The organism is Methylobacterium nigriterrae, assembly GCF_037106235.1.
Lineage (GTDB): Bacteria > Pseudomonadota > Alphaproteobacteria > Rhizobiales > Beijerinckiaceae > Methylobacterium > Methylobacterium nigriterrae.
In genome coordinates this window covers 1-42,804 of sequence record NZ_JBAWTG010000044.1, presented here as the reverse complement: position 1 = coordinate 42,804, position 42,804 = coordinate 1, and the positions used below count along the sequence as shown (strand labels likewise).

At 65.3% G+C, this 42,804-nt stretch carries 40 protein-coding genes and 3 pseudogenes; 16 read left to right on the top strand and 27 right to left on the bottom strand.

Annotation, left to right across the window (positions count from 1 at the left end; all coding sequences use genetic code 11):
• Positions 1-224 precede the first annotated feature (224 nt).
• The 3 genes from WDW90_RS20860 to WDW90_RS20850 all read left to right on the top strand — a co-directional run bounded on the left by WDW90_RS20860 (position 225) and on the right by WDW90_RS20850 (position 4,667).
• Positions 225-1,298 carry a glutathione-independent formaldehyde dehydrogenase gene (locus tag WDW90_RS20860; RefSeq protein WP_336489384.1) on the top strand — a complete coding sequence of 358 codons (1,074 nt, stop codon included), beginning with the start codon at positions 225-227 and terminating at the stop codon, positions 1,296-1,298.
• Positions 1,204-1,704 carry an FmdB family zinc ribbon protein gene (locus WDW90_RS20855; protein ID WP_336489383.1) on the top strand — a complete coding sequence of 167 codons (501 nt, stop codon included), beginning with the start codon at positions 1,204-1,206 and terminating at the stop codon, positions 1,702-1,704. Before WDW90_RS20860 ends, WDW90_RS20855 begins: the two co-directional genes overlap by 95 nt.
• Before the next feature lie 263 nt (positions 1,705-1,967).
• Complete coding sequence (locus tag WDW90_RS20850) at positions 1,968-4,667, top strand: excinuclease ABC subunit UvrA (protein ID WP_336489382.1); 2,700 nt, start codon at positions 1,968-1,970, stop codon at positions 4,665-4,667.
• A 240-nt stretch (positions 4,668-4,907) separates the two neighbouring features.
• Here the strand turns inward: WDW90_RS20850 and WDW90_RS20845 are convergent, their stop codons facing one another.
• Positions 4,908-6,149: a tyrosine-type recombinase/integrase gene (locus tag WDW90_RS20845; RefSeq protein WP_336489381.1), complete on the bottom strand. Its 1,242-nt coding sequence runs from the start codon at positions 6,147-6,149 to the stop codon at positions 4,908-4,910.
• A 598-nt stretch (positions 6,150-6,747) separates the two neighbouring features.
• Here WDW90_RS20845 and WDW90_RS20840 point away from each other — a divergent pair.
• Entirely contained in the window at positions 6,748-6,951 is a 204-nt protein-coding gene (locus WDW90_RS20840) for a helix-turn-helix domain-containing protein (RefSeq protein ID WP_336489380.1), read from the top strand.
• A gap of 95 nt (positions 6,952-7,046) precedes the next feature.
• On the opposite strand, the gene WDW90_RS20835 is transcribed toward WDW90_RS20840, so the two are convergent.
• Positions 7,047-7,346 (bottom strand): hypothetical protein, encoded by a 300-nt coding sequence (locus WDW90_RS20835; protein WP_336489379.1) that lies wholly within the window; start codon positions 7,344-7,346, stop codon positions 7,047-7,049.
• Between the two features lie 196 nt (positions 7,347-7,542).
• Between WDW90_RS20835 and WDW90_RS20830 the strand changes: the two genes are divergently transcribed.
• The 8 genes and pseudogenes from WDW90_RS20830 (at position 7,543) to WDW90_RS20795 (ending at position 14,916) form a co-directional block, all read left to right on the top strand.
• Positions 7,543-8,385, top strand: coding sequence for a bifunctional DNA primase/polymerase (locus tag WDW90_RS20830; protein WP_336489378.1), 843 nt, complete (start codon positions 7,543-7,545; stop codon positions 8,383-8,385).
• Between the two features lie 10 nt (positions 8,386-8,395).
• Positions 8,396-8,747 (top strand): annotated as a pseudogene (locus tag WDW90_RS20825) (recombinase family protein); the annotation flags it as partial.
• 415 nt (positions 8,748-9,162) lie between these two features.
• Entirely contained in the window at positions 9,163-10,734 is a 1,572-nt protein-coding gene (locus WDW90_RS20820; protein WP_336489377.1) for an amidase family protein, read from the top strand.
• 42 nt (positions 10,735-10,776) lie between these two features.
• Positions 10,777-11,106: a hypothetical protein gene (locus WDW90_RS20815; protein WP_336489376.1), complete on the top strand. Its 330-nt coding sequence runs from the start codon at positions 10,777-10,779 to the stop codon at positions 11,104-11,106.
• Between the two features lie 160 nt (positions 11,107-11,266).
• On the top strand, positions 11,267-11,893 hold the full coding sequence (locus WDW90_RS20810) for a hypothetical protein (RefSeq protein ID WP_336489375.1): 627 nt from the start codon (positions 11,267-11,269) through the stop codon (positions 11,891-11,893).
• Positions 11,894-12,279: 386 nt separating this feature from the next.
• Complete coding sequence (locus tag WDW90_RS20805; RefSeq protein WP_336489374.1) at positions 12,280-12,852, top strand: Ros/MucR family transcriptional regulator; 573 nt, start codon at positions 12,280-12,282, stop codon at positions 12,850-12,852.
• A 65-nt stretch (positions 12,853-12,917) separates the two neighbouring features.
• A complete protein-coding gene (locus tag WDW90_RS20800) occupies positions 12,918-13,517 on the top strand; it encodes a Ros/MucR family transcriptional regulator (protein WP_431311089.1) in 600 nt (199 codons plus the stop codon).
• 754 nt (positions 13,518-14,271) lie between these two features.
• On the top strand, positions 14,272-14,916 hold the full coding sequence (locus tag WDW90_RS20795) for an SOS response-associated peptidase (RefSeq protein WP_336489373.1): 645 nt from the start codon (positions 14,272-14,274) through the stop codon (positions 14,914-14,916).
• A 121-nt stretch (positions 14,917-15,037) separates the two neighbouring features.
• On the opposite strand, the gene WDW90_RS20790 is transcribed toward WDW90_RS20795, so the two are convergent.
• A complete protein-coding gene (locus WDW90_RS20790; RefSeq protein ID WP_336489372.1) occupies positions 15,038-15,493 on the bottom strand; it encodes a hypothetical protein in 456 nt (151 codons plus the stop codon).
• 811 nt (positions 15,494-16,304) lie between these two features.
• Here WDW90_RS20790 and WDW90_RS20785 point away from each other — a divergent pair.
• Positions 16,305-17,321: a DUF4214 domain-containing protein gene (locus WDW90_RS20785; RefSeq protein ID WP_336489371.1), complete on the top strand. Its 1,017-nt coding sequence runs from the start codon at positions 16,305-16,307 to the stop codon at positions 17,319-17,321.
• A gap of 308 nt (positions 17,322-17,629) precedes the next feature.
• Here the strand turns inward: WDW90_RS20785 and WDW90_RS40775 are convergent, their stop codons facing one another.
• Together WDW90_RS40775 and WDW90_RS20780 are read right to left on the bottom strand one after the other, a co-directional pair.
• Positions 17,630-17,848 (bottom strand): helix-turn-helix domain-containing protein, encoded by a 219-nt coding sequence (locus WDW90_RS40775; RefSeq protein WP_431311091.1) that lies wholly within the window; start codon positions 17,846-17,848, stop codon positions 17,630-17,632.
• Positions 17,849-18,937: 1,089 nt separating this feature from the next.
• The gene (locus tag WDW90_RS20780) at positions 18,938-19,156 is read right to left on the bottom strand and encodes a DUF6894 family protein (protein WP_336489370.1); all 219 of its coding nucleotides are present in this window, start codon (positions 19,154-19,156) and stop codon (positions 18,938-18,940) included.
• Positions 19,157-19,770: 614 nt separating this feature from the next.
• Between WDW90_RS20780 and WDW90_RS20775 the strand changes: the two genes are divergently transcribed.
• Entirely contained in the window at positions 19,771-20,016 is a 246-nt protein-coding gene (locus tag WDW90_RS20775) for a hypothetical protein (RefSeq protein WP_336489369.1), read from the top strand.
• 62 nt (positions 20,017-20,078) lie between these two features.
• On the opposite strand, the gene WDW90_RS20770 is transcribed toward WDW90_RS20775, so the two are convergent.
• The 9 genes and pseudogenes from WDW90_RS20770 to WDW90_RS20730 all read right to left on the bottom strand — a co-directional run.
• Positions 20,079-20,450, bottom strand: coding sequence for a hypothetical protein (locus WDW90_RS20770; RefSeq protein WP_431311088.1), 372 nt, complete (start codon positions 20,448-20,450; stop codon positions 20,079-20,081).
• Positions 20,451-20,690: 240 nt separating this feature from the next.
• The gene (locus tag WDW90_RS20765; protein WP_336489368.1) at positions 20,691-21,107 is read right to left on the bottom strand and encodes a hypothetical protein; all 417 of its coding nucleotides are present in this window, start codon (positions 21,105-21,107) and stop codon (positions 20,691-20,693) included.
• 37 nt (positions 21,108-21,144) lie between these two features.
• Entirely contained in the window at positions 21,145-21,327 is a 183-nt protein-coding gene (locus tag WDW90_RS20760) for a hypothetical protein (RefSeq protein WP_336489367.1), read from the bottom strand.
• A gap of 5 nt (positions 21,328-21,332) precedes the next feature.
• Entirely contained in the window at positions 21,333-21,560 is a 228-nt protein-coding gene (locus tag WDW90_RS20755; RefSeq protein WP_336489366.1) for a hypothetical protein, read from the bottom strand.
• Between the two features lie 112 nt (positions 21,561-21,672).
• Positions 21,673-21,861 (bottom strand): hypothetical protein, encoded by a 189-nt coding sequence (locus WDW90_RS20750; RefSeq protein WP_336489365.1) that lies wholly within the window; start codon positions 21,859-21,861, stop codon positions 21,673-21,675.
• A 12-nt stretch (positions 21,862-21,873) separates the two neighbouring features.
• The gene (locus tag WDW90_RS20745) at positions 21,874-22,032 is read right to left on the bottom strand and encodes a hypothetical protein (protein ID WP_336489364.1); all 159 of its coding nucleotides are present in this window, start codon (positions 22,030-22,032) and stop codon (positions 21,874-21,876) included.
• Positions 22,032-23,033: a tyrosine-type recombinase/integrase gene (locus WDW90_RS20740; RefSeq protein WP_336489363.1), complete on the bottom strand. Its 1,002-nt coding sequence runs from the start codon at positions 23,031-23,033 to the stop codon at positions 22,032-22,034. Before WDW90_RS20740 ends, WDW90_RS20745 begins: the two co-directional genes overlap by 1 nt.
• 264 nt (positions 23,034-23,297) lie before the next feature.
• A complete protein-coding gene (locus WDW90_RS20735) occupies positions 23,298-23,726 on the bottom strand; it encodes a DUF1810 domain-containing protein (protein ID WP_336489362.1) in 429 nt (142 codons plus the stop codon).
• Positions 23,727-23,850: 124 nt separating this feature from the next.
• A pseudogene (locus WDW90_RS20730) lies at positions 23,851-24,030 on the bottom strand (helix-turn-helix domain-containing protein); the annotation flags it as partial.
• Positions 24,031-24,422: 392 nt separating this feature from the next.
• Here WDW90_RS20730 and WDW90_RS20725 point away from each other — a divergent pair.
• Positions 24,423-25,949 (top strand): MFS transporter, encoded by a 1,527-nt coding sequence (locus WDW90_RS20725; protein WP_336489361.1) that lies wholly within the window; start codon positions 24,423-24,425, stop codon positions 25,947-25,949.
• Positions 25,950-26,572: 623 nt separating this feature from the next.
• On the opposite strand, the gene WDW90_RS20720 is transcribed toward WDW90_RS20725, so the two are convergent.
• A complete protein-coding gene (locus tag WDW90_RS20720) occupies positions 26,573-26,797 on the bottom strand; it encodes a hypothetical protein (protein ID WP_336489386.1) in 225 nt (74 codons plus the stop codon).
• A gap of 28 nt (positions 26,798-26,825) precedes the next feature.
• Here WDW90_RS20720 and WDW90_RS20715 point away from each other — a divergent pair.
• Positions 26,826-27,343 (top strand): annotated as a pseudogene (locus WDW90_RS20715) (DDE-type integrase/transposase/recombinase); the annotation flags it as partial.
• A gap of 154 nt (positions 27,344-27,497) precedes the next feature.
• On the opposite strand, the gene WDW90_RS20710 reads toward WDW90_RS20715, so the two are convergent.
• From WDW90_RS20710 to WDW90_RS40770, 12 genes are all read right to left on the bottom strand, one after another.
• Complete coding sequence (locus WDW90_RS20710; protein WP_336489360.1) at positions 27,498-28,328, bottom strand: FkbM family methyltransferase; 831 nt, start codon at positions 28,326-28,328, stop codon at positions 27,498-27,500.
• Positions 28,329-28,666: 338 nt separating this feature from the next.
• Entirely contained in the window at positions 28,667-29,473 is an 807-nt protein-coding gene (locus tag WDW90_RS20705; protein WP_336489359.1) for a methyltransferase domain-containing protein, read from the bottom strand.
• A 3-nt stretch (positions 29,474-29,476) separates the two neighbouring features.
• Entirely contained in the window at positions 29,477-30,661 is a 1,185-nt protein-coding gene (locus tag WDW90_RS20700) for a lipid II:glycine glycyltransferase FemX (protein WP_336489358.1), read from the bottom strand.
• A gap of 444 nt (positions 30,662-31,105) precedes the next feature.
• Positions 31,106-32,422, bottom strand: a complete 1,317-nt coding sequence (locus tag WDW90_RS20695; RefSeq protein WP_336489357.1) for a nucleotide sugar dehydrogenase — start codon at positions 32,420-32,422, stop codon at positions 31,106-31,108.
• Positions 32,423-32,471: 49 nt separating this feature from the next.
• Positions 32,472-33,638: a glycosyltransferase family 4 protein gene (locus WDW90_RS20690; protein WP_336489356.1), complete on the bottom strand. Its 1,167-nt coding sequence runs from the start codon at positions 33,636-33,638 to the stop codon at positions 32,472-32,474.
• Between the two features lie 195 nt (positions 33,639-33,833).
• Positions 33,834-35,171, bottom strand: coding sequence for a hypothetical protein (locus WDW90_RS20685; protein ID WP_336489355.1), 1,338 nt, complete (start codon positions 35,169-35,171; stop codon positions 33,834-33,836).
• Between the two features lie 10 nt (positions 35,172-35,181).
• Positions 35,182-36,900 carry a murein biosynthesis integral membrane protein MurJ gene (murJ, locus tag WDW90_RS20680; RefSeq protein ID WP_336489354.1) on the bottom strand — a complete coding sequence of 573 codons (1,719 nt, stop codon included), beginning with the start codon at positions 36,898-36,900 and terminating at the stop codon, positions 35,182-35,184.
• Positions 36,901-36,913: 13 nt separating this feature from the next.
• Entirely contained in the window at positions 36,914-37,939 is a 1,026-nt protein-coding gene (locus WDW90_RS20675) for a lipid II:glycine glycyltransferase FemX (RefSeq protein WP_336489353.1), read from the bottom strand.
• 49 nt (positions 37,940-37,988) lie between these two features.
• Positions 37,989-38,705, bottom strand: coding sequence for a sugar transferase (locus WDW90_RS20670; RefSeq protein ID WP_336489352.1), 717 nt, complete (start codon positions 38,703-38,705; stop codon positions 37,989-37,991).
• A 23-nt stretch (positions 38,706-38,728) separates the two neighbouring features.
• Positions 38,729-39,919: a DegT/DnrJ/EryC1/StrS family aminotransferase gene (locus tag WDW90_RS20665; protein ID WP_336489351.1), complete on the bottom strand. Its 1,191-nt coding sequence runs from the start codon at positions 39,917-39,919 to the stop codon at positions 38,729-38,731.
• Positions 39,916-41,070, bottom strand: a complete 1,155-nt coding sequence (locus WDW90_RS20660; RefSeq protein ID WP_336489350.1) for a Gfo/Idh/MocA family protein — start codon at positions 41,068-41,070, stop codon at positions 39,916-39,918. The genes WDW90_RS20665 and WDW90_RS20660 overlap by 4 nt, the downstream gene beginning before the upstream one ends.
• Positions 41,071-41,178: 108 nt before the next feature.
• Positions 41,179-41,982 (bottom strand): tyrosine-protein kinase family protein, encoded by an 804-nt coding sequence (locus tag WDW90_RS40770; protein ID WP_431311090.1) that lies wholly within the window; start codon positions 41,980-41,982, stop codon positions 41,179-41,181.
• Positions 41,983-42,804 lie beyond the last annotated feature (822 nt).

The following is a 42,804-nucleotide window of genomic DNA, read 5'->3' as shown; positions in this document are numbered from 1 at the left end:
CCTCCGGCGGGAGACGCGGCGACGGACGCCGTCAAAGCGCCAGGCATGCTCCTCGATTGCCCAACGCACCTGATCCCAACAACGTTCCACCACCAGACAACTAGTTCTCTACCTAGCAACCAGCGTCAGGTCAGGAGAGCGCGATGAGAGCAGTCGTCTACAACGGACCTCGCGATGTTGCGGTGCAGGACGTGCCCGACGCCCGGATCGAGAGGCCGACCGACGTGCTGGTGCGGATCACGAGCACCAACATCTGCGGCTCCGACCTGCACATGTACGAGGGCCGGACCGACTTCCCGCGCGGGGGCGTGTTCGGGCACGAGAACCTCGGCCAGGTGGCCGAAGTGGGCAACGCCGTCGATCGGGTGAAGGTCGGAGATTGGGTCGCCGTCCCCTTCAACATCGGCTGTGGGTTCTGCAAGAACTGCGAACGCGGCTTGAGCGCGTTCTGTCTGACCACGGCGGATCGAAGCGTCGTGCCGAACATGGCCGGCGCCGCGTACGGCTTTGCCGATATGGGACCGTATCGGGGCGGCCAGGCCGACCTGCTGCGCGTCCCTTACGGCGACTACAATTGCCTGAAGCTGCCGCCGGATGCGGAGGAGCGGCAGAACGAGTATGTGATGCTGGCCGACATCTTCCCGACCGGCTGGCACGCCACTGAGCTTGCAGGACTGCGTCCCGGCGAGTCGGTCGTCATCTACGGGGCCGGTCCGGTCGGCCTGATGGCTGCGCACGCGGCGATGATCAAGGGCGCCTGCATGGTCATGGTCGTCGATCGCCATCCCGACCGCCTGCGCCTCGCGGGTTCGATCGGAGCCTTGCCCATCGACGACTCCAAGGGCTCCCCGGTGGACCAAGTGCTTGAGTTGACGAACGGCATCGGCGCCGACCGCGGCTGCGAGTGCGTCGGCTACCAGGCGCACGATCCGGAGGGCCACGAGCACCCCAACATGACCATGAACAACCTGGTTAAGTCGGTGAAATTCACCGGCGGCATCGGCGTGGTCGGTGTCTACGCGCCCCAGGATCCGGCCCCTCAGGACCCGCTCTACAAGCAAGGCGAGATCGTTTTCGATCACGGCCTCTTCTGGTTCAAAGGTCAGACGATCGGCACCGGCCAGTGCAACGTGAAGGCCTACAACCGGCAGCTGCGCGACCTCATCTCGACCGGCCGCGCGAAGCCGTCCTTCATCGTCTCGCATGAGCTGCCGTTGGGAGAGGCACCGAAGGCCTACCAGCACTTCGACGCGCGCGACGAGGGCTGGACCAAGGTGGTCCTCAAGCCCGCCGCGTGAACCGTCGAGCCGGGCGGGCAGCCGCTCGCTCGGCCCATCCGCCATCTCGCCGGACGAGCTCAAGCGCGGGGACCCCATGCCGATCTACGACTACGAGTGCGAAGGTTGCGGGCCGTTCACGGCGATGCGGCCCATGGCGCAGTTCCGTGATCCATGCGCATGCCCGGAATGCGGGGCTGAAGCGCCACGAACATTCCTGAGCGCACCAGCTATCGCCGCTGGCAATCCGGGTAGCCGCGTCGCCTACGCTGCAACGGAGCCGAGCGCGACTTACCCGCGCCGGGCTTCGGCGGCGCATCCAGCTGGCTGTGGGTGTTGCGTGCGCCGCTTGCCGCTGCCGAGCGCCCTCTCCACCGGCGGACGGATCTTCATGGCGCACGGACCAGTCCGGCGCAGCTGGCAATAACAAGAGACGCCCGTCGACGGCGTCAGGCGGCTGTGCTCGCTGGGGCGTCGCGGCAGCGCTGCACCCCTCCATCGGGGGCGCAGATTGGACCTGGCGGGCGCGAAGTCCTGGCCCCTTCCGGACCATCCACCTTGTAGCGTGAGAGGTCGGCTCCAGCCTGACGACAGTTTCCCGCGGGGGTAGCTCCCGCGCTCCTGAACCTCTAGTCGGCGCAGCAACGCTCGGTGTCCTGCGGGAAAGGACGCGTCGAGAGAGAGAGTTCCATGGACCAGCCAAAGCCCAGAGAACTGGTCAGGATTGCTCGATCAGGGGCGGGACGGCCGGGCTACGTCACAGTCAAGGGCGCCAGGGAGCACAACCTGCGGGACGTCGACGTGGAGCTGCCGCGCGACGCCCTCGTGGTGTTCACCGGTGTCTCCGGCTCCGGCAAGTCGTCGCTCGCCTTCGGCACGCTCTACGCAGAGGCCCAGCGTCGCTACTTCGAGTCGGTCGCACCCTACGCGCGGCGGATGATCGACCAAGTCGGCGTGCCCGACGTCGATGCCATCGAGGGGCTTCCCCCGGCCGTCGCCCTCCAGCAGCAGCGTGGCACACCCAGCGCCCGCTCCTCGGTCGGCAGCCTCACCACCCTGTCGAGCCTCGTGCGGATGATGTACTCGCGCGCCGGTATCTATCCGCCGGGCCAGCCGATGCTCTACGCGGAGGACTTCTCGCCCAACACGCCTCAGGGCGCCTGCCCGTCCTGCGGCGGGCTCGGACGGGTCTACCAGGCAACGGAAGCGTCCATGGTGCCCGATCCTTCGCTAACGATCCGCGAGCGCGCCGTCGCGGCCTGGCCACAAGCCTGGGGCGGGCAGAACCTGCGGGACATCTTGGTTAGCCGGGGGGTCGATGTCGACACACCCTGGAAGGACCTGCCGCGGGCGCTCCGGGACTGGATCCTGTTCACAGACGACCAGCCGCAGGAGCCTGTCTATGCCGGGCTCTCCCCGGCGCAGACGCGGCTCGCCCGTCAGCGCCGCCTGGAGCCGAGCTACATGGGCACGTTCACGAGCGCCCGCCGCTACGTGCTCGGTACCTTCACCAATTCGCAGAGCGCCCTCATGCGCCGACGGGCGGCGAGCTACCTCGTCAGCGAGGACTGCCCCGCCTGCCAAGGCAAGCGCGTGAAGCCCGAGGCGCTCTCCGTCACCTTCGCCGGCCTCGATATCGGTGAATTGTCGCGCATGCCGCTCTCCGACCTCGCAGAGACGCTGCGGCCGGCCGCCGAGGACTGGCTGCCCGATGACGATACCGCCGACAACGCCGACCCTGGGACGCTGGATCGCGAAGCGGGCCGGCGGGATCGGGCTCAGCGTGCCGCCTCCGGGGCGTCGGCCCATGCCGGTGCGCCGGACGTGCGCGCGACGCCGAACCTCTCTATCGAGAAGCGGCTCGCCGCCCAGCGCCTCGCCGCCGATCTCATCGACCGGATCGGGACGCTCACGGAGCTGGGCCTCGGCTACCTGTCGCTGGACCGGATTACCACGACCCTGTCGTCGGGCGAGTTGCAGCGCCTGCGCCTTGCCACCCAGCTCCGCTCGCAGCTCTTCGGCGTGGCCTACGTGCTCGATGAGCCCACGGCGGGGCTGCACCCCGCCGACGGCGATGCCATGCATGACGCGCTTGCCGGACTGCTCGCCTCGGGCAATTCGCTGTTCGTCGTCGAGCACGACATCGGCACGATGCGTCGCGCCGACTGGCTGGTCGATGTCGGCCCGGCCGCGGGCGAGCACGGGGGCACCGTGCTCTACAGTGGCCCGCCGGAGGGCCTGCGCGAGGTGGAGGCGTCGCGCACCCGCCTTCACCTGTTCGGACTTGCCGAGCCGCCATGGCGTCCACGGCGCGAGCCCTCGGGATGGCTGCGCCTGGAGGGGATCGTCCGCAACAACCTGCGCGGCGTCTCGGCGTCGTTCCCGCTGGGATGTCTCACCGCTGTCACGGGCATCTCGGGCTCCGGCAAATCGAGCCTCGTCAGCCAGGCCTTGCTGGAACTCGTCGGCGACCGCCTCGGCAGACCCGTCGACATCAACGACGAGCCGGAAGATCCCCTCGACGATGCGCCGGGCCCAACCGAGGGGCGCATCGTCGGCGGGTTGGAAGGGGTCCGGCGCCTGGTCAAGGTCGATCAGAAGCCGATCGGGCGCACGCCCCGCTCGAACCTCGCGACCTATACCGGCCTGTTCGACGCTGTCCGCAAACTGTTCGCCGCCACGCCCGAGGCACGCCGGCGCCGCTACGACGCCGGCCGCTTCTCCTTCAACGTCGCGAAGGGCCGTTGCCCGGCCTGTGAGGGCGAGGGTTTTGTCAGCGTCGAACTCCTGTTCATGCCGAGCGTCTACGCCCCCTGCCCGACCTGCCACGGTTCCCGCTACGCGCCGGCGACGCTGGAGGTCACCTGGAACGGGCTGACCATCGCGGACGTGCTCGGGCTCACCGTCGAGCGCGCCTGCGAAGCCTTCGCGGACGAGCCCTCCGTGCTGCGGCCGCTGATCGTGCTGCGGGATCTCGGCCTCGGCTACCTGCGCCTGGGCCAGCCGGCGACCGAACTCTCCGGCGGGGAGGCCCAGCGCATCAAGCTCGCGACCGAATTGCAGAGGGGGCAGCGCGGGGGCACGCTCTACGTCCTCGACGAGCCAACGACAGGGTTGCACCCGACCGACGTGGATCGCCTCATGCTCCAGCTCAACGGCTTGGTCGATGCGGGCAACACGGTCGTCATGGTCGAACACGACATGCGCGTCGTCGCGGGGGCCGATCACGTCATCGATGTGGGGCCCGGCGCCGGAAACCTGGGTGGAACTGTAGTGACGGCCGGCCGTCCCGAGGTGGTGGCCGGGGCGCGGGCGAGCCGCACTGCACCGTATCTGAGGGAAGAGCTTGAGGCCTACGAAGGCAAGAGCTCGCTACCCCAGCATCCCTGATGGACCCCATGCGGACCTTGGAGCCGTCGCTGGCGAAGGTCCGAATGGGGTCGTGAGCGGCGGTTCAGCGCCTGCCGGCCCAATGTCGGCTCGTGGCGCGCTCCAGAGCCCACGCCTACGCTGTTTTGACGTCCGCTTCCGGGATGCCGCCGCAGACTGCTGTACGGCGGCAATGGGCGCATAGCCGAACGTCCGCTGTCCGATCGGGAGCCAAGGCCCGCTCCCGGCGCATAGTAGGCCTTAGCCGTGCAACGGGACGATGGTTGGCTCCTCAAGGAGGCCATAGGCGGGCAGGGCCGCGCGCACCGTGTCTGAGACGTAGGAGGGCGCGAGGTGAGCATAGTGCCGCTCGGTCATCCGGGTATCCGTATGTCCAAGCTGCGCAGCGATGACGCCCATCGGCACACCCCGCATGGCCAAGAGGCTAGCATAGGTGTGCCGCAGAATGTGAAACGTCGCCGCCGGATCGAGCTTGGCTCGACGCGACGCCTCCACAAGCGGGCGCTGCTGGTGCGAGACGCCCCAAGCCCTGGCGTCGGCTCGGATAAAGATCAGATCGCGTGCGGCCTTGCCCGCCACGAGGCCGGCGAACAACTGCTGGCCTTCAGCGTTGAGGGCGACGTGACGCGGCTTGCCAGCCTTGGACTGGCGGATTGTGACCGTACCCGCATCGGGGTTGAAGTCTGCGGCTTGCAGGCGGATCAGCTCGCCGTAGCGGCAGCCGGTGACCAGAGCCCCTCTCACCAGATGTCGGAAGGACGGCTCGCAGGCGCTTACTAAGCGCAGGCACTCGGCCGGCGAGAGATAGCGCACGACGGCGGCATCCGCCTCTCGGTAGGGCTTCACCTTGCGCCAGGGCTCGTCCGTGGCTGCTCTGCCCTCGTGAAAGGCGTGGTTCAGGGCCGCCTTGAGGACGGTCAGCAGGCGATTGGCCGTTGAGCGCCTGGCGCGCACGGCTTCAGAATCCCGCTCGTCCACCGGGACTGTGGCCTGCTTGGCGGCCCCCTTACCGGTGCGCAGCAGCTTTGGCGCCTCGGCTACGGTATGGTGCCAATCCCGGATGCGCTTGGCCGTGAGCTTCGTGACCTCGACAGCGCCGAGCTCCGGCAGGATGCGCGCGTTGGCAGCATACCGGTCGGCACGCACGCCCTTCGATCCACGCCGTTCGCGTGCTGCAAGGTAGTCGCTGATCGCTGCGGCGACGGTGTACGGGCCCTCGCTCGGCTCGGCATGGCCGGCAAGCTCGCGCGCCTTGCGGGTGAAGAAGTCACGCGCGCGCTCCTGCGCCTGAGCGAACGAGAAGACGGTGAGGCCGTCCGGATCGCGGTGGTCGTCCGCCGCTCCCAGAGCATCGTAGTGCTGGCGCCCGCCGTCACGCAGGCGCGCCACCCAGGTGCCACCTTTGGCGCCCTTGCGGTAGCCGACGGCGCAGCCGGCCGAGATCACCGTCCAGTAAGGCTCGCGTCTTTCGGCAAGCTTCACCCGCGCGGAGCGCGTATCAATCTTGGCATTGCGAGCGGTGCGAGCCATAGGGCAGGGGAGGGGGCTTGATTTATACGGAAAATGTACGGAATGGTTGTAAGCGAACACCCACGATCACGCAAGGGAACAAGCCCGAGACGATTCAATGGGTTACATGTACGCTGACGTCTGCCGGTGGCCGGAAAATGGCTTGTTACCGCTCTTTCACGGCGAAAACACGGGTTCGATTCCCGTAGGGCGCGCCAGCAAAATCAAGCACTTAGCTGTGAATGAGCTTGGCGCGACGGTTTTCGTTGTCACTTTCGTTGCAAGCTTCAGACGCAGTTTGGCCCCTTCTGGAGCCTTGTGCGTGGTTTGAGCGCGATGAGCGACTCGGCTGCCTGCTTCGTCGCACCTCAAAAAAATTCTTCAGAAAAATTCCCGCCGGCTGCGCTGCTGCCAAGCCACTGCGATGAGTCAGCTTTTTGAGACAGTTGGCCTGAAGTGTATGTCATGTGTATGTCGCAGCATGCGCGCCGGATGTTCTTCGCTACATTGCGCATCCGCAAGAATTCTCTAAATTATTGCCTAGTCCATCATAGTTCTGAGCCGTTCACACATGCCCAAGAAAATTCAGGCGACCAATCTTGAGGCCGCAATCCTCACTGTGGAGGAAGCTGCCGGCTACCTACGCGTCTCTCGGACGACGATGCATCATCTGTTCAAGACGAAGATGGTGCCACGTGCCCGCATCGGGGGACGCACACTGATCCAGCGCACCGATCTCGATGCGCTTCTCGCTCGCGCGATCTCTGGCGTTTGATCGTGACGCTCAACTGCGCTGGTTCGTGGAGCGACCGCCCGGGCAAAGCGGGCCGAGACAGCGCGAGCGGCGCTCCGTCGGTGAGCTACCCCATCTCAGGAATTGTACGTGACGAGAGCGGCCACGAGAGATCCGTGCTCACGGATCAGGGTCTGGGCCTCGCGTTCGCTCACCGTGGCGCTGGCAGAGCTGGACGGCGGGATCTCGTAGACGTCGTAGCTGGCGCAGCCGCTGTCAGGCTTGACGTAGCCGAAGCCTCGAGGTGCGCGACCGACCTGTCGGTCGAAAAGAGAGACCGCATCTGCAGGCGAGACGACCTTCCCATCCCCGCTAAATCGAGCCGTGTCGCCGTAGACCCGGCCCGTACCCCTGTCGACTACAATGAAGCGCGCCATGCCGATCCTTGTCTGAGACTCCGTACCCGGCGGAGGTGGGACCGGCGGAAGCTCGAGGCAAGGCAAAGCGCGGAGCAAGACGGGCGCGGTCTAGAGCCAGAGCCGAGGCGCTCACACCCTCAAAACCGAAATGGCCAGGCACCCGCTGCAAGGGTGATTCCTGGCCGTTTGGCTTAGTGTTCTCAGGGACTTGAAGATGCTCGACAGCGGCAAGATAGCGGTCAACCCGCCGCCGGACAATGCTCCCGATGAGCGGACCGACATTGGAGGCTCTCAGGTCAACCGGCCGAACCCATTCAGACAGCTTTGGGATCTCGGCTACCGTTCAATCCTTCCGATGGTGCCGCCGAACGTGGAGCTATCTCCCGCGTTCCAGCTGGCGCTCCGGCTCGCCAAGGGCCGCGACGACCGGGGCAAGGCACCGGGCGAGCTGCGCGACGGATTGTGGAGCGGCCTCTTTAGCTGGCAGAGGCGCGAGACCACGGAAGCGGATCTTGAGCGCTGGTATCGGATGAAGGCTGGTGTCGGCCTCGCCGATGACGGTGGCCTCGTTTTGCTCGACATCGACGCGCAGGACGAGGCGACCGCCAACGGCATCGAGGCGGACGCGATTGAGATGCTTGGCCCCGCCCCATGCCGTGTCGGGTCCTGGCCGAAGCGGCTGCTGCTCTACCGCATAGACGAGACGTTGCCCTTCACAGCAGTGACGTTCCGCGGTCCGGGCGAAAAACCGGATCGGGTCGAGTTGCTGGCGAAGCCGAAGCAGGCGGTCGTGTACGGCGTCCACAACCGCACGGGGCGGCTCCACGAATGGACCCGCCCCCTCGTGGCCCGGTCCGCGCTCACATTGGTTACGCGGGCGCAGGTCGAGGCCTTCTTCAAGCTTCAGCAGGAGAAGCTGCCGGCCGCTGTGGCCGAGAAGGGCGCGACGCTCAGCGACCGCCAAGCCCTCGACCAGACGACGCTGAAGGGCGACATCGAGCACGTCCGCAAGGCAGTGCGCTCGACCCCAAACACCGAGGCCTTGTTCCCTTCGTAAGGGTCAATGGAAGGTCCTCGAGGCGCTGGAGGCCAAGGGCGTGGCCCTGCGCATCCTGAGCCTCGGCGTGGATACGGCCACGCCCACTGGCAAGCTGATGCTCAAACGTCCTGGGCGGGGTGGCGCAGTTCGAGCGTGAGATGATGCTGGAGCGTCAGCACGAGGGCATCGCCCGAGCCAAGGCTGAGGGTACTTACCTGGGCCGCAAGGCCACCGCCCGCGCCAAGACGGACGAGATCAAGGCGCTCGCCGCCGAGGGCCTCAGCATGGCCAAGATCGCCAAGCAGCTCGGGATCGGCGTTGGCAGCGTGCATCGCGCCCTGTCGTCGGCCACCGAGCCCGTGAACATTGCAGCCGCCTAGCGGTTCTCCGCGGGCATGTTCTTTTTCTTCTCCAACCGGCTGGGCTGCCTTGGCTCGATCCTGATCTCGATCGTTCTGACGCTCGTCCTGCTCGCCATCTTCCGCGGCTTCTGAGTGCACGAAGCCAAGTTCGCTGCGGGCGCTCCGCGCAGCCGAGCAGTTTGCGCCAGCGCTTCGCCTCAGCGGCAGGTGGAGCTACCCCGCCCTCCGGGTACTGTCCGCCGGCGATCCTGGATCCGGCGCGAACGGCCCCGAGAGATTTTCGGCTCTCAGAAACTTCGGACCGCGGTAGCGATCTGTTTGTTCACTCGTCGGCCTCGGTGCCTTCCTGTCCTGATGGGCTGACCGTAAGCTCGTCCGTCAGTGGTACAGCTTGTGCCTTACGGTGCAGGCCCCCTCTCTCCGACAGGAATCCATGTTCAAGCATTCCACTGCCCTCAGCACCGCTGCCCTGATTGTCGCTCTCGGACTTCCTGCTCGGGCGCAGGAGCGATTCACCGTCGAGGAAGCGACGATCGCGAGCGTTCATGAAGCCCTCGCGGCCGAGCAGATCACCTGCCGCGGGCTCGTGCAGACCTATCTCGACCGGATCGCCGCCTACGATCAGGCCGGCCCCAAGCTCGACGCAATCCGTGAGGTGAACCAGAAGGCGCTCATCCAGGCCGAGGAGTTCGACAAGAACCGCGGCCGGCTGGCCTCCGAGCCGCTCGCCTGCGTGCCCCTGGTGCTCAAGGACAACTACAACACGGCCGAACTTCCAACCACCGGCGGCTCTGTCTCTCTGGCCGACGCACAGCCAGCGAAGGACGCCTTCGCCGTGGCCAAGCTGCGCAAGGCCGGCGCCATCATCCTGGCCAAAGCCAACATGCAGGAGTTCGCGCTCGGCGGCGTCTCGGTCAGCTCTCTCGGCGGGCAGGTGCGCAATCCCTATGATCTGACGCGCACGCCCGGCGGCTCGAGCGGCGGCACCGGTGCTGCCGTGGCGGCAAACTTCGCGCTCGCGGGCACGGGCAGCGACACCGTGAACTCGATCCGCTCGCCTGCCTCGGCCAACAACCTGGTGGGCTTACGCGCGACGCAAGGGCTGATCAGCCTGAACGGCATCATGCCAGTCTCGAAAACGCAGGATGCGATCGGCCCGATCACCCGCACGGTTGCGGATGCAGCGGCGCTGCTGCAGGCCATGGCTGGCCCCGACCTGAACGACCCGCTCACTTCGCCATCGGCCGGCAAGGTGCCGGACAGCTACGCGGCTTTCCTGAAGCCCGACGCGCTCAAAGGGGCGCGCCTCGGTGTCGTCAAGGCGCTGTTTGGCACGAAGCCGGAGCACGCGGAGGTGAGCCGCGTCATGCAGCAGGCTCTCGATGCCCTTGAGAAAGCCGGCGCGGTCCTGGTCACGATCGAGGATCCGGCCTTCGAGGCCGACAAGCTCAACGCCGAGAATGACGTTCAGACCTACGAGTTCAAGACGCTGTTCAACGGCTACCTCGCTGGGATCCCGAACGCGCCGCAGAAGGACCTTGCCGGCATCATCGCCTCGGGGCGGTTTCACAAGCCCGCGCTCGAGAAATTCCTGACCGGCGCCGAGGCGCGCCAGGACGGCATGCAAGAGCCTGAGTACAAGGCGCGTCTGGAGCGGATCGCCGCCTTCAAGGCGCATGTCGCCTCGGTGTTCGACCGGGAGCACCTCGATGCCCTGATCTACCCCCTGCAGAAGCGATTGGTGGTGCCGATCGGCGAGCTGAACCAGGCTGACCGTAACGGGATCGTGGCCGGCCTGACCGGCTACCCAGCGATCGACGTGCCGGCCGGCTTCTCGGCGCCGAGCGAGACAGCCCCGCTCGGTGTGCCGATTGGCATGGATCTGCTCGGTCAGCCCTGGAGTGAGGGCAAGCTTCTCGGACTTGCCTACGCCTTCGAGCAGGCGACGAAGCTGCGTCGGCCGCCGGAGAGCACGCCGCCCCTGACCTCCTCTCCCTCGCGTTGAGGCTCGCTTGACGCGCAGCCCCGAGAGCTGCGCTACCTGTTCGTGCCGGATGCGTGTTACGCAACCGGCACGCGCAAGCCACAGGGCAGCCTGACCGACTTCAACACGCAATATCGGGCCGAGATCGGCGGCGAGACGCTGCCGCAGCAGGGCCTGACGGCGCTGCGCACCGGCGGCCGGTCGCTCTTGGCGAACGCGGGCGATACTGCGCGGCGGGCCTATCTCGGGCGCAACAACGCGGCGCTGGCCGACCTGTTCGCTGCGCCGGACAGCGTGGCTCGGATCCGCGAGATCATCGCGCGCGGGGCCGAGACACCGCTTGCCGATGCGGCTTTGCGGGCAGTGATCCAAGCACCGGCGGCGACGCGATGACACGCAGTGCGCGTTGTCGGCGCTTCCGTGACGGAGGCGATCAAGCTGTCCGACATGGCTCACGACGAGGACCAGTGGCCGGGCGCTGCGGCGGTCAGACGAGTGACGAGACGCTGGACGGCGCGCCCCGTACGCTCGTTCGGAGCCCGACCGCTTGTGCTTGACCACGCTTCCCGCAGGCTGGCACAGCGGGACGATGGATCCGGTCATCCCGCCTACCGTCATGTACGGCCTCGCTCGCGACATCCTCCGCAACGAGATGAACCAGCGCAGCGAGCGCCGTCGCTCGGTGGGGCGGGACACGCCGGAGGGCGCACGCCTAACGCAGGAGATCGCCACCCTCGTGCAGCTTGGGCAGGATCTCAACGAGGAGACTGCCAGGAAGATCATCGCAGCCGGACGATTGGCAGTCGGCATCAGGGGCACGCCCTCGCAGATGCAGCGGGTCGATGCCGAGGATCTCCGCTCCCGCTATCCGAGCCTCCTTGCTGATGACGCCCAGGTCTCGGCCGGCGGCGGCTGGAGCAAGCTCCTCGATGAGGCGTTCGACAGGCTGAAAGGTCGGCCCGTGGTTGTGAGGGTCGCGCGCGAGAACCGGGCCGGCCTGCAGCTGCTGATCGGTCCGGTCGGCGATTGGCGCCCGGCAGATTTTGACTTGGCAGCGGACGTCACAGATCGGACCTTGGCGAGCTCGCTGCAGGTTTGCGAGGTCTGCGGCGCCGAAGCCGCCGAGGGCTCATGGTCGCGCTATCGCACGCGTTGCGCCGAGCACAAGGAAGCGCGGTAGTAGAGGCTTCGTCATCTCCGCTGCCGGTCGTCGAGCCCATTTTGGCCTGGACTGCACTGTGCCCGCGGATCGTCTCGTCGGGCCGGCCGATGTGCTGCACAGATGAGGCGATCGTTATGCGCCGGGCCGAGACGCAGTTCGCTGATGCGGCTCTGCGATCGGTGGTGGAGGCGGGCATTGGACGGCCCGTGATTGTCTCAGACCCGAGAGCCTATCCGACAGAACAGGCGCTCCACCAACCTGCCACTGGTCGCTCAAACCGATCTGAAATTTCTGGATAACCCCGAATTGCACCCATGATTTCGGGCAACTTTGGTGTGCACCCCCTTGTTTTCGTGGGGTGGGTCGGTACGCGTTAAGCTGCACGTGAAGCAGCGGAAACAACAATGCCCGAATCGGCAAAAAATACGCAGAGCGACTACATCGAACTCACTGCCGATATCGTGACGGCCTACGTCTCGAACAATTCTCTTCCACCCTCAGAACTCCCGGATCTATTAGCGAGAGTATATGTCGCGCTGACCGTCGCTGCGGACGGATCAGTTCAGGCCGGCAGCGATGTCGAAAAGCCAACACCGGCGCGGATCAAGAAATCGGTTGCTGCTGACTACCTGATCAGCTTTGAGGACGGGAAGCCGTACAAGACGCTGCGGCGGCACCTGACGTTGCGGGGGCTGACCGCCGAGGCGTACCGGGCCAAGTACGGCCTGCCGGTCGGCTACCCGATGACGGCTCCCAGCTACTCGGCTCAGCGATCTCGGCTCGCCCACGAGCTCGGCTTAGGGCAGCTCCGTCGCGGCAAATCTCCGAGCGCAATGGCGAATGTGACCGGCACCGCTGAGATCGTCTCCTTGGAGCCGAAGGCGCGTAACAACCGACGGAAGGCTGCGGAGACGTCGCAGGCAACACAAGCATCTGGCAAATCACACGGCCGGCGCAAGGCTCCGACGGCGGATTGAGCGGCAAACCGTCCTCGCGGTGGGGCCATCAGCTATGAGGACGGCTTGGCGCACCCACACACGAGGTGGCGCTCCATGGAAGTGACAGCATTCGTTTCCTAAAAAAGTTAGGCGATTGTCTACTTTTTGACCGTTTCCCGCTTGCCGGCGCAATCGAATGTGCCGATTTGCATGTGGTCGGCCAGGAGATCACCATGGAAACGGACGAAACAATTTCGCTTGTGCACAATCAAACAATCGAGCAGGCGGCCGAGATCGTCTCGGCCTATGTCTCACGCAACCACGTTGCTCCGACAGAACTTCCGGCTCTGATCCACGCGGTCTACACCTCACTCTCTGGCCTCGCGAATGGCGTCCCTTCGGCCCCGGTTGACGAGGTTGAGAAGCCGACGCCCGCGCAGATCCGCAAGTCGATCACGCCGAATGCCTTGATCAGCTTCCTCGACGGCAAGCCCTACAAGACGCTGAAGCGCCACCTCTCGTCTCACGAACTCGACCCCTACAGCTACCGGGCCCGCTTCGGCCTGCCGGCCGACTACCCAATGGTCGCCGCCAGCTACGCCGCCCAGCGCTCGGAACTTGCCAAGTCGATCGGCCTCGGCCGACCGGGCGCTCAGGCTCCGGTGGAGCAGCCGAAAGGCCGCACTCGGCGCAAGGCTGCCTGATGAACTGCGGCTCGCCCGCATCTCAAAGGCGAGCCGCGACTTGGAGCCTGCCTACTGGCGGAGCCTCAGCGGAAGCGAGGCCGTGTCCGAGCTTTCCAACCCGCAACGGCCTTGTTCGATTGGCCTGCGGGCGGCCGAGTCCGCTGGCTGGTCGATTCACCATGGCGCTGTACGCCATCTGGCGGAGAACCGTGTCGTGGTTCCCGCGCAGGCGCGATGCTTGGAACATGATCTCCACCACAGGGCCCTCAGTCACTCCAAGTCTAGAAAATAGTCCCATGGTTCAGCCGCATCGGAGGCAGAGATGGAGCTCTTTTCACATAAACCCTTGGGAAAGTCCGCTTCCAATGAGATGAAAAGGAACACATCGTATTTCCTCAATGGAATTAGCATAGTATGCGTCGGCATAGCCTTCTCTGGGTTACTGCTGAGATTGCTGCGCGATGATGCGCGATCGGCCTCATTTGGCGCGGCGTACTCTCAGCTTTCTGCCTTTCTCGAAACAGACGCGGGAACTTATTGCGTTGTTTTGACTGTGGTCGCGATCCTGTTCCGAGCGAGCGCATGGCGTACAATCGCCGGAATAGAGGATTGAGGCTGGCACTGAGTGCCGGAGGAAGAGCGCCGAGACACAAACAGGCGCTCGGCGAGAAATGCGCCGCTTAGGCCGGCTGCGAGGTATGCGGAAGCGGGACAGGCCGGGTTCGGTGGTTCGCGCACTCGAACTTAACCACCGTCCAGCGACGATGGCCGCATGTGCAATCTCTACAGCCTGACCAAGGGCCAGGACGCCATCCGCAAGGTGTTCGGCGTCGTGGACGACCGGACCGGCAACCTGCCGCCGCTGCCCGGCATCTTTCCCGATCAGATGGCGCCTGTGGTGTGCCAGCGAGACGGGGGGCGCGAGCTCAGCATGATGCGCTGGGGCTTCCCGCCTCCGCCGAAAGTCGGCACGCAGCCGGTCACGAACGTGCGCAACGTCGCCTCGCCGTACTGGCGGCCCTGGCTGAAGCCGGAGTTTCGCTGCCTCGTGCCGGTTTCCTCCTTCAGCGAGTACGCCGATACCAAGCCGAAGAAGACGCCCGTGTGGTTCGCTCTGAACGACGAGCGGCCGCTGTTTGCCTTTGCCGGCATCTGGCGGCCCTGGACGGGCGTGCGTGGACCGAAGCGCGACGAGCCGATCGAAGAGGAGCACCGACTCTACAGCTTTCTCACGACCGAGGCGAACGGCGTGGTCGGCGCGATTCACCCGAAGGCGATGCCGGTTCTGCTCACGACCGAGGAGGAGTGCCGCACCTGGCTCGAGGCGCCGGCCGATGAGGCGCTGCAGCTGCAGCGGCCGCTTCCCGACGCGATGATGAAGGTCGTCGCACGGGGAGAGCGGAAGGACGAAGGCTGAGCCCAAGTTCGTGTCGAATTTGGCGGCGAGGCGCTGCCTCAGCAAGCGCTGACGGGCGCTGCGCACTGGCAGTGGCTGCTGCCCGACGCCCGACGGACCGGACGATTTGGCTGAAGATCGCCTACCGTAGGCCGAGCCGCGAGAAGATCGCGTGCTGCGCCGCGCGCGCCTCGTGCTCGCCCGGATTGTGCGCGCGCATGACCTGCGCCCCGAGCCGGACCGTCATGATGGAGTGCGGCCAGAGCGTCACGGCCCTGTCGAAGGCGGCCGCAGCGACGTCGAAGTTCCAGACCTGTCCGAGCTTCATCTCGATCGTCGTCTCGCTCGTCCAGATGTCCAAATCGAACCGGTTGCTCTTCTCAGCCGTCCGGTCGAGATCCAGCCGCATCGGCACGACGAGATGCGCCTGGCACGGCAACTGTCCGCAGCGCTCGCGCATCTGGGCGAGGAACGCGCGCAGTTCGGCAAACTCGCCATAGCGCGCGGTCAGGCGATCGAGCCGGTACGAGCCACGCCGCCGGCAGGCTGCGCACTCGACCATCAGACGCTCAGACGGAATATCGCGCAGGCAGCGCATCGCATCCCTTCCGGCCGCTTCTCTCTGGAGAACACAGCAGGAACAAATAGGACGAACGGGTCGGGTTCAATCCGGCGCGTGCGCCGTCTCGATCATGCCTGTGCACGCCTGTGGATAGCGATGGCCGGCACGAGGCGGAGCGCGGTGGGCGTTCGCCTGGGGCGATGTGGGCTGGTGAGCGGCGGAAGGCGGGCCGAGCACTGATTGCCCTCGGAGCTCGACCCGCCTATCGGGCTGCGACTTGGGCAGTCTGCGGCCCGACATAGCTTCATAGCGCGGCATGGTTGCCGAGTTGGAAAGCGGCGGGTCGAGCGGTTGATGCCCTCGCGGCCCGACCCGCCGGCCGCGCCGCTGGATGCGATCGGGCAACGCGGCACTTGATGGTCGCGCGGTGCTGTTGCTGGAATGTTGCGCGTGAACCGCGAGTGGTCCTGGGGCGGCCCGGATACGGACTTAGCCTAGCATCCGAACCGCCGCGCCGCCCTTCTCCAGCGGGTCCTGAGCATCGTGAGCGAGATGGTCGACCTGAACTGCGACGGGTAGCTGTCCGCGCAGATCGCGGCGGAGTTGCGCTGAAACGCAGCCAGAAAATCTGATTGATAGCGCGAGAATGGCGGTAGTATGGAATTCCCTGTACGAACGCGCGGATCGCATAGGGAGCGGCGGTCTTGTATCTCAATTTTACACCCTTCAACACCTCGTACTCGGCGCTTGAACGGGGGCCGTCGAACTCTCGAATGGCGTCTTCACCATTAAGGAGTTCTACTCCCTCGGCTCGATCAGAACGGGCAGTCTTTACGGTTCAATCCAGATGCCAGGTGATTTGGCCTCACTCGCCGTTACATATACTGGCCCCAGCTACACGGTTGCGGCGACTAAATACGACGACCCAGACTACATCCTCTTCAAGAATGTGAGCTCGCCACCTTCCGATCCAAACGAGTATGTGTTCGTATCAAACAAGCCGCTGCAGCTCGGCCAAGTTCTCATGTTTACGAACGACAGACTGGGTGACTACCAGATCCCAGGTGGGAATGCGACTGTCGTGACGCCTGGCAATCCTCTATTTGGATCAGTCGAGCACAGCTACAACAGCGCTGGAGGCACCGTTTACGGGCTTACCAACGCCCTCCTCGGCTCATCACCGAGCCGGCTTCAATTCGAAAATTATGCGGCGCAACTGAATGCGGGAGTGAGCCCTACCAACGTCGCGGCTCAAATCATTGCTTCGCCTGACTACGCTGCCGTTCATCCAGTCAGTCAAAGCGATGCTGATTACATCGCGAGCCTCTACGATAACGGCTTGCATCGTCCCTCCGATGCGGTCGGGCGAGACTATTTTCTGAACGAGTTGAGTTCAGGGGTGTCCAGAGCGACCGTCGCAGTACAGATCGCTACATCTCTTGAGGGGCAAGACCTTGCTGCATTTGATTTCAGGCAAGGTGAATTCGTGCCGGATAAAACAGCCTCAGATATTGCTCGTCTTTATTATGGCGTCGTCAATCGCACGCCTGACGCTAATGGATTCCAATATTTTGTAAATCTCGTGAAGCAAGGCGACGCCTCGCTTTCGAATGTCGCGCAAAACATGATCAGCTCACTCGAGTATGCGCAGCACATCAATGCGCAAAGCGACGTGGCCTTTGTGGACGCATTGTACGTCGGCGCACTGGGCCGCCATGCGGCTGCCGATCCCGGATCGGAGTACTGGACAAACGCCTTGGCGCATGGAGCGACGCGGGCGGACGTGGCCGTGCAGATTTCCGAAAGCCCGGAAGCTCAGACACACCATGTGTCGCAGATCGAGCAGGGCTGGAATCTCTACTGAGGTTGAAGTGGTTGGGTGACAAGGCCTACCAACTGAGATGTGGTACTCGACCCGGGCAAACTGCGCAGCGATAGCCCCGCGAGCCGTGAGGCTGCGGGGCGAGGATCCATGACGGTGAGAAGGACGGCCCCGCCACCTTGCTTATCGGGGGAGTGGGAGAGTGGCAGGGCCGTGTCGGGCTTCAAGAGCCGACCCCTGCATACTGCGCCAGCGCAGCGGCTCTCACACTCACGCAGGTGAAACGCGGCGGGAATCAGAGAGTACGCGACCCGGAACTGCCGCGCAGCATGTCAGCCTCGGCTGTGCCTCTACATTCGCTCCCGCAGGCACACTCCTGGTCCACGCGGCGCCATATCACCCGGCGCAAGAAACACGACGCCAGCGTTTTCAAGCGCCTGCCTCATTGACATCAGGGTCGTCGAGTGCGGCCTACCCTTATTCTGCTCAAACCGCTGAACTGTCGCGAGGCTGACACCAGAGGCGCGCGCAAGGTCTATTGCGGCCCAGTTCAATGCAGCCCGGGCCATACGACTCTGAACGGCATTGATCATGCTGCTGCCCATGAACGTTCAAATCCGTACATAGGCTGGCGACAGCGCAGCGGGAATGCCTTGGCCCTCAACGAAATGCGGACGCGCACAGGAAACCCGCCGCGGCGAGTGGCCGGGCGGGCTGGAGGTCTTCTGGGGATCGCCCCCGCCCGTGTTGATCGGAGGGTGTCACCAACGAGGCCTGTGCCGGCGTATGCGATCCGCCCCATGGACGGTCGACCCGATTCGGCACCGCCGCGCCCGCAAAGGTAAAGTGCTGGGCGCACGAAAAAGCGCCGTCAGCCGGGGCTGCGGGGCTCTGACTGCCCAAGTCTCGAGGTTGATCCCGCCAGCGCCGTCGGAAAAGTGACGCCAGCGGGATCGGGCCGGGTGTGAGGACCGGTCCGACTTCCGTGCCAGCAAACGCGTAGCGCAAAACTCACACAGGTAAGGTGCAAAGCGCACCGAGATGGCTCAGGCCCGCAAGCGAAGAACCGCACCTAAGGTGCCCGGCCTCGCTCGATCGAGGACCCTTCTTCACCAATCCCGTGCGCTGCTCGCGCGTCCGGCGCGCAGATTACTCATCAGCACGACTTCCGGCTGAAAGGGCGATCCGGCCGCAAAAGAGCGGCCTCAGTGCGAAGTCGAATGCTCCGCCGGCCCCTCGCCGGCCAGCGAGAGCGTGGCCCTGTAGAAAGGCGCGCTGCTGCTGATGCTTGGCCCAGGCCCCCCGCGCGTTGCGACGCTTGTCGGCAGCCTTCGCCTTACAGTCGTCGGGACCGGTCAATGCTTGATAACTTGGCGCAAACTACTCAAGCGTCGCCAAGATTTTTCAATCGAAGTGTAAATTTGGCTAGTCTGTTCGGTTCCTACCGTTGCTCAGCAGAGCCCATACTCCTACCTGTTTATGCAAAGTGCTATGATTCATTCGTTCTTAGAGGAACGACGATGAAAGTCGTTTGCCCGGATCGGCCTGGCGATCAGCTCCGCACCGCTGGCTTGAGCTCTGCCAGTCAGACCGCATCCGCCGCAGCAGAGGTGCAATCCGTGCGCGCTCACGTTCGCGCTTTGCTGCTCCAGATTCCGTCAGCAAAGCGCGATCGAGCGCAGAAGCACCCCTGAAGCGCTGCGGATCTCGAGGTGCCATTGCTCGATGTCTGCCGGCAACTCGCCCATCAGGCGCAACTCCTCGATCCCCAGGAGCGCCTCTCGTTCAGCTTCATCGAGATTGCCCGCGCAAGCGCCGATTGGGTCTTCTAGGGTGTGGACGGTGTTCACCAACCGGAAATGGAAACGCTCTGCCATGGCCCGGCTCATCCGCGGCGTGAAGTATGCGAGGTGAACAATCGAAGCACGCCCAATCTAAACCTATCAGGCAGATAGAGAAGCGCCGCTGTAAACGAGACTTCGGTATGTGGAAGAACGGGCAGGTCAGAGCAAAAGAGATACCACCTTTCCCTGCCCTCGTCCGTTCAAAGGAACGCCCGCCGCGGCGAACCGGACGGGCTGAGCTCGTCTCGATGTCCCGAGGGGCTGAACGGAACATTTGTTAGATGCACGGGCGCGTTCAGCTAATCCGGCCGCAAGAAAAGCCCGGCTCGGCGAGGACGCCGAGCGGGCTGAAGGTGATGTCATTGGGGGAGCGGCAGAGTCGCCGCCCAGCTGATCTGGAGCGCGGGCCGACAGGGTCAACGGCGCGTTGATCCCGCCGCCGGCGCGTCGGCGCCGAGGATCGTAGCGGAAGTCAGGCCGGAGGAGTGGCGACATGCGGACGTTGAGCTTGCATCTGCTGGGCCGAGCATGTGTAGCTCAGCGACCGGACAATGGTAAGCGAAGCGGGAACAGAGGCACAACCGCGCGGTTCCCCCCAAGCTGCGGCCAGCCGCAAGATGGCTGTTTCGCCAGCCGGAGGAACGCTCATGAAAAAGGTGTTGGTCGTCGCAGCGTCGCTGGCGCTGCTGTCGGGAGCAGCCTTCGCGCAGGGCAATACCCCGTACAACTCAGCAGGATCGCAAGCTGGTGGCCCGCGGGGCGGCATTGAGCGCGAGATGGGCGCGCGCGGTGGAACACCTGAGATGGCGCCGGGACAGTCCGCGCGTTGGATGGGGACCCGCCGTCATCGCCACCACAAGAAGGGCCATCGCAAGCACCACGGCGGAATGTAAGAACCAGAAAAGAAGAGCCCGCCACGGCGAACCGGGTGGGCTCCTTGTTCGATGGCTATGCCTTAGTATCCGTAGCCATAGTAGCCGTTGCAGTTGCCGTAGGGGTCGTACCCGTAGGCGCAGCCGTTGCCGTAGTAGCTGCCGAGGCCATAACCCGCTCCGAGACCCAGGCCGAGGCCGACTGCACCATAGCCAAGACCGCGCCCGTAATAGCCGCGGCCGCGATAGCCGCCTGCAAAGCCTCGCCCTGCGAAACCGCGACCGGCAATTGCACCACCACGGAAGCCCCCGCCTCCTCCTGCGAACCCACCACCACGGAAACCGCCACCGGCAAAGCCGCCGCCGCCACGGAAGCCTCCGCGGGCGTCAGCGGTTGCCGGGATCATCGCAAGTGCGCCGGCCATGGCTGCCGAGGCCAACAAGATGCGCTTCATAGGAATCACCGATCTCTGAAGGTACCCACCTCCAGGGCGAACGCGGCCGTATCTGCAACGTTCTCGCGTCAAATCGTACGGACAGGCTTCTCCGATCTGAAGCGTCAGTGAAATGGTGGCTTCTCCGCTGGGGGCTGTTTGCACCGCTTGTCGCGCAGCAGAGCCCACTCTTTGCAGACCTGGCTACCTCGCCATTCTCCTCGATGAAGATGGCTCCGGCTGCCTCGACACTGGCGGCACCTAGAAATGCTGCGAGATGGCTGCAATCGACTTCTGCCGGACAAGCTCGATGATGCCAGCCGCACTCGTGGGCGATATGCCGGCAGCACTCAATGCCCGGCGGGCGTGAACCCGTGCGTCGTCGATGGAGATCGTCTTACCAGCGCCAAAAGTGGAGGATGCACGCTTGTCGAACTCCTCCGCGGCGAAATTGAAGGCAGAGCAGTAGATGGCACGCTGCAGGTCGCGAGGCGCACGCGCGAGCTGCTCCCAGCAATCATCAATCTTCCGAGTTACATCGGCGAGCGAGTCACGGCGGACGGTCGCTACGAAATCACCGACACCGCGGTCGATCGCCTGATCCGGGGCAGGCTGCTGAGCCAGCGCCGCCATGGTGGGCAGCGACAGCAGGATGATCAGCAGGCCAACTCGTCTCACTTCAGGTAGCCCTTCGCCTTCAGGTGCTCAGCGGCCATCACCTTCTCTCCTGATCACGTCTTGCCGCCCCGTACACGACGATCGACGCCAGCGCCGCTGCGGCGGCACTGTTGCCCATGGCGACCTCCGGATTATCGGGCAGTAGGATGAGCCAGAGCGCCGCTCCAGCCGCCAGGAGGGTGCCGGAGACCACCAAGAGCTGTTGGGTGTTCTTCTTCACGTGCCTCAGGCCTCGCTCAGCTGCGCTCTGACTGCCTGCGCGAAGGTGCTCGCCGTCTCCGCGGCCCTGTCCAGCGCTCGCATCTGATTGGACGCCTCGTCGCCCGTATCCTCGATCGTGACCGTGATCGAGAGCCATTCGGCGAACTGGTCCGTTCGCGCCGAGACGAGATACATCAGCTTGCCGGTCTCAATGTCAGGGCCGGCGTCAGTGCGCGTGACGTCCCACTGCATCGCTCAGCCTCGCAGGTCGCCCGTTACCGGGTAACAGAAGATGGGGCGTGAGCAAGCGAGGTGCCCGCCGCTGCCGGAGCAACGGGCAGGCTGCAGACGACAGTTTGTCTGTTCAGGGCTGAGGCGGCCAGGGGAGAACAGGCCGGCTGCCGAAGAACCGCTCCACGCCTTGCGCCAGCGCGGCAGAGCCGTTCTCGGCGCAAAATGCCTTGAGCGATCCCACGACCAAGTCGGCGTCGAGGTTGGACAGGCCACGGTAGGCCTTGGAGGTGCTCATCATTGCCGCGTTGGCTCCGCTCATGAAGCCCATCGTTCACCCAAGGAAGGCGGTGCGGTAGATCAGTTGCTCGAACAGTTCATTGGCTTCGGAGCATCGCATCATTCCGAAGCCGGCGGCCTTGCTGCCGTCCGCGCGGACCGGTGCAGCTGCGAGGCAGGCGCAAAGCGCCGCTACAATGCGAAGGCTCCGCATCACGCGCTCGCCCGAACCGGAGAGGACGCCTCAAACCGCACCGGTCCGGCCTGCGGCAAGTCGAGATCCGGTGCTGTCCGGCGAATCGTGTCCGCGACATATGACGGCGCGAGATGCGCATAGTGCTTCTCGGCCATGCGCGTGCCGGAATGGCCGAGCGCCTCGGCGACGACAATCAGGGGCGCGCCGTTGCGCACCAACGCGCTGGCGTAGGAGTGCCGCAGCTCGTGCAGCGTGATGCTCTCGAGCTTCGCCCGCGCGAGCGCCTCCTTGAAGCTCCGCTGGTACTGCGCCGGCTTCCAGGCCTCGCTGTTATCCCGCGTCAGCAGCGGCGCCTTCGGCGCACAGCCGGCGGATAGCCGCTCGAACAGTGCCACGCCGCCGGCAGTCAGCGGGATGTGCCGCGCCCGGCCGTTCTTGCTCTTCTCGACGAACACCGTCCCGTTGGTGCGGTCGAAGTCCCGCATCGTCAGCCGCGCGAGTTCGGCGAAGCGGGCGCCCGTCATCAGCGCCGCGGCGACGAGATCCCGCAATTCGCCCTCGCTCGTGTTCAGGAGCCGCTGTTGCTCGGCCGCATCCAGGAAGCGGGCGCGGGCCGATCCAGTGTCGCGGAACGGCTTGAGCAGGCGCCAAGCCCGATCGCGCTCGACGAGCTGATGCTGGTAGGCCCAATTCAGCGCGGCCTTGAGCAGCGTCAGAGTCCGGTTCGCCGTGTCACGTCGGCGGCGCAGCGCCTCAGGGTCCGAGATGTCCACCTCGCACGTGTTAGCCTTCGCGGCTAGCTTGCTGGTCCGGACGCGCTTCGGCGCGTGCACCATCGCATCGCGCCAGCGCCGAAGGCGATCGAGCGTCAGATCGCTCACGCGGACGGAGCCGAGCTTCGGTCGGATATGCACGCGGGCGCGCGACTGCGCGTCGTAGATCGCCTTCATGCCCTCGGCGGCTCGCGCCTCAAGCCAGCGGTCAGGAGCGATCCGGGTCCAGGTGACCGCGATGAACATCCCGGGCCGGACTGTACGCAGAATCTGCGACAGGGGCGACGAACCGGTGGGCGGCGCTGTCTGTCTTCTCGCGAACCGGTGCCGCTTCTTCCAAGCAGCTCCGAGACGTGTCGATGTCGAGGCGGTGGTCCGTGCGTGGAAGGAGCCGATTGCTTCAGCAGCCTACGATCGCGCACTTGACCCTGAGCCGCGCCCCAAGGGCCGCCTCGCAGATGCATGCGCGTCCAGCGGCACAGGCCGGCGATCACAGTGTTTTTGCCAAGCTCAGTGGCCCACCAGCTTCTCCAGCGTGCGTGGATCTTCCTGCCCGTCGAAGTACCGATCCAGCGCCGCCCGAAAGGCTGGATCCCCAAGGTCGGCATGCCCGAACAGGGTCATGCTGGAGCGGAATTTCATGTCGTCGGGCGCGCCGAATACCTCGTGGGCGGTCCGCCCAGTCACCTGGTTGACCGCCGCGGTGCAGGCCCGCAGACGCGGCCCCAGCGCCGGATGCTGCAGGTAAGCCCGCGCCTCTTCCAACGAGCTGATCGCGTAGCGCTGGGCCATGGCGCTGAACCCCAGCCCAGCAATCTGCGGGAAGATGAACCACATCCAGTGGCTGCGCTTGCGGCCGGCAGTCAGCTCACGCAGCGCCTGATCGTAGCAGCCGCGCTGCGCTTCGGTGAAGCGCTCAAGGTTATAGGGGTCATCCATGGCCTGACAACGGGGAAGAGGCGAGCCAATCTTGCCTCAACCAGAGGTAGAGGCGGTCGCCGGGCAATCCAGATATAAAATCAAAAGTTGTGCTCGGCGAGATCCGGAAAGCTGACGGGCGCGGGCCTCCGTACTCCTTGCGCCAGCGGTCGTAGCTCTGCTCGCAGATGCCCGCCTCTTTGCACGCAACGGCGATGCTCTTGCCTTGGGCTGCCTGCACCTCGATCTGGCCCAGCGTCAGCACCACCAGCTCCGCGCTCAGCCTCTGTCCTCTCCTCCTCCAGCTTCTCCGGTCCTGGCTGATCCTCGCAGTCAGCCCGGTCCAAAGCCAGCCAGTCAGGTCACATCGCCTCAGCCCGAATCATAGGTCCGGGTTGCGCCACGAGCGGGCGTTCGGCCGGCCCGCTTTGAACGGCCGATGTGTGGTTTGAAGCGGCCATTCGCTGGCTGAGCGTCATGGAGCTGTCGGTGCTGCGTGCCGCGACCGCACTCCGAAAAGATCATGCGTGCTTGCCACCTGAGCGATCGGACATGATCCGGTCAAGCCGGAAATGTTGAAGATCCGCAACGACTCCGCCAAGGTTTTCGCTTCTGTTCCAGTCCATAACCGAACCGTGACGCTCGCTCGCAGGCTCTCGACTTGAAGATGAGGGATTTATCGGCGTCCACTATCGACACCAGAGCCAGGAGGTCGGCATGGACGGGCAGGTTCCTGTTGCAGAAGAAGCGCAAGGTCAGCGCAACAGGTTCTTGCAGGAGCCGACACCGGTCGGCTTCCTGACCCGGATCGGCGCTTACCCCTGGCTCGTCGTCTGCACCACCTGCCTCGGAGCCTTTGCTGGGCAGGTGGATGCCAGCATCGTACAACTGGGACTGCCGGCCCTGGAGCATGCTTTCGACGCGACACTCGACCAAGTGAGTTGGGTCGCGGTGGCCTACAGCCTCTCCTTCGCCGCTGTGCTGCCCGTCTATGCCCGGCTCGCCGAGATTGCCGGGCGCAAGCTGATGTATCTCCTCGGCTTTGCGCTGTTCGGGTTGTTCTCGGCGCTCTGCGGCTTTGCGCCGAGTCTGCCGTGGCTGATTGCCTTCCGGGCGCTGCAAGGCGTCAGCGGAGCCCTGCTCGGGGCAAACAGCGTCGTGATCTTAGTGGCCGCCGCAGGACCTGCACGACGCGGGCGGGCTATGGGCCTGTTTGCTGCTGCGCAAGCCATTGGCGTCAGCGTGGGCCCCGCGCTGGGTGGCGTGCTGTTAGGAAGCCTCAGCTGGCACTGGATCTTCTGGGTGACCGTGCCGGTCGCCGCTCTCGGAGCGGTGCTGGGCTGGCTGCTCGTGCCAGTGAGCACGCAGATGAGCGAGGAGACCGCGTTCGATTGGCCTGGTGCGTTGCTGCTGATCCCAGCCCTGACCGGGCTGATGATGGTGCTCACGAAGCTGAATGCCTGGGGACCTCTCTCGCCCGGCCTCCTCGCCTGCGCGGCCTCAGCGCTCGTGTTCCTCACGAGTTTTGTCTGGTGGGAGCGGCGGACTTCAGCACCACTGGTTGACCTCAGCCTGTTTCAGTCCCGCGCCTTCTCCGGCGGGAGCGTGGCCGTGCTGCTCTCCTACGCCATGCTCTATGGGATGTTCTTCGCCATGTCGTTCGCGCTGGTACGCGGCTACCACGACGGACCGCTGGGAGCAGGGCTGCGCCTGACGATCGTGCCCGTCTCACTCGGCTTGGTTGCGCCCTTCAGCGGCAGCCTATCGCAGCGATGGCCGCGTCTCGTGATGCTGGGCGGCATGGCGCTGTGTCTTGCTGCGGCCGTTGGGCTCAGTCAGGTGCTCACGGGTAATCCGGGTAGCGAGCCAGCCATGATGACCGCGCTTGCGGTGTACGGGGCGGGTCTGGGGCTGTTCATCGCTCCGAACAACAGCGCCACGCTGAGTGCCGCGCCTGCCGAGCACGCCGGACAAGCTGGCGGGCAGTTGAACCTGATGCGGGCATTCGGGACAGCGACAGGTGTGGCGGCGGCCTCCACACTGCTGGCCTGGCGGCTGGAATTGGCGACAGGCGTGCGTGGGCGAACGATCGGGGTAAGTGAACAAGCGCTGCTGGGAGCAGTGCACGATGTGATGCTGCTTCTGGCTGCCTTGGCAGTCGCGGCAGCAGTCGCTTCCTCGCTGAGTGCCCGGAAGGACTCGGCTGGGGTGATCGCCGGAACAACGCCACCGCTTCGGCACTGACACCGAATGACGGGGTTGATGTTTCGGCCACTGCTGCCAGTCCTGTTCACGCATTGGGCGTTAAGGAGCTGCACGGACGCGCAAGGCCGTTTATGGAAGCGGGCCGGGGAGCGCCCTCTCACAAGGCTCAACCCAGCCCGCCGCAACGCTATCGCTGAGCGACCGCGTGCATCAGCAGTGAACCAAAGCCCGGCAAAAATACAACTGCTAGTTGTGTTTATGACGATACCACTGCTCTCGGTAGTGGCGCGCTGCTCAAGGCAGCGTGAGTTTGCAGGACAAGAGGTCACCGACCGCAACACGCGCTGCGAGGGGGCGAGAAAGGCGCGCGTGCGGCCGGTGCCTGCCACTCAGCTGCTAGCCAGAGCGCGTGACGATGCTGCGCCCGATCGTTGGTGCCAGCAACTGTTGAGATCGAACGGGGCCTTCAATGCGCGCGAGGTCGCGAATTCGCGTAACCTCCCCGTTTCCCTTCGCGTAAGCGCCGCATGGAAACGAAAAAGTGGCCCTCCGGAAAGTGCTCGGAAGTTCAGTAAGCCGGCGGCGCATTCCTCTCGCGCTTGACGGGCACGAAGCCGAGCGGTGCGGGCCCGCGCTCAGCGACATGGCGCAGGGCGACCAGCTCATGGTTTCGCCCCCGTCCTCGCTTCGAGCGTCCGTTGCTGGCGGCGCAGATCCTCCAGATCGTCCCTGATGCGCCGCAGCCGCGCCTCGGCCTCGGTGAGATCGGCTCCGACCGTCATCAGTGCCAAGAGTCCGACCGTCTCCGCCCGCGCGCACATCTCAGCCCTGCCGATCCGGTCCTTCACGTCGCCCAGCATCGCCTCCCTGGTCGCCGCCGTCGTCATCGCTGCCCCTGTCTGCCGTCAGCACGCTTGGTACCTGTCGACCGTGCTGGACGACTTCTCGCGCTACATCGTGGCGTGGAAGCTGTGCGCGACGATGCAGGGCAGCGACGTCACCGCCACGCTCGACCTGGCGTTGACCGCCGCCGGGCTCGATCAGGTGCAGGTCGTGCACCGGCCACGGCTTCTCACCGACAACGGATCGAGCGACGTCGCGGGTGACTTGGCCGACTGGCTCGGCAGCCGCGGCATGACCCACATCCGCGGTGCGCCCCGCCATCCTCAGACGAGAGGGCAAGATCGAGCGCTGGCACCTGACGCTGAGGAATCGCATCCTGCTCGAACACGCCTCCCTGCCCGGCGGGCTGGAGGCGCGAGTCGCCACCTTTCGAGCACGACAACCATCTTCGAGCTCACGAGAGCCTGGGAAATCTTATCCTCGCCGATGTCTACCTCGGCCGCGGCGAGGCCATCCTGCGCGAGCGGGCGCAGATCAAACGCCAGACTCTCATGGATCGCCGCTTGGGCCACCATGCGCAGGCTGCCTAACCTCTCACCTCAGATGGACCAGAGCCTCCGCTCCTGAACCCCGCCAACTGTCTCCAATCATCTGACGACGGACAATTCGGTCTTTCGGCGGAGCCGTCGGCCAAAATGTGGATCCGTGCGTCCTCGCTGGGCCGTTGCGACCGCAGAGCCTCCTTCATTTGTCGGCGCGCAGACCGGCTATTTGCGGAGTTTTCGAAGAATGGACGAGAAGCACGTCGGTCTGCCGCATGCCTGCGCGCGGCGCGAACAGCTTTTCGCCGTCGTTGTAGAAAGGTTGATAGCCGCGCTCATACAGACCTGTCAGCCATGGCCGCTCGAGCGGCGTCTCAAGGTAGAGCGTGGGAAGCAGGCGGTCGATCGTGGCTAGCCCCCCGCTGATGACCCGGCTCTCGGCGCCCTCCGTGTCGACCTTGATGAAATCTATACGATCCAACCCAAGGGCCATTGTGAAGGCATCGATGGTATTCGTTTTGACTGCCTCGGCTTGGTAGCTGACGTTGTCGTAGACCGTCTTGCTTCCCTCGAGCACCGCGAGCGCTCCATCCCGAAAACCGCCGTTCATCACGGGAACGTGGATGATTTCGGTGCCAACCGCGTCGCATAGAGCTTCCTCGTGAACGCTGATGTTGCCCAGGCGCAGCCAGCGCTTGGCCCGCCGTAATCCCATCGCGCTTTCATGGAGAGGTTCGAATGAATAGATGCGTCCGTCCGGAAACTGCCGGGCCACGCGCAACGCGAACTGTCCCATGTTCGCGCCGACGTCGAGTAACGTGGGGTCCTTTTTGCCGATGATTTTCGGCAGCAAAGGGATGATCCGGTCGTAGACGCAGATCGATCTCAAGAGCGACGCTTCGACCGCCAATTTGATCGACTTCACATGGAGCAGAATGCGGTCGTCGCGCAGGATCATTTTGCTTGCTATTTTCAGTGCGCGGTGAGTGGACGCCAAGTTCTTCGGCTTCAGGTCGATCGCAAGGTTTGCCATCCTCGTCCTCCTCCCGTGATTGTTGAAGGCGACATTCGCCGACGGACGAGGCCATGACCTCGTGCCGATCCCTTCGGTTGGCCTCGGCCGTTCCAGTCCACATGCGGCCCGCAATGGGCGTCCGCCGGCATCCCCGCGCGACCTCACAGATCTCACCGGGCCACGAACACGATCCAAGGACTGATTGCGGGAAGACGCCGAAACCTGATCTGGGATTCAATAGACGTGCACGCCGGCATAAGCGGCGATTCACTGAAGCGTGAAAATGGGAACCAATATATTCCCTCCTCGCGCGGCACCCGGAAGCCGGCCCGTCAAAGCTCGCGTCCCTGGCGGAATTAGTGAGTGATAAAATAGTCGAACACATTGCAGGTGGCGGCAAGAAAAAATGCCGGGTGTATATTCTCCGCGAGCGCTTGCTGTTGAAGGCACCCGCCGTCCGGAACGGTCCGCTGCCCGCGGGAGTCGGCCGGCTCGACCTCGTAGAACTGCACCACCTTGGTGCGATGCCATGCCGCTTCGGGCCGCCACGACAGCCACAAGGTCTCCGCGGCACGGAAGCGCCGCATGGATTCGACCAGCGCGTGCTCGCGCGGATTGGCGTAGGCCAGGCGGAGCCGCCGCGGCTTGCGGTCGAAGGATTCGAGCACGCGGGTCAGCGCGGACTCCAGGACCTCGCCACGGAACGGATTGTAGAGAAACACGACGGTGACGTCGTCGGGCACATGGTAGGTCGTCGCGTCGGCGTGGACGATCTCCGGACGTACCGTGCATCGACGCAGCCGACGCGCGTTGTGCTGGGCCAGCGCGCATAGCCGCTCGTCGATGTCGATGCCGATGACGCGGGAGAACGGATATTGCGCCGCGACGCAGGTCGCGCGTCCCGCCCCGCAGCCCATGTCGAGGAGCACGTCCTTCCGGGTCGGCTCGAGCCTGCGCATCAGCCGCCGCATGCCGAGATAGGAGATCGCTCCGAAGCTATACAGCCGATCTTCGCCCCGCGCCCGCCTCAGCTCCCGGGCCACGTCCTCGTCGCCGGTCATGATGCCCAACCGCCGGTCCCACATCCTCGCGGCGGCGCGGCTCGCGGGAAGATAGGCGGGGCGGACGATGCGGATGCATGCCGAAACCAGACTTCCGATCATGGCCTAACCTTTCCTGGAGATGGCGCCCCCGATGGACGCGGACACGGCGCCGGAGAACCGCCCGTTGCGGAGATATTGCGTCAGACGCCGCGCCTTCGGACTGGCGAGCAGGCTCTGAGTCGCCGTACCGAAGGCAAGGTGGGCGGCCGGGGGCAGGAGCAGGAAGCGCGCACGCGGCATCAGCAGTGGCGTCCCGCCGAATCCCAGCTTGTAGAAACTATGCGAGCGGTAGAAGGCCTCCGGCAGCGGGCGGCCGGAGGCGAGGCACTCGGCGGCATGCCGGTCGAAGCCGCCGAAATCGTAGAAGCGGTCGCCGGTGCTCCGTGCCCAGCGCATAGCGGCCCAGTGCACCGCGTCGGGGGCGTAGGGCGGCGCCGGCCCGGCCGCGTCCCATCCCGCCAACTTGAACGTCGTGACGCCCCCGAAGCGCGTGATCCAGATCCCGGCCGCGGCGACCCCGCGGTGCCGGCCGATGAACATGGAGCAGTTCGCTGTCGGCGCAAGCAGCTCCCATTGCGCCCGCAGATTGTCGTAGGCGGCCGGCACGAAGCCCTGGCGGGCCGCCGTCGCGGAGTGGAGACGATGGAACAGCTGGATGTCGTCGTCCTGGCGCACCTCCAGGTCGGAGCGGAGCGCCTTGCGCAGGTTGCGGCGTCGCATCGCGCTCATCGCACCCATGAGTTCGTCGTCGCTGCGGGTGATGTCGAGGCGTATCGTCGCCTCGGGGGCGACGCTGGACACTCCCGGAAGAAAGCCGAGACCGGTCATCGCATCCTCGAGCGCATCCGCGCCTTCGGGCGGCTGAACGATCAGGAACCTTACCCCGCGCCGTCGCGCATGCGCCACGGTCTCACGAAGCACCGCGGGCGCCGCGTCCGGGTCGGCCGCAAACAACAACGGACCGCGCGGGACGAAGGCGACGGAGCAGGCCGGCGCAAGGCGCTTGACGTACATCTGGCAGCCGCCCTGCAGCTCCCGACCCGCCGTCGCGACCGTGATCTGCCAGGCGCGGAAGCCGAGCCGCTGCCTCGACGCCGCCCAGAGGCTCGTCTGGGCCAGGTCGCCTCCGCCCGCTTCGACCATCGCGTCCCACGCCGGATCGATGGCGGCATCCCGGCACGTGACCGCATAGGCATGTCCTTCGATGTCGATGCCAGTGCCCCGCGTCAGGCCTGCGGCATATCTCATGGTGCAACAGCTCCGCGTTGCGGCAGAACTTGTGGGGTCCCCGTTTCCGTCCAGCGCGGCCTTCCGCATCGCACGGCTATCTTACGACCACCGCTCTCCGGGGCTCCGCCCTCCACCGCCACGGCGGCGAACGCGGCGCGGCCGTGCGCATCCACGTATGGGGCTCCCGATCGCCCGGCCAGTCCGGCTCCGGGCCTCAGTCATAAAATCGCTCCGCAGTTGTCCCGTCGTCGAAGAGGCAGCAGCCCGCTGTCGGGGCGACCTTTCGACGTCCATTTCGGAGGTATCGTGTGGCTCTGCGCGCGGCCGAACCAGCGAACAGGCGCTGCGTCGCCCGACCCGATCCGAAACCGGCGCTTTCAGGCGGAAACGCGATGTCCGCCTCGATGCACGTCTGCCACGTGAGTGCGCCCCGTCGCGCCGCGGCCGAAGCTTTCCGCCGGACTACCAGCATATGCCATGGTACGACTCGCCTCCCACTCGCTGCAGCGAACCGGACCCCGCGAGGTCTACGATGAGCTGCCCGTCGTAGTGCTTCTCGATCGCCGCTATCTCGCCGGAACCGGCATGGCCGACGACGATGATCTCCATGCCGTCCATCGCGGACTCGGGCGAGGGGGCCATGAGACTCTCCAGATGGGGGATCTCCCGCTCGATGAAATCGCGGTTCTTGCCCGTCAGCCGCGAAAGCTGGACGTGACGATCGAAGATGCGAATCGGGTAACCCTTCCCGATCAGCCGTTCTGCCAGCGCCACCAGAGGTGATTCCCGCAGATCGTCGGTGTTGGGCTTGAACGCCAGGCCGAACAGCGCCACGGAACGCCGACCGTTGCCAGAGATCAGCTTGTAGGCCCGCTCGAGGTGCGCTTCGTTGCTCACCAGAATCTGCTCCAGAAGAGGTAGCTTGACGTCGCTCGTCCTGCCCAGCCGGACGAGCGCCCGCGTATCCTTCGGCAGGCAGGAGCCGCCGAAGGCGAACCCGGGCAGAAGATAGGCCCCCGACAGGTTCAGCTGACGGTCCTGGCAAAACACCTCCGTGACGCGCCTGCTGTCGATTCCCTTCGCCTTCAGCAGGCTTCCGACTTCGTTGGCGAAGGTAATCTTGAGGGCGTGATAAGTGTTGCTGACGTATTTGACCGCTTCGGCTATGCCGCAGCTAGTGCGGATGACGGGTGCCTGAACGTCCCGGTAGATCTCCTCGACGAGCAGAGGTCCGTTTTCGGAAACGCTTCCGACGATGTTGAACGGTGCGTGGTAAAAGTCGCGGAGCGCGCTGCCTTCTCGAAGAAACTCCGGATTGCAGCAGAGCTCAAGCTCGTCGCCGATGCGGCGCCTGGATTCCGCCTCCAGGATCGGCACTAAGCGCGACTCGGTCGTGCCGGGCGGCACCGTCGACCGGATTACGACGGCATGCGACCCGCCCTTGGAACGCAGGGCCGTGCCAATCTGCGCCATCACCTCCTCCACGGCATCGAGTGAGACGCCCCCGCTGCCGTCGCTCGGCGTTCCGACGCAGACGATGGAGACGTCGCTGGACAGGATCGCTGCCGCGGCGTCCTGCGTTGCAGACAGCATCCCTCCCTCGACCACGGCTGCGATCCTGTCCTGCAATTCCGGTTCGACCACCGGCGCCTTGCCGTCGTTGATCAGGTCGACTTTGCCGCGGTTGACATCGACTCCCGTCACCCTGTGTCCCAGTTCCGCGAAACAGGTGGCGGTGACCGCGCCGACGTATCCCAAGCCGAAAAGCGAGATGTTCATGATGTTTGGTCCTCCGACGCGGTGGACGTCTTCCTCGATTCCATCGCGGCTACCGCGACGACGCCCCGGCGGCAGGCGCCAAATCGGCGCTGTCCGCCCACAGAGCGTCGTAGGCCGCGAGCAGCATCGGGACCTGGCGGTCCCAGGCTAGCTCGCGCTCGATCCGCGTCCGGCCGAGCTGTCCCATGACGGTTCGCCGCGCCGGATCGTCCAGCAGGGTTAGGATCTTTCGCGCGAAATCGACGTGATCGCCTGGACGCGCGTACAGAGAGGCCTCGCGCGCGGTGATGCTGCCCTCGGTCAGCGCGAATTGAACGACCGGCTTTCCGAGAGCCATGTACTCCATGATTTTGATCATCGTCGATCGGTCGTTCAAGGCATTGAAATCGTCGCATCCGACACAAAGATCGGCCGTGTTGAGGTATTCCAGAAGAACCTGGTCCGAGACGCGCCCCGTAAACGTAAAGTGATCGCCGACGCCGAGCGCCTTCGCCAGTCGGCGGTTGTTGTCGAGATCGGAGCCACTTCCGACGACGGCGAAATGCACGTCGCTTCTGCGGCAGTCACGAATGATGAAGGCGGCCGCCCGCACCAGATGCTGCAGCCCTTCCTGGGGCCCGATGACGCCGACATACCCGACGAGGTGCTGACATCCGTTCTTCAGCGCCGGGATCGGCGCCACGGGCCTCAAGCGCCCCAGATCCGGACCGTTGCGCACCACGAAGACGCGTGACGGATCCTTTCCGCCTCTTGCGATGGCGACTTGGCGGTAGGACTCGTTGGTGGAGATCACGATGTCGGCCGCCTTGATCGACCATCTTTCGAGCTTGGCGAGAAGCCCAAGCGGCAAATCCTTGCGGCCGAACTTTGCCTCGTAGAGTTCGGGGCAGAGATCGTGATGATCGAAGACGAGCTTCTTGGCGAAGACCGCCTTGAACAGCCCGCCGACCAGAAACAACGTGTCAGGCGGATTGCTCACATGCACCACGTCGAACCCCGATCCGACGAGCGCCCTGAAGGCGAATAGGGTTTCCCAGAACAGGGCCATGCCATATTCAATGGTGTAGCCGAGCGCCCCGGAGGCGTCCGGCAGCGCCGGATGGCGGTAAACCTCGATCCCGTCCAGCGTCTCCCGTGCCCTTTGTCCCCGCTCGCGCGGGGCAATGATGGAGACGCGATACCCGGCGTCCCTCAACGTGCAGGCCTCCTGCCACACGCGTCGGTCGAATGGGATCGGACAATTCTCGACGACGAAGAGGACGGAGCGCGGCTTGCGTCGCCCCGGACGCATCAATCCTTGCGCTCGGCTGGGGTGCGCAGGCCCTCCTTCGCCCGGAGTGTTCGGAGGCGATTGCAGTCGGGATGACATCGTCACGCTTCCCTGTGGAGACCGAGTGTTTCGCGTCGTGCTTCACGCCCTCTGCCGACTGGGCGTCGCCGTTGCCGTTCCGAAACCGCGAAGATCCCGGGCCTCGCCACGATCGAGCGATGACAGTGCGAGCAGCGGGAAGAACAGGTCGGCCGATCCGCGCAAGGTCAAATGCGGATCGAACAGCATCGTCACCAGCATCGAGACGAGGTACGCGAACGCGGACGTTGCCGCAGCGCCGATGGCATCGGTTCGTTGCCGCGCGATATCGCGCAGAATTCTCAGCGATACGGCGGCGAAAAAGCCAAAGGCGATCAGGAACGGGATGCCGCCGATCCACAACAGCCAGAGATATCCGCTTTCGAGGTATACCCACTCTCGCCAGCTTTCGAATGCTGCGATGCGCGGGCTGGGGCGGACGCCAAGAAGCCAGTTGCCGCCGTCGAACAGGTCGGGGAAGTAGTACGTCGTGAGGTTGCTCCAGCGGCCGGCCCAACTGGAGGGAAGCTCCTGGTCTTGGAAACCTTCGAGCCGTACCGCGATCACCGGGCGCATCAGGGGTGCCGCCACGCAACCGCAGGCGATGCCGATCCGCAGCACTTGGTCGAAGCGACCTGTCACGAAGGCGAAGGCGAGAAGCCCCACGACCAGTCCGAGATAGCCCGAGAACTCACCAGCAGCGATGCAGCCCCCTAGCAGCACGAGGGTGGCGAGGAGCGGGAAGACGGGCCATCGCGCCGTCCGGGCGAGGCAAAGCGCGATGACGACGTTCATGACCATGATGTCCGCGAGGCCGAACGCCGTCGCCAGCGTCGACGTCGCGCGTTCGACCAAGATGTCCGTGTGCCCCTCGAACGGCTGGTCGAAATTGGCGAGCAGGAATTCGGCGACCCCGAGAACGTTGCCGACCTGGAGAAGGCCGACCGCTGCCACCAGGACGCCGGACAGCACCGACAGCGCGAGACAGACCTCGACCTGTCTCGGCGTCGCGACCGCATAACGGAACACCCGGAACAGAGCGTAGTATTTGATCAGCACGACGGCGTAGAGCAGGTCGTCCTCGGAAAGTGGCAGTCCGCGGACGTAGCGCCACAGAACCGGGGCGACCGAACCGGTGGCGACGAGAAGAAGGAGAGACGTGTCCAGCTCGTCGAAGGAGCGCTCGTCGCGACCCCGGCGGACCTGGAGCATGCTGCGGATGCAGAGGCAGAAAGCGACGAAAGCGAGCAGCACTTCGCTGGGACGAAGCATGGAGCCGAGCTGGCCGCGCGCGATCCCCGCGATCAGAGGACTGACCAGGAGAATGGCGTAGGCACCATATTCCGGCCGGGCGACGACGATCGGCACGGCGATGAACCCGAAGATCGCGGCGGTCAGCATCGCCTGCCCGTCACCCCTCGTCCATCGGCTGCTCCGCTTCGCGCGGCCGCGATGAAGTTGTGTACGCGTGCCCGGCCGAGAACCACCCGAACAGAGGCAATCGGCCAATCATCGGAAATAGTAATTCGAGTTCGAGCGAGCCGCGAAGGCAATGCAGGACGAGATAAACGATGCCGCTGGCCGCGAGAGCGCCGATGGTGCCACCTATTGTCCTGAAGGCGGAGGCGTCGTCGGCGGCGATCCAATTCGCGACGACGACGGTCGGCACGAGGGCTGCGGCCGTGATGGCGATCTGGCCGATGCCGAGTGCGCCCGGCAGCTCGGTCGCTCCCAGGGCGCGCCGCAACCCGGCGTGCAGATACGCGCCGGCGAGGATGTTGCCTGCGGAAACGGCCGCGCCGAGCGCCCAGAGCAACTCGGGTCCGGCCAGGGTCCAGCGGGCGAGGACCACGCCCGTTCCGATCACGATCAGGCGCAGCAGCATGGCCCGTTGCGGGGCCGATTTGTCGTTGCGGGCGTAGCAGGAGGACGTCATCAGGGTCATCGCCGCATCTCCCACGATGCCGATGCCGAGCCCGCCGATGGAGGCCGCGAGCAGGGCGGTGCCGGTCGGACCGCGCATCTCGCCGAACGCCAACGCGCAGGCCAGGGTATGCGGGACGAAGGCGAACAACACGCTCGCGGGCAGAGCGAAGAAAATCAGGAGCCGCAATCCGGCCCAGTAGGTTCTGCGGAAATCGGCGAGTCTGTCGTGGTGATGGCTGCCGGAGAGCCGGGGTAGCTGCGCCGCCGCAAGCGGGACAGCGGTCAAGGTGACGGGGAAATTGCAGAGATTGGCGGCCATCTGGAACGCGATCAATCCGCCCGGGACGGAGCCCGCGCTGACGAGCGCGACCAAGAACGCGGCCCAGTACGATCCGGCATAGCCGATCAGGGAGCTTCCCTGGCGCAGGATCGTCCGGACCTCGGTTTCGCTCCAGTCGCCGGGCCGAGGCACCAGCGCGACGCCGAGCCGGTACGCTCCCCACCACTGCACGCCGGCATGTGCCGCCACGGCCGCGGTCGTGCCGAGACCGAGCAGCATGATCTGCCCGGAGCCTACCGATTCGACATCCACGCCCCTGCCGAACGTCGCCGCCGATATCGCCAGGACCGTGATGATCCCGATGTTTTCGATCGCGGGTGCCGCTGCGGCGAGCGCGAAACGTCCGTACGCCTGCTGCACGGCGACCCCGGTTCCGACGACGCCGTAGAGTACGATCTGAGGCATCTGCATCAAGGCGAGCGCGACGCCGAGCACGAGATACCGGTCGCGCACGAGCGGATCCTCGATCCCGAACGTCACCGCCCCCAGAAGCAGCGGCAGACCCAAGAGCGCAACGATGCCGGCTACCGTCAGCACGGCCGTGATCGAGCCCAGGGCCGCGTTGGCAAAGCGGCGGACCGCCGCGACGTCGTTTCCCTGAATGCATCGCACCAGCGGCGGCACCAGAAACGCCGACATCAGTACGCCCATGAGAAAGCTGTAAACGGTGACCGGAAGCGTGGAGGAGAACTGGAACAGGTTGCCGAAATAGGTGGGTCCGAACACGGCCCCCATGACGGCTACGCGTCCAAAGCCGGTGATCCGGCTCGCGAGGATGCCGATGGCCACGGTACGCGTATCGGCGGCAAGACCGTCGAGAGTTCCCCTCTCGTACTGGGTCCGCACCGCCGGCATTTTGGCCATTAGATCCGCCTCCTCAGCAGAATAATCGGTAGAAGTCGGCGCTGGCGGCCTGTGTGATTGTATCCGGCACGCCGGGGTCGGTGAGCCAATGCGAGAGCGCCTTCAACGTCCCGGTGGCGAATTGCGCGCGTGGGTCAAGATGGCCTTCCGGGATGCAGGAGAGCCGGACGATGGTCCGTTCGGTGGTCGCGAATTTGCGCTTGAAGCGCAGCAGCCCGGGCTGATCGAGGTCGGATGCGCCGAAGTCGAACAGCTTGAGGCCGCGCTCGAGGCCGAGCCTGATGCCCGCCCAGACAAGGAGGTCGTTGGGACACATGGCGCGGTCCACCGACGCGTTGAATTTGTAAAACAGCGTGTCGCCGTGGGCGAGATACACGGACCCGGCCACGGCCGTGCCGTCGAGCTCGGCCAGGAGGACCGCCAATCCTTCGTCCGCGAACGCGGCATGAAGCTGCTCGAAGAACGCGAACGGCTGGGGAAGCAGGCGATATTTCGATTTCCGGACGTGACAATGCATCCGATAGAAGACGTGCAGGTCGTCGAGGGTCCGGCTCGTCCGGATTGTTATGCCTTGCCGCTCGGCCTTCCTGATGTTCTGGCGGGCCGGACCCAGCAGCCCCTTCCAGATTTCCAGCTCCGGCCGGTCGATGCCGTGCCACGCCACCTCGCCGACTTTCGTGAAACGCTCATCCTCGACCGGAATCTGATTGCGAAGGCAGCGCAATGTGACCGGGACACCGGATGCGATCAGCGGGGCGACGAGCTCGCGCCAAGTCTCGACGTCGCCTGCGAGCGGATCGCAATAGTCCGAAAACGGGCTGCAGACGATCCGCTCGCCTCTGAGATCGCAGATCTGCGAGAACAGGAGCGCTCCGTCGGCTTTTTCCGAGGGTCCATCGCTCAGCATCGAGGCCGACACCTCGAAGCCATATGTCCGGGCCACCGCCTCGGTCCAGGGTCGCGACGAGAACAGGCTGTTTAGCGGATGGTGCGCGATAGCCCGCCACATCGCTGGCTGTCCGACGATGACCTCGGCCATGGTCGTCCTCCATCGTCTCTGCCCCCTGCCGCCCGCGGGTGCTTCCGCGCTATCTGACGGTCCTGTCGAACAGGACGGCGCCGGGCGTGCGGCAGAGGATCCACAGGTCGAGAGAAAGCGACCACGAGCGCGCGTAGACGAGATCCAGTCGCAGCATCTGCGGCATCGGCAGCCGGTTCCGGCCGCTGACCTGCCAAAGCCCCGTCATGCCCGGCAGGCAGGCGTGTCTCATGCGCTGGGCGGGCGTGTACAGTTTGACCTCCCAGGGCAGTGACGGCCGGGGACCGACAAGGGACATCTCGCCCGACAGCACATTGAAAAGCTGCGGCAGCTCGTCGACGCTGAAGCGGCGAAGCAGGCGGCCGACCTTCGTGACCCGCGGATCGGCGTCCGGCTTGAAGGCGCCGTCGCTCGTTCCGGGATCCGTATTCCCCGCCAGCTCCAGGATGTTCATGCGCCTGAGGGCGGTGTCGTCCGCGTCGAGACGCATAGTCCGGAACTTGAACATGGCGAACGGGCGTTCGTGTTGGCCGATGCGGGTCTGACGGATGAGGGCCGGCCCCCGGCTGGTAAGCCGGATCAGGATGTACGCCATGAGCATCAGCGGCGAGGACAGCGCCAGGATCGGACACGCGAGCGCGAGGTCGACGGCTCGCTTGCCCAGGCGCGGCCCAGCCCGCATTTGACGCGACCGGATGCCGTGCGCCTCCCGTTCTGGATCCACGGTGGTCCACGCGTCGATCGCCAGTCGCTGGCGCGATGTCATGATCGGGTTCTCCCGACGACGGCTTATGGGACGAGTACCGTCGGCGAAAACGCCGCGACGGTATCCGGATTCGCTGCGCCGAGGACCTCCTCCGGCTCGGCGCAGGCGACGTTCTGCAGCGCGCGGGTGACGACGTCGGCAACGCGGCCGATCTGGGCATCCGTAAGATGCGGGTACAACGGGAGCGACAGGATGCGCCTGGCCGCGGCCTCTACGACCGGAAGAGACCGTTCTCTTGCCGTCGAGAATGCGGCCTGCTGGTGGCACGGGATCGGATAGTGCACGCTGGTCGATATGCCTTCGGCTGCCAGGGCCCGGCGCAGTTCGTCGCGATAGGGCGTTTGCACCACCGCGAGATGATGGCTGCTCGATGCTCCCGGCGCCGTTTCGACGAGGCGGAGCGGGAGGCCAGCGAGCGCCGCCGCGTAGGCGTCGGCCGCCCGTCTTCGGCCGGCGTTCCAGGCGTCTAGGCGCTTGAGCTTGACCGACAGGACCGCCGCCTGCAACGCATCCAGCCGATGATTGGCGCCGACGATGTCGTGACAGTGCGGATCGTCGGGCGCGCGTCCGTGGTTGCTCAGACGGCGTATTCTCTCGGCGAGAGCGCCGTCGTCGGTGACCACCGCGCCAGCGTCGCCGAAGGCGCCCAGGTTCTTCCCCGGATAGAAGCTGAAGCAGCCGAGGTGCGACAGCCCGCCGGCCTTGCGTCCTCTCCAGAGCGCGCCGTGAGCCTGCGCGGCGTCTTCGACGACGGCAATTCCGGCCGATGAAGCGGTCGCGTCGATTCCGTCCATGTCGGCCGTTTGGCCGTACAGATGGACGACGATCACCGCGGCGGTCCTGGGCGTGATCGCCCGCGCGACGATGTCCGGGGTGACGAGAAGGGTCGCGGGATCCACGTCGACGAACACGACTTCGGCGCCGGTCGCGACCGCCGCTGCCGCGGTGGCGATGAACGTGTTGGCGGGAACGATCACCTCGTCGCCCCGGCCGATGCCCAGCGCGGTCAGCGCGAGTTCGACGGCGGCCGTTCCGCTCCCCACCCCGACGCAATGGCCGGTGTTGCAGTAACGCGCCCATTCCCGTTCGAAGTTTTCGACCGCCTCGCCGCCGATGAAGCGGCCGGATCGGCTGATCCGGCGCCAAACGTCGTCGAGTTCGTCCCGCACTTCGTCGTGCATGGCTTCCAGGTCGATGAAGGGGATGTTCATCATGAGATCCCCATGGAAGCGCAGTTGGCCTGGCGGGAGCGCGCGAACGAATTCGACACACTCACCGGCCGGCCCTCCCGGATCGACTGATGGAGCGCTTCGAGAATCGCGACAATCGACAGTCCGGTCATCCAGTCGGTCTCTGGTTCAGTCCGCGTGCGGATGCTATCTATGAAATGCTTGTCCTGGAGTGCGAGCGGCTCGTCGGGCCGGATGTAGGGCACGATCATGTCGCCGTAACGGTACGCCGGCGGTCGCTCGTGCAACGGAGGCCCGTCGAGATGGCCCTCCAGTCCGCAATCGTAGATCCGCAGCCGGTCTTCGCTGAGGTCGTCGTAGATCGCCATCTTCTCGCTGCCGACCACCGTCACAGTCCGGGTCTTGCGCGGATCGAGCCAGGAAACGTGCGCGTAGCCGGTCACCTCGGGCTCCCGATATTCGAGGCGCAGATAGGCGAGGTCGTGTACGTCTCCGAAGGCGAGCGAAGCGCCCCACGCCATCACCGAGTCGGGCCGGGAGTCGAGCAGGTAGTTCAGGATCGAGACGTCGTGCGGCGCGAGATCCCAGACGACGTTGACGTCTGGGCGATATAGCCCGAGGTTCAGTCTGGCCGAGTGGATGTAGTAGATCTTGCCGAGCTCGCCCGAGACCATCCGCCGCCGCAGCTCGCGCACGGCGGGATTGAACTGGAACGTGTGTCCGACCATCGTGATTCGATCCGACAGACGCGCGGCCTCCACGAGCGATTCGGCCTCGCCCAAAGACGTGACCAGCGGCTTCTCCACGAGCACGTGTTTGCCCTCGCGCACTGCCATGAGCGCGAGTTCGCCATGGGTCTGTGGCGGCGTGGCAATCACCACCGCATCCACGTGCGGCAACGCTGCCTCCAGGCTGCGGAAGGCCCGGGTCCCGGGAAAGACGCGTTGCATGTTGTCGCACAGTGCGACGTCGCGCTCGATCAGTGAGAGTTCCGCGACGCCGGGCGTCGCGCTGAGCACGCGGACGTGCTTCGCGCCCCAATAGCCGCATCCAACGACGCCGACGCGCACCTCGCGCTGGTGGACGGCACTCGGCCGGTCGCGGGCGACCCGGACCGCCCCGTTACCGTGCCATCGGATCGGATCGGATTTTCGGCCATCTTCTTTTGAGATCATCGGCGCGACCTCCGGAAGTGCTTGAGTAAGACGTGACGAGAACTAAGACTTGGGCGGGAAGATCGCGAAGTCGGGAGATGCGGGACTGTAGACGGCCGGATCGGGCCGCTAATACCAGCCTGAGCCGCGCGGCACCTTGTTGACGAAGGTACCGACGACCCGCTCGGTGATCTGGTCGCACCGAGCCGACACCGCCTCAAGATCGGCAATCTTGGTGCGGCCCCATTCCGCGACGAGGACGAAGAAATCGAGATGGATCGCTGCCGCACAGGCATCCACGTGCTCGAGGACGGCGGGCAGATCGAGAACGACGTAGTCAAATTTGGAACGTGCGGCGTCGAGCATCTCGCGCATCTGACGCGAACTCAGGACGTCCGGCCGCCGAGGAACGCGGTCGAGCGGCTGGGCCAGGACGGGGAAGCCGAGGGCCGGAACGGGCTCGACGTCGGCGAGCGAGAACGTCCCTCTGTGCGCTTCCGGCAATCCCCTGTTCGACTGCGGGGCGAGCTCTCTCGTCAGCGACAGGCCGTGCAGGTCGGCATCGACGAGGAGTACGCGCGTGCCCGCGTCAGCCATCGACTTGGCGAGATTGAAGGCCAATGTCGTCTTGCCCTCGCCCGAATGCGCGGACGTGATCCCTATGCTCACCGCGCCCGAGGAGGGATCCCGGAGCGCGTCCAAGGCGAGCCTGAGCCCGATCAGCGCCTCGCCGGCGCAGGAGGGATCCTTCTCGCCGGCGAGCAGAATGCCTCTCTGTGTCGGTTGGCGGAGCCAGAACCGCAGCGGCTTGCGTCGCCAGCGCTGCTGGAGCGGGGGAAGAAACCCGAGGCATCGCAGGTCCAGGTCGCGCTCCAGCCCCTGACGCGACCGAACCGTGCCGCCGAGATGTTCGCGCGCGTAGGCGATCACCATTCCCAGGGCCCCGCCCGCCGCCACGGACGACAACAGGATCATCCCGACCGACGGCCAGCTTCTGATCAGCGGCGCCTCAGCCCAGGTGAGGACCCGCGCCTCGGTCGTCGGGAGCGTCTGCTGTTCGACGGCCCGCGAATACCCGCTGAGACTTTGGAAGCTGTCGTAGGCGCGCCTGCGGGCTTGGGCTGCGGCCATAAGATCGTGCAGGCGGGCCTGCCGCGCCGCGTTGGGCTGTCCGTGGTCGTCTTTCGAGAACTCCTCCAGCGCCCGGACAGCATCATCGGCCTCCGATTTCAATTCGCCGAGCCGGCGCTGAAACCACAGGTTTGCTCTGGTTGAACCCGCAGTCTTGGCTTCCAGCTGGTCGTCGATGTAGGCGTCGCAGATCGCGTTGGCGATGCGCGCTGCCTTCTCGGGATCGGCCGAAGTGAACCGGATCACGGCCGCGTAGCTGCGCCCGGCCAGAAAGACGTCCAGCGCGGACTCGAAGCGCTCGATCACGGTCCGTTGCCGGCGCCGTCGGGGATCAGCCGCAGCCGTAACGCCGGGGTTGATCCAGGTGGAGATGTCGGAGATCAGGCCGGGTCTGGCGAACTCCGGATCGGTCTCTAGTCCCAATTTGCTGATGACGGCACGGGCTAGCGTCTCCGACTTCAGGGTCTCGACCTGGGTTGCGATGGCCGAGGAGTCGATAGCGCTGTTCGGCGCGTCGAGCGGCGACCTAGTTGTCTGGATGCGAGACCTCCTTGGCGGCTGCAACAACCTTGAGGGCTTTCGGGAGCGCGTCCGGATCAGGCGGTTTGGTAACGGGCTTGGCGA

Excerpts from the sequence above, each read along its gene's own strand:
- WDW90_RS20740 (WP_336489363.1), bottom strand. The coding sequence starts at position 23,033 with ATGTTCATCGCGGTCACCTGGACCCGGATCGCTCCTGACCGCTGGCTT.
- WDW90_RS20700 (WP_336489358.1), bottom strand. The coding sequence starts at position 30,661 with ATGAGATATGCCGCAGGCCTGACGCGGGGCACTGGCATCGACATCGAA.
- WDW90_RS20795 (WP_336489373.1), top strand. The coding sequence starts at position 14,272 with ATGTGCAATCTCTACAGCCTGACCAAGGGCCAGGACGCCATCCGCAAG.
- WDW90_RS20775 (WP_336489369.1), top strand. The coding sequence starts at position 19,771 with ATGAAAAAGGTGTTGGTCGTCGCAGCGTCGCTGGCGCTGCTGTCGGGA.
- WDW90_RS20835 (WP_336489379.1), bottom strand. The coding sequence starts at position 7,346 with ATGGCGCGCTTCATTGTAGTCGACAGGGGTACGGGCCGGGTCTACGGC.
- WDW90_RS20670 (WP_336489352.1), bottom strand. The coding sequence starts at position 38,705 with ATGACATCGCGCCAGCGACTGGCGATCGACGCGTGGACCACCGTGGAT.
- WDW90_RS20790 (WP_336489372.1), bottom strand. The coding sequence starts at position 15,493 with ATGCGCTGCCTGCGCGATATTCCGTCTGAGCGTCTGATGGTCGAGTGC.
- murJ (WP_336489354.1), bottom strand. The coding sequence starts at position 36,900 with ATGGCCAAAATGCCGGCGGTGCGGACCCAGTACGAGAGGGGAACTCTC.
- WDW90_RS20830 (WP_336489378.1), top strand. The coding sequence starts at position 7,543 with ATGCTCGACAGCGGCAAGATAGCGGTCAACCCGCCGCCGGACAATGCT.
- WDW90_RS20770 (WP_431311088.1), bottom strand. The coding sequence starts at position 20,450 with ATGAAGCGCATCTTGTTGGCCTCGGCAGCCATGGCCGGCGCACTTGCG.
- WDW90_RS20710 (WP_336489360.1), bottom strand. The coding sequence starts at position 28,328 with ATGGCAAACCTTGCGATCGACCTGAAGCCGAAGAACTTGGCGTCCACT.
- WDW90_RS20725 (WP_336489361.1), top strand. The coding sequence starts at position 24,423 with ATGGACGGGCAGGTTCCTGTTGCAGAAGAAGCGCAAGGTCAGCGCAAC.
- WDW90_RS20675 (WP_336489353.1), bottom strand. The coding sequence starts at position 37,939 with ATGGCCGAGGTCATCGTCGGACAGCCAGCGATGTGGCGGGCTATCGCG.
- WDW90_RS20785 (WP_336489371.1), top strand. The coding sequence starts at position 16,305 with ATGCCAGGTGATTTGGCCTCACTCGCCGTTACATATACTGGCCCCAGC.
- WDW90_RS20705 (WP_336489359.1), bottom strand. The coding sequence starts at position 29,473 with ATGATCGGAAGTCTGGTTTCGGCATGCATCCGCATCGTCCGCCCCGCC.
- WDW90_RS20805 (WP_336489374.1), top strand. The coding sequence starts at position 12,280 with ATGCCCGAATCGGCAAAAAATACGCAGAGCGACTACATCGAACTCACT.
- WDW90_RS20820 (WP_336489377.1), top strand. The coding sequence starts at position 9,163 with ATGTTCAAGCATTCCACTGCCCTCAGCACCGCTGCCCTGATTGTCGCT.
- WDW90_RS20755 (WP_336489366.1), bottom strand. The coding sequence starts at position 21,560 with ATGCAGTGGGACGTCACGCGCACTGACGCCGGCCCTGACATTGAGACC.
- WDW90_RS20665 (WP_336489351.1), bottom strand. The coding sequence starts at position 39,919 with ATGATGAACATCCCCTTCATCGACCTGGAAGCCATGCACGACGAAGTG.
- WDW90_RS20660 (WP_336489350.1), bottom strand. The coding sequence starts at position 41,070 with ATGATCTCAAAAGAAGATGGCCGAAAATCCGATCCGATCCGATGGCAC.
- WDW90_RS20840 (WP_336489380.1), top strand. The coding sequence starts at position 6,748 with ATGCCCAAGAAAATTCAGGCGACCAATCTTGAGGCCGCAATCCTCACT.
- WDW90_RS20735 (WP_336489362.1), bottom strand. The coding sequence starts at position 23,726 with ATGGATGACCCCTATAACCTTGAGCGCTTCACCGAAGCGCAGCGCGGC.
- WDW90_RS20750 (WP_336489365.1), bottom strand. The coding sequence starts at position 21,861 with ATGAGCGGAGCCAACGCGGCAATGATGAGCACCTCCAAGGCCTACCGT.
- WDW90_RS40770 (WP_431311090.1), bottom strand. The coding sequence starts at position 41,982 with ATGGTGATCGCCTACGCGCGCGAACATCTCGGCGGCACGGTTCGGTCG.
- WDW90_RS20850 (WP_336489382.1), top strand. The coding sequence starts at position 1,968 with ATGGACCAGCCAAAGCCCAGAGAACTGGTCAGGATTGCTCGATCAGGG.
- WDW90_RS20685 (WP_336489355.1), bottom strand. The coding sequence starts at position 35,171 with ATGCTGACCGCCGCGATCTTCGGGTTCATCGCCGTGCCGATCGTCGTC.
- WDW90_RS20745 (WP_336489364.1), bottom strand. The coding sequence starts at position 22,032 with ATGCGGAGCCTTCGCATTGTAGCGGCGCTTTGCGCCTGCCTCGCAGCT.
- WDW90_RS20855 (WP_336489383.1), top strand. The coding sequence starts at position 1,204 with ATGAGCTGCCGTTGGGAGAGGCACCGAAGGCCTACCAGCACTTCGACG.
- WDW90_RS20695 (WP_336489357.1), bottom strand. The coding sequence starts at position 32,422 with ATGAACATCTCGCTTTTCGGCTTGGGATACGTCGGCGCGGTCACCGCC.
- WDW90_RS40775 (WP_431311091.1), bottom strand. The coding sequence starts at position 17,848 with ATGGCCCGGGCTGCATTGAACTGGGCCGCAATAGACCTTGCGCGCGCC.
- WDW90_RS20780 (WP_336489370.1), bottom strand. The coding sequence starts at position 19,156 with ATGGCAGAGCGTTTCCATTTCCGGTTGGTGAACACCGTCCACACCCTA.
- WDW90_RS20720 (WP_336489386.1), bottom strand. The coding sequence starts at position 26,797 with ATGACGACGGCGGCGACCAGGGAGGCGATGCTGGGCGACGTGAAGGAC.